This is a genomic window from Nonomuraea sp. AD125B (assembly GCF_041402765.1).
GTDB classification, from domain to species: Bacteria; Actinomycetota; Actinomycetes; order Streptosporangiales; family Streptosporangiaceae; genus Nonomuraea; species Nonomuraea bangladeshensis.
Window position 1 is genome coordinate 492,371 of record NZ_JBGLOU010000004.1, and the last position, 42,655, is coordinate 535,025.

Below are 42,655 nucleotides of genomic sequence, written 5' to 3' on the forward strand. Positions count from 1 at the left end.
GCCCGCGGCATCCGGGATCACGGGCTCCACCGCCAGGCTGACCTGGACGGCCTCCACGGACAACGTGGGTGTGTCGGGTTACGACGTCTACCTGGGGTCCACCAAGGCAGGCACGTCCCCGACCGCCTCCTTTGACCTGACGGGGCTCACCCCTTCCACGTCCTACTCGGCCACCGTGGTGGCCAGGGACGCGGCGGGCAACACCTCGCCGCCCTCGGACGCGGCCACGTTCACCACCACGGACACGACGACGCCGCCCCCGGGCGGCTGCCAGGCCACGTTCAAGGTGACGAACTCGTGGGGCGGCGGCTTCCAGGGCGAGGTGACCGTGAAGAACGCGGGCACCGCGGCCATCAGCGGCTGGACGGCCTCCTGGACCTCCCAGAACGCCATCACCCAGGTCTGGGGCGGGAAGCTCACGCAGTCCGGCTCCACCGTGACGGTGCGGAACGAGAGCTACAACGGCGCCCTCGCCGCCGGCGCGAGCACCACGTTCGGCTTCATCGCGAGCGGCGCGGCGAGCGTCCCCGACCCGGTGACCTGCGCCTCGGGCACCGGCTGAACACTCAGGCCGTCCGCTGCGTATGAGGAGGTGAGGCCACAACTTCATATCCCTGCCCGATGAACCATCCCCGCCCGGATGGGACGGACGCGGTCGATTCCTCCAGTCGGCCGCGTCCGTTTTTCATGGGGGTTCAGCCCTGGCGGCGGTTGACCTCCTGCGCGAAGCGCTCGCGGGCGAGGTCGATGAACGACTCGTCGGCGAACTCCTCCTTCAGCGCCTGCGCGTGGTAGCGCTCGGGGATCAGCCGGAGCACGTGGTCCCGGTAGCCGGGTCCCGGCGCGGGCACCCGCACCTGCGGCGGGATGCTGATCTTGACGGCGATCGGGCCGGAGGCGCGTACGGACTGCGCCCAGTCCGTGCCCTCGCCGGTCACCGCGCACAGGTGACGGGCGTAGACCCAGGTGACCTCGACCAGCGACTTCGCGTCCGGCGGTTCGACGCCGAACGGCTCCACCGCGCAGATGACGCGCGTGTCGAGGGTGCCGTGGCCGTGGGCGTGGTGCTCGTCCGGCGAGGACTCCTCAAGGATCTTGGTGACCTGCGCGGAGAGCTCTCGATCGAGCTGCGACGACGGCTGCCTGCCGGCGAAGAACATCACCCCGGCCAGGCTCAGCCCGGCCAGGGTGATGATCGCCGCGATGAGCCCGCGACGGGTCTTGATCACGGGCTGGTGCAGGTCAGGGTCGGGGCGGGGTTCGGGACCGAGCCGGTGGCGTTGAACCCGAACGTGGTGGTGGCGTTGGGGGCGAGCTGGCCGTTGTAGGTGGCGTTCTTGACCTTCACGTTCGGCGGCTGACCGCTCAGCACGCCGTTCCACGGCGAGCCGTCGAAGCCTTGACCGCCGCCGTAGGTCCAGGAGACCGTCCAGCCGTTCAGGCTGGAGGTGCTGGTGTTCTTCACCGTCACCTCACCCTGGAAGTGGCCGGCCCAGCCGGTGTCGGTGGCCTTCCACGTCGCCGTGCAGGCGCCCGGCGTCGGCGTGGACGTCTGCGTCGGCGTGATGGAGGGGCCGGGCGTGCTGCCGTTCGGGCCGACGCCGGTGACCTCGCCGTTGCCGCCGTCGAAGACGACGTCGGAGCAGCTGTAGAAGTTCTCGTTGCTGTCCGAGCGGATCCAGTGCGTGTAGATGATGTGCCGGCCGGTCTTGCCGGACGGGAGCTGGCTGTTCCAGTAGTAGTAGTTGAGCGCGCCGGCCGGGCCGGTGTCCGGCGGGTTGGTGACGCTGCCGAACGGCTCCAGGTCCGACCACTTCAGCGGCCCGTTCGGGTTCCAGCCGTTCTTGGTGATGTAGTAGTTGAACGAGCCGGGGTGCTTGGCCCAGTTGCTGTGCCGCATCTGGATGGTCGCGCCCGAGGTCAGGTGGGTCACGGGCCAGTCGGAGCGGACCGCGTTGTAGGCCGAGAAGTCGTACGGCCCACCGGTGCCGCCGCTGCAGAGCTGGCCGTCGGGGATGAACCCGGAGGTGCGGCCGGCGCCGTCGGAGCGCAGCACTGCGAACCAGTTGTAGAGGGGCGTGCTGCCGCTCTGGGCAACGGCGGCCGCGCAGGCGGGGTTGTAGGGGAGGATCTGGCCGTTCTCCCGCAGGCCGTCCTGCCAGCACAGGAACGTCCGGCCGCCCGGCACCATCATGACGCCGTGCGCCTGTGCGGGGTTGGGTGCGATGAGGATCGTGGTGATCAGAACCAGGACGGCGGCGATCGCCGTCCGCTTCACTGCTTTCATGTGGGCTTTCCCTTGCGCTGACGACAGAGGAAACTGCCCCACGACCCAGCCCGCCCGGCCAGCGCCAGTGAACCACGCGCCGGGCCGTTCCGACAACGCGCCGTGAAACTTTCAGCCGATCATGGTCATGGTTTCCCCTGGTAGCCGCATAGCGGCAGGTGGTAATTACATGCGCGCTCTTGCCGCTTCATGGAACGCCGGGGAGCCTCGCTGAATGGGAGCGCTCCCACGTATCCTGTTCTCCGAGAAGCGGGAGCCACATGTCATGAGGAACGCGCACACCCATCTGCTCATCGGGGCGATCCTGGCGCTGCTCGCCGGCTGCCTGGTCGCCGCGCCCGCCCAGGCCGCCCCGGTGCTGTGCGACAAGTACGCCTCCACCACCGTCCAGAACGGCCGCTACGTCGTCATGAACAACGTGTGGGGCGCCGACACCGCCCAGTGCATCGACGTCAACCAGAACGGCGGCTTCACCGTCACCCAGGCCGCGCACAACAAGCCCACGAACGGCGCCCCGGCCTCCTACCCGGCCGTCTACGCGGGCTGCCACTACGCCACCTGCAGCACCGGCAGCAACCTGCCGATGCAGGCGAGCTCGCCGTCGTTCGGCTCGCTGCGCACCTCCGTGAGCATGACCTACCCGAGCGGCGGCGTGTGGGACGCCGCCTACGACATCTGGTTCGATCCCACCCCGCGCACCGACGGCCAGAACACCGGCGCCGAGATCATGGTCTGGCTCAACCGCATGGGCTCGATCCAGCCGGTCGGCTCCCAGATCGGCACCGTCAACCTGGCCGGCGGCACCTGGCAGGTCTGGTACGGCAACATCGGCTGGAACGTGATCTCCTACGTGCGCACCTCGCCGACCGCCTCGATGGACTTCACCATCGACACGTTCCTGAGCGACGCCATCGGCCGCGGCTACGCCCAGCGCTCGTGGTACCTCACCAGCGTCCAGGCCGGCTTCGAGCCCTGGGTCGGCGGCGCCGGCCTGGCGGTCAACTCCTTCTCCTTCGGCTCGGGCGGCTCGAACAGCGGAGGCGGCTGCACGGCCGCCGCCACCACGCAGTCCCAGTGGCAGGGCGGCTACGTCATCCAGCCGGTCACGGTGACCAACACCGGCTCGGCCACGAAGAACGGCTGGACGGTGACGTTCACGCTGCCCGCCGGCCACACGATCACCGGCTCGTGGAACGCGACCCTCAGCGTCAGCGGCTCCACGGTCACGGCCAGGAACGCGGGCGGCAACGGGACCCTGGCGCCGAACGCCTCGACCAGCTTCGGCTTCCAGGCGACCAGGCCGGGCGGCAACTCGCAGGTGCCGAGCGGCTACACCTGCGCATGAGATCCGCGCGGGCGTGCTTGAGCGAGGGGCACGGGCCGCGCGGAGGAGGGGTACGGCTGGTGCTGCCGTACCCCTCCGTCAAATGCAATCCGTCAAATGCAATCCGTCAAACGCTCAGTCCCGTTCCATCGCCTGCTCGATGTCGTCGAGCCGGGCCTGCAGCTCGCTCAGGCAGGCCGGCGCGAGCCGGCCCTCCCGCAGCCGGTCGGAGAGCTTCTGCCGCAGGTTCTGCGTGGTGGTCGCGTACGGGCCCCGCGGCACCACCGTGGTCTGGAGCACCTGCTTGAGGTCGAGGACGACGTCGGCGTCGGTCGCGCCGCACGGCGTACGGGCCTCCAGCACGCTCTGGAACCGGGTGACCGCCTGCTCGACCGTGACGGCCGAGGCGGGGCTGCTCTCCATGTAGCGGGCGGTGACGCCGGCCGACGGCTCGGCGACCACCCGCTCCTGCTGCTGCTGTGGCGGCGGCGTGGCGGACGGCTGCTGGACGACGGCCCGCTGGATCCCGGTCTGCTGGAACCACAGCAGCGCCGAAAGCGCGACCGCGGCAGATCCCACCACGGTCACGCCCCGGCGTACGTGCCGGCCGACGGAGGCCGCGCCCAGCGCGGAGTTGAGCCCCGCGACGATCTCCGCCGCCGTGGGCCGCTCCTCCGGCCGGTGCGCGAGGCAACGCTGGCAGAGCGAGGCCACGGCGTGCGGCACCCCGGGGACCCGCGGCGGGGGAGACGTGCGGCGGGCCGCCTCGATCTCCTCCCACGTGGTCTCCGGGTACGGCGTGCGCCCCGTGAGCATGGTGTGCAGCAGCACGCCCAGGGCGTAGACGTCCACGGCGGGATGGGTGGGCGCGCCGAGCAGGCGTTCGGGGGCGACGTACGGCGGGGTGCCGCGGTCGTCCTCGGGGTCGCCCGTCCACGCCGCGATGCCGAAGTCGAGCAGCTTCGGCCCGTCGTCGGTGAGCAGCACGTTCTCGGCGGTGACGTCCCGGTGGACCAGGCCGCGCGCGTGCCCGGCCATGAGGACGCGGGCCAGGCGGAGCGCGATGGCCGCCGCCTCGGCCCACGGCAGCGGTCCCTGCTCGATGCGGTCGGCCAGCGGCGTGCCGTCGAGCAGCGGCATCACGACGTAGGCCGCGAGGGAGCCGTGCGGGGTCACGGTCTCCCCGTAGTCGTAGATCTCGATGGTGTCGGGGTGGAGGAACCTGGCGGCGGCACGGGCCTCGCTGCGCACGCTCACCCGCTCACCCTGGTCGGTGTGCAGGGAGGCGGTGAGCACCTTGACCGCGATCATCCGGTGCAGTGACTGGTCGAAGGCACGCCAGATGATCGACATGCCGCCTCTGGCCAGCGGATCCAGCAGCAGATACCGCCGGGCCAGAACGTCCCCTGGCTCAAGCCGTCTCACGGACGACCAGTTCCGTGGGCAGGACGGGGTCCACTCCCGCCGCCCCTGTGAGGAGCAGCCGGGTGGCCACCGTGGCCAGTTCCTCGACGGGCTGGCGGATGGTGGTCAGCGCGGGGACGGTGTGCTTGGCCACCGGCGCGTCGTCGAACCCGATGACCGCGACGTCGGCGGGCACCTTGCGCCCGGCCCTGCGCAGCGCCTGGATCGCGCCCGCGGCCATGAGGTCGGAGGCGACGAACACGGCGTCCAGCCCTGGAGCGTGACGTAACAACCACTGCATCGCATGCGTGCCCGATGCGGCGGTGAAGTCGCCGTAGGCCACCGGCACGTCGGGGGCGCCGGCCGCCTGGAGGGTGCGGACGAGCCCTTCGAGCCGGTCGCGGGCGGCCGGCAGCGACGGTGGGCCACCGATCGCGGCGACGTTGCGGCGGCCGGTGAGGAGGAAGTGCTCGGCCGCCTGCCGTCCGCCGTCGAGGTTGTCGACGTCGGCGTACGGCAGTTTGAGGTCGTGGGGCGGACGGCCGATGTTACGGACCGGAATGCCCGAGGTGGACAGTTTGATGGCCAGCGGGTGACGTTCCCGGGCCCCGATGATGAGCACCGCGCCGGACAGCGCGGGGAGGATCGAGGAGGTCGGGGTGACGGTGGTCACCATGAGGTGGGTGCCGTGCTCGGCGATCACCGCGCCGGCGGCGGACAGGAGCCTGGCGTAGTAGGGCTCGGAGAACAGTCGGGGAAGATGGTCACAGATAACGGCGGTGACGCCGTCGGCGGTGGTTTTGGCTGCCGCGCCCCTGGGCGCCCGATGGCGGACGTAACCCATCCGGGAGACGGCGTCGTAGACTTGGCGGCGGGTCGAGGTACTGACCCGCACCGAGCCCGTGAGGACTCTTGAGGCGGTCGCGGGGGAAACCCCTGCAGCGGCCGCCACCTGTGCCAGTGTGGGCTGCTCGGTCATGGAGCACCTCGCGGAAAGATCCTGGGAGCGCTCCCAACGTTACCAACGTTTCGCCGTTGTTAATAGGGCCTTTGCTGAGAGTGCGTCCGGTTGTGCGGACGCTTCCGGAATTTGCGGAGCTAGCGGCGGTGGTAACCCTCGGAGTTTTTGTTCCGAGGGTTGATCACCGGCATATTTCCATGTCCGATTTGTCGTATCCGACCTTATGGAAAAGAACCCTTGCCGCTCAGCCGTCCTCGCCGCCGAAGCGGACGTCGAAGCCGTCGCCGTCGTCGCCCGGCTCGGGCTCGACCGGCTGACGCGGCGCGCAGCTCGACCCGCACCCGCCGAACCTGGAGCTGTTGACCGGGGTGAAGTCCGTCGGCGGGACGCCCTTCAGCGCCTCGATCATGGTGTCCTTCCAGATCGGGCCGGGGATGGAGGCCCCGAAGACCGAGCCGTAGTACTTGCCGCCGATCGTGATGTTGTTGAGCTTGTGGGTGACCGCGCCGCGCGGGTCACCGATGCTGACCGCGCCCGCGAGGTCCGGCGTGAACCCGGCGAACCAGGCGGTGGCCTGCGAGTCGGTGGTGCCCGTCTTGCCCGCCGCAGGGCGGCCGATGCCGCCGACGCCGCGCATCGTGCCCTTGGTGAACACGCCCGACAGGATGTTCGCCGCCGCGTCGGTCACCTCGGGGTCGATCGCCTGCTTGCACTTCGGCTTGTACGTCGTGACCTTGCCGTTGCGGTCCTTGATCGAGCTGATCGCCATGGGCGCGCAGTACTTGCCGCGCGCGCCGATCGCCGCGTAGGCGTTGGCCACGGTCACCGGGTCCATCTCGTTGATGCCGAGCGTGAACGTGGAGTATTCCTGCAGGGGCAGGCCGTCGGAGCGCTTGATGCCGAGGCTCTTGGCGGTCTTCACGACATTGCAGAGCCCCGCCTTCTGCTCCAGCATCATGAAGAAGGTGTTGACCGAGCCCCAGGTGCCGGTGGCCAGCGACTTGAAGCCGCCGCCGCCCTCGTCGTTGGTGACGGTGTGGCTCGGGTCGGCGATGTTCTCGCCCTTGCAGTTCTTGAACGTCGAGTAGTAGGGGGCGCGGTAGCCGCTGCCGACCGTGAACCCGTCGTTGATCTTCATGCCCTGGTCGAGCGCGGTCAGCAGCGTGAAGGTCTTGAACGTCGAGCCGGCCTGGAAGCCGACGCCGCCGCCGTGCACCGCGTCGGCGACCACGTTGTACGACATTTCCTTCTTGCGCTTGTTGGTGCCGTACGCGCGGCTGGCCGCCATCGCCTTGATCGCGCCCGTGCCCGGCTGGACCAGCGCCTCGGAGGCCACCGGGTTGTCGCTGGCGAAGACGTGCTTCTTGATGGCCCGCTCGGCCGCCTTCTGCATCTTCGGGTCGATCGTGGTCTTGATCGTCAGGCCGCCGCGGTTGAGGAACTGCTCGCGGGCCTTGGCCGTCTTGCCGAAGTCGGAGTTGCTGAGGATCTCGTTGCGCACGTACATGCAGAAGTACGGATACGTGCTGGCGCCGCACCCGCCGGGGATCGCGGTGTTCTTCCAGCCGAGCTTCTTGGACTTGGCCTCCTCGGCCTCCTCCGGCGTGATCTTCTTCAGCTCGGCCATCCGGGCGAGCACCACGTTGCGCCGGTTGAGCAGCTTCGCGCGCTGCTTCTTGCCCAGGTTGGGGTCGGTGGCGTTGGGGTCCTGCACCGCGCCGGCCAGGGTGGCGGCCTGCGACAGGGTGAGCTTGTCGGCGCTCACGCCGAAGAAGCGCTGGGCCGCGGCCTCCACGCCGTACGCGCCGGCGCCGAAGTAGGCGATGTTGAGGTACTTCTCCAGGATCTGGTCCTTGGTGTACTTCTTCTCGACGGCCATCGCGTACCGCAGCTCCTTGAGCTTGCGGGCGTAGCTGGCCTCCAGCGCGGCGTTCTTCTCCTTCTCGGTGGTCGCCGAGTTGAGCAGCACCTGCTTGACGTACTGCTGGGTGATCGACGAGCCGCCCTGGGCGATGCCGCCGGAGGCGAGGTTCTTGGCCAGGGCGCGCATGGTGCCCTCGATGTCGATGGCGCCGTGCTCGTAGAAGCGGTAGTCCTCGATCGCGATGATGGCCTTCTTCATCACGTCGGCCACCTGGTCGAGCGTGACGTTCTCGCGGTACTGCTCGTAGAACCAGGCGATCTCGTTGCCCTTGGCGTCGAGGACGGTGGTGCGCTCGGCCAGCGGGGGCTCCTTGAGCTCCTCGGGTTTGATGCCCAGATCCTCCGAGGCGCCGACGAACATGGCTCCCGTGCCACCTACCGCGGGCAGTGCGATGGCCGCGGCCACCACGCCGGCCGCCACCGCCGCCGCGGTGAGACGCGCGATACCTGACATGCGGGAACCCATGCGGAAATTCCTCCCCTTCGTGGCAATAGGGTGCATCCTAAACCCGGGCATGGCGTGCTCCATGTAAAACGTTGGACCACGGCGACGGCCGGTTGGTTCGCTCCCGGCCCTCGTGACTTCCGGCACATCGTGCGGGACGACACGGTTCCTTCTGGTTCCCGTCAGGCGTCGGCAAAACGTCGTCGCGGCGCAGGGGCGGACGTAGGGCCCTCTGGCAGCCTCTACCAGGGCATATCTACCTGCCCCGTTGGAGGTCTCATGCATCGTGTCGGAGATGGCGGGCAATTCGATCGGTTGCTCCGCGCGGCCCGTACCTACTGGGGAGACAGTCCCGGTGGCGAGCGATGCGTCGTGGCGGAGGTGTTCGACCAGGACATCAGGGTCGTCGTGCGGACGCTCATGGTCGCCAAGGCCGTGTGCGACGCCGCCGCGGCGCGGCTGGTCGTCCACGGCGACCCGGAGTCCCGGCAGCTCGCCGAGGTGTTCGGCGCGGCGGCCGACCCCCAGCCCGAGACGCCGCCGGTCGCCCTGGTGACCGGGCGGGTGGACCGCGACCTGCCCAGGGACATCCCCGTCGTGCACGTGCACGGCACCGGCACGCTCCAGGCGTACGCGCTGTTCCCCGACGACGGGCCGAGGTCGTTCGAGGACGAGCTGCCCGGCCGCGTGGCGGCCTTCTTCGAGCAGTACGTCTGGCCGAACCGCGAGATGATCAGGCCCAGCGCCGAGCGGGTGGCCTGGCAGGCCAAGAGCGGCTACCAGGTCCGCACCGACACCGAGCGCCGCCAGCTCCGCGCCTACGGCTGCGCCCGCCTCGGCCTCGACCCCGGCCTGCCCACGATCACGGTCGCCGCGCACGCGCCCGGCAGGGACACCGAGCTGTTCGAGACCACCGCGCGCTTCGCCGCCGCCGAGGAGTCCGCCAACTGGCTGTTCGTCGACCCGATCGCGCCCGATCACCGGCGCGTGCGCTCCGGCCTCGGCGAGCTGTCCACGAACCTCCTGTGGAGCCTCACCGACGTCGCCGTCAGCTTCGAGGACAGCGACCTGCCCGCCTTCGGCATCCCCGTCATCCAGTCCGGCTTCTCGGCGGGCGCCCACTGCGGCGCCACCCATCTGGCGCGTACGGCGTCGGACCAGGTGCGGCTGCTGGAGGAGGCGGTCGCCACGCACGCCAAGGGCGAGACCATCCTCGGCCCCGAGCAGCGCGAGCGCGCCCGGCTGTGGCTGTGGATGCGCCGCTGCGGCGCGGACGTGCCCACCCAGCTCCTGCCGCACTGGGCGCACGGCGCGGACTACCCGCGCGTGCTGGCGGTCAACCTTCGCTACGTCGAGCGCGACGGCGACCCCCTCTTCGGCGCGGTGCACCGCATGTGGGAGCGGCGTGAACCCCTGCTCACCCGCTTCGACTTCCGTCATCCGGCAGGGCTGTCCGCCACTCTCACCCCCGCGAGGAGCAACCGTTGAACAACGTTGGGTCCGGCACCGACCTCGACCAGGTGATCCTGCCCGCGATCCCGCCCGCGCACCTGCGCAGCGGCCAGATCGCCGCCCTCCAGGTGACCGACCGGCTGCATCGCGGCTCGCAGATCATCGGCCGGTTCGAGACCTCGGGACTGGCCGGCTTCAAGATCGCCGCGCAGGGCCGCCCGCTGCGGGTGCGCATGTCCCTGTCGGTGGACGAGCACTCGGTGAGCGGCTGGCACAACGGCGTCACCGAGGCGGCCGCCGCGCTGCCCCGGCTGGTCCAGATCCGCTCGCAGGGCCGGCTGCGCCAGTGCGTGCTGCTGCGCGGCCGCCGCTCGCACGCCCAGGTCGCCTTCGACCTGTCCGCCGACGAGATCCCCGACGACGGGCTGATCTGCGTCGAGGCGCTCGACATCATGGAGGGCGACGGCGTCAGCCCCGAGGTGCGCGAGCTGCTCGGCGGCCGGATCCTGACCGACGGCGTGGCCGGGCTGCGCCTCGACAAGATCGTGTTCGAGGAGCCGCCGGCGGCCGACTTCGACACCGACCAGCTCGACGGCTGCCGCTGCGAGGTGGGCTCGCTGATCAGCGCCGGCGGGCTGGTCAACCTCAACCGGCAGGGCACCCGGCAGCTCCGCTCCAACCTGTTCCTGGTCAACCCCGCGCTGCGGCACACGTTCGGCTCCAGCGGCTACCTCACCCTCCGGCTCGGCACCAAGGCGGAGCCGGCCGCCGTCATCCCCGCGACCTGGCGGCGGATCAACAGCGAGCTGCGCTGGCTGCGGCACGCCACCAGGAAGCTCGTCCGGGCCGCCGCCCCGCACGTGGAACAGGTGCTCAGCATCAGGGACGGCGACCTCGGCGTGCCCGAGCAGCGCCCCCAGGGCAACCTCACCGAGCTGGAGCTGCCGTGCCCGGCCGGCTCACCGCTGCTGGTGGTCCTCACGCCCGTCCCCGGCGTGGTCCCCACGCTGGAGCAGGCCACTGTCAGCGGGACGCGGCTGTCCGAGCGGGGATGAACAGGTAAAACGGCGATCACCTGTGAAAACGCCGCCCCTGGGGCAGGAGGAACAGGTGACCAGCAACGGCCTGCGCATCGACACGACGCGCCATCCGCACTGCACGGTCCTGCGCGCCGGCGGCCGGCTCGACCACGCCGGGCGGGTCAGGTTCAGCGCCCGCGTCAACGACGTCTGGGACTGGTCCGACGGCCCGGTCCTCGTCTTCGACCTCGCCGAGCTCGACTTCTACGACTCCTCGGTGATCGGCGTGCTGGCGATGGCGATGCAGCGCATGGAGGAGGAGGACGCCGACGGCCGGATCATCCTGGTCCGGCCGTCCGGCCACCTGCTGGACGTGCTGCGGCAGACGGACCTGCTCGCGCACGTCGAGCTCCGCGACAGCGTCGCGGACATCCTCGCGGAGCTCTCTTCTACAGCCCGTACGCCTCCAGCAGGCGCAACCACACCTCGCTGACCGTCGGGAACGACGGCACGGCGTGCCAGAGCCGGTCGATCGGCACCTCGGCGGTGACCGCGATCGTGGCCGCGTGCAGCAGCTCGCCGACCCCCGGGCCGACGAACGTCACCCCGAGCAGCACCCTCCTGTCCTCGTCCACGACGGCCCTGGCCCTGCCGCGGTAGCCGTCGCCCAGCAGGTAGGCCCCGGTCACCGAGCCGAGGTCGTAGTCGACGGCGCGCGCGTGGAAGCCCGCCTTCCTCGCCGCCTCCTCCGTACGGCCGACCGCGCAGACCTGCGGGTCGGTGAAGACCACCTGCGGGGCGCCGTAGTGGTCGGCGAGGTCGCGCATCTCGCACAGCTCGTCGCCGCGGGCCCGCGCCGCGATCACGTCGCCGCACACCCGGGCCTGGTATTTCCCCATGTGGGTGAGCAGCGCCCGGCCGTTGACGTCGCCCACGGCGTAGAGCCAGCCCTCGGCCACGCCGGTGGCGCGCATGCTGTCGTCCACCTCGACGTACCCGCCGTCGGCCAGGCCCACCGAGGTGAGCCCGAGATCGCCGGTGGCGGGCTCGCGGCCGGTGGCGACCAGCAGCTCGTCGGCCTCCAGCGGCGGCCCGTCGGACAGGTGCACGGTGATCTTCCCGCCGGGCTCGGGCCGCTCCACCCGGACGACGTCCGTGTGGGTGCGCACGTCGATGCCGGCCGCGGTGAACGACTCGGCCACCATCTCGCCCGCGAACGGCTCCATCCGGTTGAGCAGCCCGCCGCCGCGGACGAGCACCGTCGTCTGGCGGGCGCCGAGCCCGTGCATCGCCTGCGCCATCTCGCAGGCCACGACGCCGCCGCCGATCACGGCCAGCCGCTCGGGGACGGCGGTGGCCGCCGTCACCTCGTGGCTGGTCCACGGCCGGGCCTCGGCCAGGCCGGGCACCGGCGGGACCGCCGCCGTGCTGCCGGTGGCGAGCACCACGGCCTGGCGGGCGGTCAGCACCCGCTCGCCGCCGTCGGACAGCGTCACCCGGACCCGCTTCGGCCCGTCGAGCCGCCCCCGCCCGCGGACGAACTCGGCCGGCACGCCCTCGATCCACCGCACCTGCCCGCCGTCGTCGTAGCGCGAGACGGCCTCGTCACGGCGGGCCAGCACGGCGGACACGTCGATCTCGCCGAGCGACATGCCGGGCACCCGGCTCACCTCGCCGGCCAGGTCCACCGGCCGCAGCAGTGCCTTGCTCGGCACGCAGGCCCAGTAGGAGCACTCGCCGCCGGCCAGCCGCTCCTCCACGATCGCGGCGGTCAGGCCGCCGCGCACCGCCCGGTCCGCGACGTTCTCACCGGCGGGACCTGCGCCAATCACGATGACGTCGAACTCGTCGGGCACCCCAGCCTCCCCATGCGTTTCGTCCCTTCATCGCACTCTTTCATGTGAAGGGCGAGAGAGGTGGACGTGGCACGCACGCGAGCGGGCGTCAGCCGCCCGCGCCCAGCACGCGCATCACCAGGATGAGCCCGCGCGTGTCGTCGTCCTCGGCCCGCAGGCGGGACACCTGCACCGAGAGCGCCACCGGCCGGCCCCTGCGGTTGACCGCGTCGAGCACCAGCCCCTCCTCACGCGGGTCCGCGCGGAGCGCCGCCCGCAGCCGGGGGGCGAGCGTGTCGAGCGGCAGGCCGATGTCGAGCGCCGAGAGGGTCGCGCCCACGGCCTCGACGGTCCGCACCCCCCACAGCTCCTCCGCCCCGGGACTCCAGACGATCACCCTGAGCTGGTCGTCCAGCACCACCACCGCGTCGCCGAGGCTGCGCACCACCGACGAGACGAACCGGTTGACCTCGTCCAGCTCGATGGTGCGGGCGGCGAGGGCGTCGTTGATCTGCTGCAGCTCGTCGTTGGTGGACTGGAGCTCCTCGTTCATCGTCTCCAGCTCCTCGTTGGTGGACTGGAGCTCCTCGTTGGTGGTCTCCAGTTCCTCGTTCGTGGACTGGAGCTCCTCGTTGGTGGTCTCCAGCTCCTCGTTGAGCGACTGGAGCTCCTCGTAGGCCTGTTCGAGCTGGCGGTTGGCCTCCTCCAGCTCGTCGCGCAGCCTGCGGTAACGGGTGACGTCGTTGAAGTGGATGCTGATGCCCGCCAGGTTTCCCGAGGCGAGGAGCGGCACCACGGACACGTCGAAGACGCTGTCCTCCGGCTGGCCGGGCCGCCGCCAGCCCACCTCGCGCAGCTCGACCGTACGCAGCTCGTGGCGGGCCTGCTCGATGACCGAGCGCAGCTCGACCGGCCGGTAGGACACCTCCAGGTCCTGGAACGGCCGGCCGACGTCGCGCGGGCCGAGGTTGAACAGCGCCTCGGCCCTGGAGTTGGCCAGCGCCAGGTCGCCCGGCAGGTCGAGCACGAGCTGCGCCACCGGCCCCGACGCGAGCGCGACCGACGCGAGGGCGGGTAACCGCGCGGCGAGGTCGGAGGCGCTGCCGACCGCCGACCAGCTGGCCCGGGTGCTGTGACCGGTGGGCCTCAGCTTCCTGAACAGCCGCATCCGCAGGTCCACGGGCTCGAACGTGTCGCTGTGGTTGAGCAGCATCTCGGCCTTGCCCAGGAACAGGTAGCCGGTGTCGGCCAGCGCGAAGTGGAAGCGCCGGACGATGTTGAGCTGCATCTCCGTGTTGAAGTACATCAGCGTGTTGCGTACGAGCAGCAGGTCGACGCGGGAGATCGGCGCGTCGCGGGTCAGGTCGTTGCGGCCGAAGATGAGCTGGCGGCGCAGGTCGCGGCGGAAGGTGAACCCGTTCTCGACCGGCTCGAAGTAGGTCTCGCGCAGGTCGAGCGGCACCTCGCCGAGCGCCCGCTCGGCGTAGACCCCGGTGCGGGCCAGGTGCAGCGCCTTCTCGTCGAGGTCGGTGCCGTAGATCTTGACGCGCTCGCGGAAGGCGTCGACGCCGAGCTCCTCGGCCAGCACCATGGCGATGGTGTACGCCTCCTCGCCGGTGGCGCAGCCGGCGCTCCACACGCGGATAGGCTGATCGTGCTCCATCAGGGCGGGGAGCACGCTCTCGCGCAGCCGCTGCCAGGCGGCGGCGTCCCTGAAGAAGCTCGTGACGTTGATCAGGAGGCTGTCGAACAGCCGGGTGTACTCCTCGGAGTGCAGCTCCAGGTAGTCCCGGTATTCGCCGTAGGCGGCCAGCTTCAGCGCCTCGAGCCGGCGGGCGATGCGACGGACGAGGGTGTTGCGCTTGTAGCCGGTGAAGTCGAAGCCGCGGGTCTCCTTCAGCAGGAGGAGGAGATCGTCGAGCTCGCGCTCATCCTCTGGGGTCACTGCGCCAGCCTACGCCGGGCGGCTCCGCTCAGTCGGTCATCGCGGATTCGTCGCCCCGGCCGATGCGGGATCGCAGCGTGGGCTCCTCAGCCGTGCCGGTGATGCGCTCCAGTGTGCGCACCCGCTCCTCCAGCCGCCGGACGGCCACCCACAGGGCGCGTTCCACCGCGTCCGGCCGCGCGTCCGCCCGGCTGTCCCGCAGGAGCTGGTCGATCTCCTTGGCCAAGTCGTCGTCGCGCACGTGGTCCTCCCCTTCGACGGGCGTCCCGCTCCGCCGGCGCCGCGGCGACGAGGTCACCTCCTGTCGTCCACATGCCTCCTCTCCTGTCCGGAAACGTCGTGGTCATGCACGGCGTCATGCGTGCCCGGCGCGGCCCTGCCGTCGATCGCGGACTGGATGCTGACGCGGCTCGTACGCAGCACCTCCAGGCTGGCGACGCAGCGCTCGCGGGCCGACAGCAGCAGGGTGCGGGACTGCGCGGTCCGCAGGAGCTGCCGGGTCAGCGTCGAGCGCTGGCGGAGCGTCTGCTCGCGCAGGCCGCGCGAGCGGCTCATCACCAGGGACAACGCGGCTTTCTGCGGTCGCGGGCGGTCGCGGGCGTCCTCGCCCGGCGAGGTGGTGCGCAGGTTGCGGAGGAGCGGCATGTGGCGGGGGATCGGCGTGGGCGGCCCCGACACCTCGTAGACGTCCACGTCGGTCTGCGCCAGGGCCTCCGGCATGCTCGGATAGACCGGGATGGGCTCCGCCTGCCCGTCCATGAGCGAGATGAGCCGGAGCAGCGACGGCCTGGCCTCCGCCACGAGGAGGCCGCCGCCCTTGCGCCGCATGGCGCTGTGCGTCAGCGCGAGCTGCTGCAGCCCGTCGAGGTCGCAGAACCAGAGGTCGGAGGCGGCGACCACGACGTGTTTGACCCTGGACCGCGGCAGCGGGTCCAGGAACGCGGCCAGGACGGGCCTGGTCGTCGCATCCAGCTCTCCCGTGAGGGCGACCACCAGGGTCGTCTCCCCGACGGGCACGAGCCGCACAGACAGCTGCATCACCGGACGGCCCTCCTCCCCCGCCTCGCGAACGCGGCGGCACACATCACGGTCCTCCGTCATAGTGCTCCCTCCCGACGCCGAGGGCCAGACGATTCGCAGTCATGGCGATACGAAGAGTGGATTAGGCAGTTTGATCCAGTTGTCCCCTGGTGGTGTGCCGTCGAGCTGAGCCAGCAGGTGGGCCTTCACCATGAGGTACGGGGCGAACAGGGCCTCCCGGTCGGCCCGTACGTCCGGATCGCACGGCAGGCCGTCGAACGCCTCGCGCGCGGCGTCGCGCACGATCCGCCACAGTCCGGCCTCCGCGTCGCGGTCGCCGCCGGAGAAGCCGGCCACCAGGCCGCCGAACGTCGTGCCGATCAGGGATCCGTACAGCTTGGCGTGCAGGACGCCGGGATCGTCGTGCAGCAGCCGCGCGGCGACCGGCGGCACCTCGACGCCGTGCCTGGCCAGCCGGGCCGGGCTCAGGCGGACGTCGGCGAGGTCGCGGTAGGCCAGCCGGGCGGGGCGGCCCCGTCCGTCCAGCACGACCAGGAGGTTCTGGCCGTGGGCCTCCAGCGCCGCGCCCGCGGCCAGCAGCCGCAGGGCGGCGGGCAGCGCGAGCCGGGCGAACGCGGCCAGCCAGGCGGCCGGGTCGTCCACCGCGCCAGAGGCCACCGCGCTGGGGGCCACCGCGCCGGGGGCCACCGCGCCGGGGGTCCCCGCGCCGCGGGTCCCCGCGTCTGCGGTCACCGCGGCGAGTGGCAGCACGTCGGCGCTCCCGGCGAAGGCTCGGGTGGGCTCGCGCAGCATGACCGCGAGGTCCGCGCTGAACTCGCCCTTCACGGTCGCGGCGGCTCCGGCCAGGTAGCGGATCATGCGGGGGCCTGCGGCGCGGCGGGACAGCTCCGTGAGGAGGTCCGACAGCGGGACGCAGTCGCGGATCGAGCCGGGGGAGATGTCGCGGACGGCCGAGGTCATCCGCGTGGTGAACGCCGTCTTCAGATGCGGGCCGCCGTCCAGCGGGGCGAGCGTGCGCACGGACATCAGCGGCCGGGCCGGGATCGCCCCCTTACGGTACGGCCGCACGCCGAGGTCCGGCAGCACGTGCTCGCTCTGCCAGGGGTGCACGGGCAGCAGCAGCCGGCCGCCGTCGGTCAGCGCGTCCGGCCACGGGCCGGAGACCAGGCAGTCGGCGGCGGGGACGGCGACCAGGTCGAGGGCGACGACGGGCCGGTGCTCGGGCATGTAGGCGAGCTGCTCGGCGACCGACACGCCGGGGCGGTTGCGGCAGCACGGGTGGTAGGGGTGGCCGTCCACGACGTCCTGCTCGTGGTCCTCAGGGACGCGGGGGTGTTCCCGTCGGGCATGCACGCGGGCGTTCGGGTGGACGCCCGGGTGGACGTTCGGGCGGGCGTTGGCGCGCGACAGTGCCAGGGAGGCGACGCTGTTGGCCAGGTCGGCGGTGAGCCGTGCGCTGCCGGGGAGCCCGAGCGCGGCGAGGAGCGCGGCGGGCTCCCGGTACGGCGTCCCGTCCAGCCACAGGACGGGCACCTCGCCGAGGTCATGGGGCCGCCGCTCCGGCCCGCGCAGCCGCCGCCCATCGGCCAGCACCACCTCGCCTCCCTCCGGAGGTAGGCAGCCGTGTTGGGCGGTGTGGCCCGGGGAGGTGACGATGCCGGGGAGTGGTTCGTGCAGGAGGCTGCGCCACAGGCGGCCCAGGACGGCGGCGCGGGCGCCGGGCACGGCCGCGGCGTAGGCGGCCGACAGGGCTGGGCGTACGGTGGCCAGCTCCGCAGCGAAATCACTCTCGTCTCGCCCCATAATCCCCCCGATTTCCACGAACATCCTGTTTAGCTAGCCTGTGTGCGCTGATGGGTACAAACGGTAGGAGAAGGTCGCCATGCCATCCACAGACGGCCTCCTCCCGCCCGGCGGCGGGCCGGAGCGAGAAGCCTGGACGCACGCCACCGCACTCGCGGTGACGGCGCTGCTCAACTGCCTGGTCCGGGAGGTCGCCCACCCGGGTCCCGACGCCGGCACGTACGTGCTGCCCGCGACCGGCCACGTCCTGCGGGTGAGCGGCGGGCGTTTCCCCGCCGACCCCGAGCTGTGCGCCGCGGACGGGTGGCGTCCGCTGCCGCTGGACGACCTCGTCGAGCTCACCGCCGCCGAGCTGCGCACCCGTACGGGCACCGCCAACGACGTCCTGCCCGCCGAGATCCGTCACAGTCGCGACGTCGCCGCCGCGCTCCTGGCCGCGCGGCGGGCCACGGAGCCGCCCGCCGACCTGTATTTGCGTTCGGAGCAGGCGCTCCTCGCCGGCCACCGCTACCATCCGGCGCCCAAGGCCCGGGGCGGCGCGGGCCCGGAGGAGTGGCTGCGGTACTCGCCCGAGGTGCGCGCGAGCTTCGCGCTGCCGATTCTCGGCGTCCCCCCAGAGCTCCTCGTCGAGGACGGCGACCCGGCCGCGCTGGACGCGCTCGCCCCGGCCGCCGGCGCGGACGGCCTGGTGCCGCTGCCCGCCCACCCCTGGCAGGTGGAGCTGCTGGGCGCGCCGCTGCGTCACCTGGGCGTCACCTCAGAAGTGGCGGTGGCCACGTCCTCGATTCGCACGGTGTACCTGCCGGAGACGGACCTGTTCTGCAAGTTCAGCCTCGACGTGCGGATCACCAACGACGTACGCCGCCTCTGGTCCCGCGACCTGCGGCGGCTGCGGGAGGTCGCCGAGCTGGTGGACGGGGCATTCGACGGGCTGGCCGGGCACGTGCCGCGGCCCGCCGTGCTGCGCGACCGCGGCTACCGAAGCGCGGACCTGGGCGGCGGGGACGGCGGCGAGGCGCTGGCGGTGATCGTACGGGACGGGCTGGGCGCGCATCTGCGGTCCGGCCTGACGGCCGTGCAGGCGGCCGGGATCAGCGAGGGCTTCCCCGGCAACCCGCTGGACGGCCTCGACGAGGACACGGCCCTGCTGTGGTGGGAGCGCTACCTGGAGCACGTGGTGCCGCCGGTCCTGCACGCCTACCTGCGGCACGGCGTCGTGTTCGAGTGCCATCTGCAGAACGTGCTGGTCGGCGTGGACGGGCGGGGCCTGCCCGCGCAGGCCCTCTTCCGCGACCACGAGGGCGTGCGGATCCTCGCCGAGCGGCGGCCCGACCTGCCGGGCGCGGCCTCGGTGAGCCGGGCCTACGGCTGGGAGCGGCTGGTCTACTGCCTGGTGACCAACAACCTGATGGAGATCGCCGGCGCGGTGACCGAGCGCTATCCCGCGCTGCGGGACGAGCTGTGGGCGCGGGCGCGGTCGGTGTTCAAGGACGCGGGGCGGGAGCACGGCGATCCGGAGGAGCTGCGGGCGCTGCTGTCGGACCCGTACGTCCCGGCGAAGGCGAACCTGCTGCTGCGCTGGACGGACGCCGAGGGCGAGGCCATGCGCTGCGTCCCCATCCCTAATCCGTTGAGACTCTTTACGCCCTAAGCTATTGTTCGGAAGGCAATGCCTTACGGCGTAATGAGATGAGGGGGGAGCGACATGCCCGAGGCGGTTCTGCACGACGGCAGCGGCATCGAGGTGGAGGTGCACGGCTCAGGGCCGGTCGTGCTGCTTCCCGTGGACCCGCGCCCGATCGAGGGCGAGCAGGCCGAGGAGATGCGCAAATGGGGCGCGGACCCGGCGCTCGGCCGCTCGCTCATCGACGGCCTGAGCGACGCCTTCCGCGTCGCGGCCTTCGACTACACCGGCCACCTCATGGCCGTCCCCAAACCGGACACCCTCACCCCGGACAACGTGTCGGCCGACCTGCTCGCCGTGGCCGACGCGGTGGGGGCCGGGAGTTTCGCGTACTACGGCTACTCGTGGCTGGCGCTCTCCGGGCTGCAGCTCGCCCTCCGCACCGACCGGCTGGCCGCGCTGGCGATGGGCGGCTACCCGCCCTACGAGGGCCCGTACGCCGAGATGCTGAAGGTCACCACGGCCACGTACGAGAAGGCGATCGACCCGCCGCCGCCCGCCACGGAGCCGGTGGAGCCGGGCGACTGGGGGTCGGTCCAGAACGTGCCGAGCGAGCCGCAGGCCCGGCAGTTCGTCACGCTGTACGAGGCGCTCCAGGACTTCGACGACAAGGCCGTCCGGCTGACCTGCCCGCGCCTGTGCTTCGCCGGCTCGGCCGACGCCATCGACTACGCCGAGGAGTGGGGCGGGACCCGGGTGGACCTCGCCGGGCCGCTGACCCGGCACCGGGGCGAGCTGGAGGCGCGCGGCTGGGAGGTCGCCGTGCTGGACGGGCTCGACCACATGGGCGCGATGCGGGCCGAGAACGCGCTGCCCGTCCTGCGGCCGTGGCTGGAGCGCGTCCTGCTCTAGCGTCCTCAGGCGTTCTCCGGCAGTGACCGCATGCGGCCGATGATCGCCGTGGTGGAGCGGTCGGGCAGGTAGTCGAGCACCCGCACCTCGCCGCCCAGGGCGCGGACGAGCGACGTCTCCGGCAGCATCTCCGGCGTGTAGTCGCCGCCCTTCACGTACAGCTCAGGGCGGATCATCCTGATCAGCCGCTCAGGCGTGTCCTCGTCGAACTCGACCACGTAGTCCACGCCGTGCAGCGCGGCCAGCACCGACATGCGGTCCTCGCACGAGTTGACCGGCCGGCCCGCGCCCTTCAGCCGGGCCACGCCGGCGTCGCTGTTGACCGCCACCACCAGCACGTCGCCGAGCTGCGCCGCCTGCTCCAGGTAGGTGACGTGGCCGCGGTGCAGCACGTCGAAGCAGCCGTTCGTGAACACCACCTTCTCGCCCGCCCGCCGGTGCTCGTCCAGCAGCTCGGCCAGGCGCTCCGGGGGCTGCACCGCGCCCTCGCGGCGGCGCAGCGCGCGCAGCAGGTCGTGGCGGGTGCACACGGCGGTGCCGGGGCGGCGTACGACGACGGCGGCCGCCGCCTGGCCCGCCTGCGCGGCCTCCTCCGGGGTGGCCCCGCCGGCCAGCCAGAGCGCGAAGGCCGCCGTGTACGTGTCGCCCGCGCCGGTCGCCATGTGCTGCGGCGCCGGGTGCGCGTACGTCCGGTACGGCGGCACGCCCGCCCGGTGCAGCAGCGTGCCCTCGCCGTCGAGCGTGGTCACCACCATGTCCGCGCCGGTCAGCTCCAGCACCCGGTCGCTGCGCGCCATCAGGAAGCCCAGCCGGTCCGGCTCGCCGTCCTCCTCGGCGAGCAGCCGGACGACCTCGGCGTAGTTGGGCAGCACGGCGTTCGGCCGGCACTCCCGCCAGGGGGCCACCGCGTGCGCGTCCACGACGAGCAGGGGCAGGCCGGCGAGCGACCTGCGTACCGCCGGGGTGAACACGCCGCCCCCGTAGTCGCAGGCCACGACCACGTCGGCGGCCGGCGCGACGGCCGCGACGCGGCGCAGCAGCTCGCGTTCGGCCTCCTCGGGGAGCGGGTCCTGGTCCTCGTCGTCGAAGCGGGCGATGAGCTGGCCCTCGGTGACCAGCCGCCGTTTGTGCGAGGTACGTCGGCCCGGCACGGTCAGCAGGTCCGTCTCGACGCCGAGCAGCCGCAGCGCCTGCCGCAGCTCCTCGCCGGGCTCGTCGTGGCCGGCCACGCCGATCAGGCGTACGCGTGCGCCGAGCGCGACCAGGTTGGCGGCGGTGTTGGCGGCGCCGCCCGGGGCGTTCTCGGTGCTCTCCAGGCTCATCACGGGCACCGGAGCTTCCTGCGCGAGCCGCTTGGCCGAGCCGTGCAGCCAGGAGTCGAGCATGACGTCACCGACGACCACTGCGTTGATGATCTTCTCGTTGGTGGTGCCCATGACAGGCGAGTACCAGCAGAAGGGCTCTCCAAACCCCGGGTGCCGGGTGTCGCCGCAGGTTATCGAGGGGTTTCGCCGGGGTAGCCGGGCTCCTGTGCACGGCTCAGAACTCGATGTGGGCTCCCAACTCGACGTTGGCTCGGAACTCGATGTGCTCGTCCCGACGAAGGACCGTCCGGGCGCGCTGGCGGTCACGCTCGCCGGGCTCGCCGCCCAGACCGCGGGCGGCTTCCGCGTGGTCGTCTCCGACCAGTCGGCGCGGCCCGTGGCGGAGCATCCGCTGGTGGCGGCGGCCGTGCGCATCCTGGAGCATCGGGGCTCGCCGGTCGAGCCGCTGCGGAACGTGCCGCCGAAGGGCCTGGCCGAGCAGCGGCAGTTCCTGCTGGAGCGGGCCCGGCGCAGGTTCGCGCTCTACCTGGACGACGACGTGTGGCTGGAGCCGGACGCCCTCGCCACGCTGACCGGTGCTCTGGCCGAGCTGCGGTGCGGGTTCGTCGGGTACGCGCTGCACGGGCTGTCGTACCGGGAGGACGTGCGGCCGCACGAGCTGACTTCGTACGAGGAGTGGGCCGGTCCCGTGCGGCCCGAGCGGGTGCGGAGGGACCAGCCCGCCTGGCGGCGGCACACCCTGCACAACGCGGCCAACCCGCTGCACCTGGCCGCCAAGGTGGGCGCGGAGCGGGGGTGGCGGGCGTACAAGGTGGCCTGGATCGGCGGCTGCGTGCTCTACGACCGGGAGCGGCTGGTGGAGTGCGGCGGGTTCGGCTTCTGGCGTGCGGTGCCGCGTGCGCACGCCGGCGAGGACGTCGTCGCCCAGCTCCGCGTCATGGAACGCTACGGCGGGGCCGGGCTGCTGCCCAGCCGCGCCTACCACCTGGAGCTGCCGACCACGGTGGTGGACCGGCGGGCCGAGTGCTACGACCACGTGCTGGAAGCCTGATGGGCGGGCTGGTCCCCGGGGTTGAGCGGATCGCCGTGCTGCGGGCCAACGCCATCGGCGACTTCCTGCTGTCCGTGCCCGCCCTGGACGCGCTCAGGTCGGCCTATCCGGACGCGAAACTGACGTTGCTCGGCCTGCCGTGGCACGCCGGGTTCCTGGAGGGGCGGCCGGGGCCGGTGGACGAGGTGGTCGCGCTGCCGCCGATCACCGGCGTGTCCACGAGCGAGGGCGGGCATCCGGTCCCCGGCGGGCTGTGCGAGGGGCTGCGCGAGCAGGCCTTCGACCTGGCCGTGCAGATCCACGGCGGCGGCCGGTACTCCAACCCGTTCGTCCGGCGGCTCGGCGCGCGGGTGACGGCGGGGCTGCGGACGCCGGACGCCGACGAGCTGGACCGCTGGGTGCCGTACGTCGACCACCACCACGAGAGCCTGCGCTTCCTGGAGGTGGCCGCGCTGGTCGGCGGCAGGGCGGGCGACCGGGCGGGCGGTCTGGAGCCGCGGGTGGCGGTCACCGGCCGCGACCGGGAGGAGCTGGCCGCCGCGTTCGGCGCGCCGCCGCCCGGCCTGGTCGCGCTGCACCCGGGCGCGCGCGACCCGCGCCGGCGCTGGCCCGTGGAGCGTTTCGCCGCGGTCGCCGACAGGCTCGGCCGGCCGGTCGTGGTCACCGGGTCGGCCGCCGAGCGGGACCTGGTGGAGGGGGTCGTCGCCGCGATGCGCCGGCCCGCCGTCGCCGTCGCGGGCACGCTCGGCCTCGGCGCGCTGGCCGCGCTGTACGAGCGCTGCGACCTCGTGATCGGCAACGACACCGGCCCCCGCCACCTGGCCGCGGCGGTCGGCACGGCCACGGTCGCCGTCTACTGGTGCGTGAACCTCGTCAGCTACGGCCCGCTCACCCGCACCCGGCACCGGCCGCTGATCTCGTGGACCACCGGCTGCCCGGTGTGCGGCGCGGACGGCGTGGACCCGCGGGGCGAGCGCTGCCCGCACGACGTGTCGTGGGTGCGTGACGTGCCGGTGGACGACGTACTGGAGCAGGCCGGGGATCTTCTCGCGGAAACACGCATAGCGGAGGGGCCACGCGGCGTCTGAGAGGGTGACGTCGAACCTTCCGGAGGTGATCGTGGACGCCGCGGACGAGCAGCGTTTCCGCGAGTTCGTCGCCGCGCGTTCCCCCGCGCTCATGAGGCTGGGGTACCTGCTCGCCGGCGGCGATCAGCACGCGGCCGAGGACCTGGTGCAGAGCGCGCTGGCCAAGCTGGCCGCCAAATGGCGGCGGGTGACCGCCCCTGAGGCGTACGTGCGGCAGACCATGTACCGCCAGCAGGTGAGCTGGTGGCGGACGAGCGCCCGGCGCGGCGAGGTGATCCAGGCCGACCCGCCGGAGACCGCGGGGCGGGACCTCAACCACCAGAGCGAGCTGCGCATGATGCTGCGGGCCGCGCTCGCCCGGCTCACCCCGCGTCAGCGCGCGGTGGTGGTGCTGCGGTACTTCGAGGACCTGCCCGAGCAGGAGGTCGCGCGGACGCTGGGCTGCTCGGTCGGCACGGTCAGGAGCACCGCGCACCGGTCGCTGGCGCGGCTGCGCGAGATCGCCCCCGAACTGGCACGAGAGCTGGAGGTGGCCCGGTGACCCGGTTGCTGCGCGACACGATGGAGGAGTGGGCCGGGGAGGTTCACGTTCCCCACGACCTGGCCGATCGGGCGCTACGGAGGCGCGTCCGTCGGCCGGCGAGCGTGGCCGTACTGGCGGCGGGGCTGGTGGCGGCGCTGATCGCGGGCGTCACGTTCGTGGCGGGGACGGTGGGGGACCGTCCCGCGCCGGCGGTCAGCGTGCGTCCGGCCGACGGGATCACGCTCCCGGCCCGGCCCTCGCCCGCCCCGACCGACGTGCGCGCCGACGTCGAGCACAGCCCGCCCAGCCGGCTGGTCGCGGCGGGACGGCTGGCGGTGTCGGCGTACTACACCACGAAGGAGGAGCCGGTCGAGGGGAGGCTGCGGCACGTCGTGCGCACCTGGTCCCTGTACGACCCGCGCAGCGGCGGCTACGAGCGGACCTCCTGGGGCTGGGTGGACGTGGCTCCGGGGCTCCAGGTCGCCGCCGTGCTGGAGCGCGAGCTGCCCGCGCGGCGGCTGGGCATCCTGGACCTGAACACCCGGCAGATTCTCAAGTGGTTCGACCTGGAGCATCCGGTGGCCTCGGTCACCTGGTCGCCCGACGGCACGAAGGTGCTCGCCACCGCGTACTCCAGTTATCCCGACGCGGTGGAGCGCGGGCCCGAGCCCGACAGCCTGATCCTCCGTGACAGCCCGCGCACCGGCTACTTCATCCTCGACGTCGGGTCCGGCGAGGCCGTCTACCACGCGCTGCCCGCCCGGACGGGCAATGACGTCCCTGCCAACATGAACGGCCGCCAGGACCTCGGCTGGAGCCTGGACGGCACGGCGATCTGGGCGCCCACGGACACCGAGCCCGATCGTGTCTGGTACACCCTCGACGGCGAGCCGCGCGACGCCCCGCAGGGCCAGCGCTACGTCCGCTACTCAACGGAGTCGGCGCTCTCGCCCGACGGCCGCCGCGTGCTCGGGCCCGACGGACTGCCCACCGAGATCACCGACAGCGCGACGGGCGAGATCGTCGGCCGCCAGAACGTCCTGCAGCTGCACGCCTGGGCGGACGACGACAACGTGCTCGCCCTGGGCTGCGCGGGCTCCTGCGGGGACGAGTTCGACAACGGCCTGGTGCTGGTGAGCGTGGACGGATCGCGGATGACCCAGCTCGCCGCCTACCGGAACTCCAACAAGCAGGGCGCCTGGCGCTGGGTCCTGACGCCGCGATGATTTTTGACCGATCGTTCTAGATAGTGTTAACGTGGCTCCCGTGGCACGGAGCAAGGAGTTCGATCCCGAGGTCGCGCTGGAGAAGGCGCTGGAGCTGTTCTGGGAGCGCGGCTACGAGGGCACCTCGATGGCCGACCTCGTGGAACGGCTCGGCGTCGCGCGGGCCAGCATCTACGGCACCTTCGGCGGCAAGCGCGAGCTCTATCTGAAGGCGCTGGAGCTCTACCTCGCGCGCAACGACGTGGTGGGGCCGCTGTCGCAGCCGGGGCCCGTGCTGCCGGCGCTGCGCGCCTTCCTCGACGGCTACGTGGCCGAGTGCCTGGCCGACGAGCTGCGGCGGGGGTGCATGGTGGTCAACACGGCGGTCGAGTTCGGCTCGCGCGACCCGGTCGTGTCGCGGCGGGTGGTGGAGAGCTGGGCGGGGCTGGAGACGGCCATCGCGGCGGCGCTGGTGCGGGCGCGGGCCCAGGGGGAGATCCCCGGGCACAAGGATCCGTACGCGCTGGCCAGGTTCCTGCTCGTGCTGCTCCAGGGCGTACGGGTGCTCGGCCGCGCCGACCCCGACCCCCGCCGCCTCCGCGCCGCCGTCGAAGAGGCCATGACAGCCGTCCAAATTTGAGAACGATTGGTCAAGAATCATGAGTGAGCGTTTCGCGGGGAAGGTCGCCCTCGTCACCGGCGCGACGGGTGTCGTGGGAGGGGCGGTGGCGCGGGCGTACGCGCGGGAGGGCGCCGCCGTGCTGGTGGTCGGCCGCGACGCCGGACGCCTGTCCGGCCTGGTCAAGGAGATCGAGGCGGCCGGCGGCCGGGCGAGCGCGTTCGCCGCCGACGTCTCCCGCTCGGCCGAGGCCGCCGCCATGGTCGCCGCCGCCGTCTCCCGCCTCGGCGGGCTCGACGTGGCCTGCAACGCGGCCGGGATCTTCGGCACGCTCGCGCCCGTGGCCGACTACGACGAGGACGTCTTCGACCAGGTGCTGGCGGTCAACCTCAAGGGCCTGTTCCTGTCGATGAAGCACGAGGTGGCCCACATGCGCTCCCACGGGGGCGGGACGATCGTCAACGTCGCCTCCAACCTGGGCGCGCACTGGCGGCTGGCGGGGGCGGGCGCGTACGCCGCCTCGAAGGCCGCCGTCAGCCACCTGACCCGCACCGCCGCCCGCGACCACATCGCCGACGGCGTCCGCATCAACGCGATCAGCCCGGGCCCGATCGACTCCCCGATGTCGACCCGTCCGGGCGAGACCGTCGAACAGCGGGACGAGCGCATGCGCGCCTCACTCCCCATCGGCCGGGTCGCCGCCCCCGAGGAGATCGCGGCGGCGGTGCTCTGGCTGACCTCACCCGAGTCGAGCTACGTCGTCGGCCAGGACCACGTCGTGGACGGCGGCGCCACCGCCTGACGGGCGCGCCGACGCGTCTCCTCCTCCAGGTGCCGGTGCAGCTCGGCCAGGGTCGCGCCGCACCGCACATTGGAGAGTCCGCTCGTGGACGGCACCAGGACAAGGCGGATGGCGATGTAGCCGCCTCCCGCGCCGTCGATGATCTGCCAGCCGGGAAAGGTCAGGGGCGTCGTCATCCTGCCGCTACGTCGGCCCAGACGACGCGACGTCCGCTCGTGAGGAGGCGCGTTCCCTGGCGGAGGCTGAGGCAGGCCACGATGCCGAGGCCGCGACCCGACTCCGCCAAGGGATCGAGCTGGCGGGGGACGAAGCAGGGCACGGGGGACGGGGTGCCCGGGTCGGTCACCTCCAGGCGGACGAAGTCGTCGCCGAAGCCGAGGCGGAGGCCGACCCAGTCGCGGCCCCGGCCGTTCGGGACGTGCTGGAGGACGTTGGCCACCAGCTTGGCGACGATCTGGAGCGCGTCGGACCTGACCGCCGGATCATGGTCGGCGAGCCACAGTCCGGTGACCTGGCGTGCCTGCCATGACGTTCTGGCGTCGCGGCGCAGCGTCGTGCTGCGCCACAGGACGACCTCTGAGTTGCCCATAGTGCGGCTCCGGCTTTGCGAGTGTCCGAGAACACTCCTCAGAGTGGCGGCGCGCTGCTATGTGATCGACCCGTCACCGTCCGTTGCCGGACAGACCTCCTGAGGCTTGTCCGGGTCCCCCTGAGAGGGCGTGGCATGCCGGCACAGGTCTACGGCGAGATTCTGAGGAAGGCGCGCGAAGCGGCAGGGCTGTCGCAGGCGGCGCTGGGGGAGCTGCTTTCGTGCAGCGAGAGCCTGGTCGGCCTGATCGAACGCGGCAAGCGGCGGCCGAGCAAGGGGTTCACCCTGGCGGCTGAGGCGGCGCTGGGGTTGAACGGCGAGCTGTACGGGCTCCTGCCCAACACGACGGTCATGTCCACGCCTACGTGGTTCAGTGAGTGGCCGAAGGTGGAGGAGAAGGCGCACACCATTCGGACTTGGCAGCCCCTCGTGGTGCCGGGCCTCCTCCAGACGGCCCGTTACGCGCGGGCCATGCTTTCGGTAGCGCCGGGAGCCACAGAGCAGTGGATCGAGGATGCCGTCGAGACCCGGCTTCGTCGGCAGGCCATCCTCGGGCGGGTGGTCCCGCCCTCATACTGGGCGCTGATCGACGAATGCGCGCTGATCCGGCCCGTAGGCGGCAAGGAGGTGATGCGCGAACAGTTGGCGCATCTGTTGAAGGCGGCTGAGCAGCCCAACATCTGCATCCAGATCGTGCCCCTCGACGTCGGAGTAACCGCAGGCGTGCTCGGCGGGTTCGCCCTCGCCAAGGGCCACGGCATTCCGGAGCACGTCTACGTCGAGGACGTCGTACGAGGCACTGTCTCTCCTCGCGAGGAGATGGTGAGGCAGGTTAATCTCCTCTATGACGCAATTCACAAGTGGGCGCACCCTGTACACGTAAGTCGGCGACTGATACGTGAGGTGGCGGCAAGGTATGAAGATCAGTGATGAACTGCGTGCCGAGCTGGAGAGCGCCAGGTGGACGAAGTCCTCGCTCTCCGGTCCGAACGGCGGCGACTGTCTCTACGCCGCGAAGCTGAGCGATGATCGTTATGCGATCCGCGACTCCGAGCAACCCGAGGCCGAGGCGCTGGTCCTACGGGGCGAGGTCTTCCGTGCCTTTGTCGGGGGCGCGAAGCTTGGGGAGTTTGATTTCTGACGGAAGGCCCGCGCCCACCGCTGCGGTGGTGGGCACGGGCCTTGGTTCTGGAGGGGTCAGACGCGGCTGATGCGGACGGCGTCGGCGATGACGTAGCCGGTGCCGGCGGTCCACCGGCTGATTCCGACCACGTTGTACGTCCCCGCGTTCAGCGAGAACGTGCCGATGCTCTTCCAGGTGCCGCCGCCGCTGCGTTGGTCGACGTAGACGGTCTGGTTGCCGCCTGAGGCCGCCACGATGTACGGCGCCGAGCTGTTGTAGCCCGCGTCGGCCGGATACCAGACCTCGACGCGGTACGTGCCCGCGCTGGGGATGGCGGCCGAGTACCACGCCGGGTCGCTGGCGGAGACCGGGTCGGCGAAGCGGTAGTCGGAGCCGTAGCGCTGGCTGGAGTACGTGGAGGTGCCCCAGTTGGCGCTGGCGGTGAACTGGCCGGAGGTGGTGTTGTCGATCGTGGTGGTCCACGAGGGGGTGCCGCCGCCACCGGTCACGTAGTTCATGTACGTGGTCCAGTTCCAGTTGGAGCCCGGGTCGGTGTGGGTGGCGCCGGGCACCTGGTTGTGGCCGATGATGTGGCTGCGGTCCTTGGGGATGCCGTACTTGTCGCAGATGGCCTTGGTGAGGGCCGCGGACGCCCGGTACATCGCGTCGGTGAACCACGAGGCGTCGCTGACGTAGCCCTCGTGCTCGATGCCGATCGACCGGGTGTTGTAGGTCCAGTTGCCGGCGTGCCAGGCGATGTCCTTCTCGCGCACCATCTGGGTGATGGCGCCGTTGGAGGACTTGACCACGTAGTGGGCCGAGACCTGGGCGGAGGAGTTCTGGAACCAGGAGATGGTGCCGGCGTACGAGCCCTGCGTGACGTGGATGATCACGCGGTCGATGGCGTAGCTCGACGGGCGGCTGGAGGCGGTGTAGTTGCTGGAGCTGGCGGCGACCCAGGCGGCGGGGCCGTAGTCGGTGCTGAGGACGCCGGCGTCGGCCTTGGCGTTGAGGTCGCGGGCCTTGGCCAGCGGGCCGCGGTCGGCGGTGACCTCCTGCGGCTTGACCTGCACGCCGCGGATGTCGATGCCGAGTCCGAGGCTCTCGTAGACGGCGTCGGCGTAGAGGCGGGCGAGCTCGGGCGAGGTGGCGTTGCCGTACTTGGCGACGGCCTGGTACCAGCGGCCGGCGTCCTTCCTGGCCGTTTCGTCGAGGCCGAGGGCGTCGGCGTGGGCGCGGAGGACGGCGGCGCCGCCGAGCACGTTGGCGGCGTCGTCGGTGCGCAACTCGTCGGCGGAGCGGCCGGTGAGCTCGGCGGCCTTCTCCAGCGAGTGGTTGGTGGGGTTGGAGACCAGGTGCATGACGCCGTAGCCGCCGCTGGCGCTGGGCTTGCCGTCGTGGCCGTCCAGGTGGGTCTCGGCGTAGCCGAGGGCGACCAGCAGGTCGCGGGGCACGTCGTACGTGGCCGCCGCCTTGGCGAAGGCGGCGGTGAGCGTGCCGTCCGTGGGCGCGGCCAGGGCGGGGCGGCCCGTGGCGACGAGGACGAGGACGGCGAGGAAGGAGGTGGCGAGGGCTGTTAATCGCGTGCGGGCGAGTTCCATGGGGGGCTCCTCGTTCACAAGGGTGACGGCTCGCACGCTACGGCAACTACCTGACCGATGTCGATAATTGACATTACTCGCCAGTTCGGTGAAACTTTTCACCTTCGTTGACTGGATGTCCGAAGTTGGGCCCCCGCAAAAGCGTGAAAACTATTGCGCTTTCCGGATGATGCGCTGAAACTTCCCTTCGTGACCGCGCTCCTGCGTACCCTCATGGCGGCGCTCACCGCCGCACTCGTCACCCTCGTCGTGCCCGTCCCCGCCGCCGTCGCGGCCGCCTGCCAGACCGATCCGGCCACCCCGAAGCGCCAGCTCAGGGCCATGTGGATCTCGTCCGTCGCGAACATCGACTGGCCCAGCCGCACCGGGCTCACCGCCTCCGCCCAGCAGGCCGAGTTCCGCGCCTGGCTGGACCTCGCCGTGGCCAAGCGCATGAACGCCGTCGTCGTGCAGATCAGGCCGACCGCCGACGCGTTCTGGCCCTCGTCGTACGAGCCGTGGTCGCAATGGCTGACCGGCACCCAGGGCGGCAACCCCGGCTACGACCCGCTGGCGTTCATGGTCAGCGAGGCCCACGCCCGGAACCTGGAGTTCCACGCCTGGTTCAACCCGTACCGGATCGCCAACCACGACGACCCGGCCAAGCTGGTCTCCACGCACCCCGCGCGCAAGAACCCCTCCTGGCGGTTCGCCTACGGCGGCAAGCTCTACTACAACCCGGGCATCCCGGCGGTCCGCGCCTTCATCGAGGACGCCATCATGGACGCGGTCTCCAAGTACGACGTGGACGGCGTGCACCTCGACGACTACTTCTACCCCTATCCGGTGAGCGGCGAGTCGATCCCCGACTCGGCCACCTACGCCCAGTACGGCGGCTCGTTCGGCAACGTCGCCGACTGGCGGCGGGAGAACGTCAACCTTCTGATCCGTGAGCTCGACCAGCGCATCCACGCCGCCAAGCCGCACGTCTCCTTCGGCATCAGCCCGTTCGGGATCTGGCGCAACTCCGGCACCGACCCGCTCGGCTCGCGCACCTCGGGCCTCCAGTCCTACGACGCGATCTACGCCGACAGCCGCACCTGGGTCAAGCAGGGCTGGGTGGACTACATCTCCCCGCAGATCTACTGGCACCTCGGCTTCTCCACGGCCGCCTACGAGGTGCTGACCGCCTGGTGGTCCGACGTCGTCAAGGGCACCGGCGTGCAGCTCGTCATCGGCCAGGCCGCCTACCGCGCCGGCGCCTCCGGCCAGGACGCCGCCTGGCAGGACCCGGCGGAGCTGAGCGACCATCTCCACGACAACAGGCAGCACCCCGAGATCGTCGGCGACGTCTACTTCAGCGCCAAGGACGTCAAGGCCGACCGGATCGGCGCGATCACCCGCCTGGTCAACGCCCACTACACCAGGCCCGCCCTGCTGCCCGCCCGGGGCGCCGCCGCCGCTCCGGCCGCGCCGGTCATCACGGCGGCCACCCAGGGCAGCGGAGGCGTCCAGCTCACCTGGACCGGCTCCGGCACCGCGTACGCGGTCTACCGCGTCGCCGGCACCCCGTCGGCCGCCGACCCGTGCTTCTTCGCCGACGCCCGCAACCTCGTCGGGACGACCAGGGCCAAGACGTTCACCGACACCACGGCGAGCGGCACGAACACCTACTACGTGACCGCGCTCACCCGTACGCACCAGGAGAGCGCGCCCAGCGCGGGCCGGACCGCCGGCTCCCCGGGCGGCGCGTTCAGCGTGATCCTGGACAACGCCGCCGCCGGCTTCACGGCGAGCGGCAACTGGGGCACCTCCGCCTACTCCACCCAGCTCTACGGCGCCGACTACCGCTTCGCCGACCCGGTCGCGGCCAGCGACCCCGCCTGGTACGCGGCGACCATCCCCAGCGCGGGCAGCTACCGCGTCGAGGTGTGGTATCCGGCGAACGCCGGCTACAACAGCGCCACGCCGTTCATCGTGGCCGCCTCCGGAGGCAACCAGACGGTCAGCGTCGACCAGCGGTCGGGCGGCGGGGCCTGGCGGGTGCTGGGGACGTACACGCTGAACGCGGGCACGTACAACGTGGTCGGCGTGAGCCGCTGGACCTCGGCCACCGGCTACGTGATCGCCGACGCCGTCCGCATCACCAAGGTGTGAGGGGGCGCTGGGCAGGTGCCGTCCGTGATCGTACGATGAGCCGGTGGACGGTGCCCGCCCGCGGCTCGCCGATGCGGTCGCGGTCCTCGCCGCGGCGGGCTTGACGCTGGCGGCCTACCCGAGGGGGCCGTTCCTGCCGCTCCTCCTCGCCGTCACGGTGCCGCTGCTGTGGATGCGGCGCGCCCCGCTGACCGTCGCCTGGATCAACGCGGCCACCGCGGCCGCGCTGCCGGTGCTCTGCGCGCTGGCCCCGGCCGCGGTGCCGCCGCTGGCCCACCTGCCGGTGTGGCCGCCGGCCGGCCCGTTCGCGGTGTACGCGGCCATGGCCTTCGCCGCCGAGCGGCACCACGCCACCCGGCGCTGGCTGCCCGTGCTCGCCCTCGCCCTCGCCGTGCTGCTGCCCGCCGAGTGGCCGGGCGCGGCCTTCCTCGTCCTGCGCACCGAGATCGTGCTCGCCTTCGCCGTCCTGTACGGCCTGTACGCCGAGGCGGGCGCCCGGCTGCGGCGCGCGCTGGAGGAGCGGGCCGAGCGCGTGGAGCGCGAGCGGCTGGCCGGCGAGATGCACGACGTCGTCACCCACCGGGTCAGCCGCATGGTCCTGCGGGCCGGCGCCCTGGCCGAGCAGGCGGCCGACGAGCGCGCCAGGACCGCCGCCGAGGAGCTGCGGGCGACCGGCCGCGCGGCGCTGGACGAGCTGCGGCACATGAGCCTGCTGCTGCGGCGCGGCACCGGGGAGGGCTTCGACCTGGGGCTGCCGCTGCCCGACCTGCGGTCGCTGGTGTCGGAGTCGGCCTTTCGCGGCGTTCCCGTGGAGCTGGTGGTGAGCGGCGTGCCGGTGCCGGTGCCGGGGGAGGTGGGGCGGACGGCGTACCGGGTGGTGCAGGAGGCGCTGGCCAACGTGCGCGAGCACGCGCCCGGCACGGACGCCCGCGTGGAGGTGCGCTACCTGCCGGGCGTGGTGCGGGTCAGCGTGCGCAACACCCGGCCGGAGGAGGCGTTCGCGCCGCCCGGACTCGGCGGCGAGGGGCTGGGCGAGGTGAGCCAGTGGGTGGAGCTGGCGGGCGGCACGCTCAAGGCCGGGCCGGTGGAGGACGGCGGCTTCCTGGTCACCGCCATCCTCCCGACGAACTGACCGGGCTGCCAGATCTCAGCGCCACTCGCCGAGCATGGCCTCCAGACGGGCCTCGGCCTCGGCGGGGTCGTAGCCGGGCAGCGCCTCGCGCATGAGGTCGTGGGTCTGGCGCTGGGCGTCGGCGCACGCCTCGCGCACGGCGGCCAGCGTCTCCTCCGCCAGGTCACGGCTCGGCAGCTTGGTGGCGCGGGGGCCGTAGGAGACCTTGAGCACCCGGCCGTTCGCGTCGACCCGCGCCTCGACCTGCCCCGAGCGCGACCTGCCCGCGCCGACGACCCGTTCGAGGTCCTCCTGGGCGCTCTCCAGCCAGGCCAGCATCCGCTCGCCCGCGCGGCCGGCCTCGTCGAGGTCGCGCTCCTTGATGTCGGCGGGGTCGTACCGGTGCTCGAACACGAGTGGCCTCCTCAGAGCAGGTCGCGGGCCACCTGCTCCACCCGGTCGCGGACGAAGCTCTCGTCCAGCGGCTCGGGCAGGGTCGCGGCCCCGGCGACCTTGTCGGCGATCTCCTTGGCCCTGCGCTCGGCGTCGTCCTGGGCCGCGCGCAGCACCGCCGTCACCTCCCGGCCGAGCGCCGCCTCACCGAGGCGCAGCGCTCGGGGGTCGAGGCGCAGGCCGGTGAGCTCGCCGTGGCCGGTGGCGACGGCCTCCACCAGCCCGTCCTTGCTCCGGGCGCGGCCCTCGACCTGCCCGATCGCGGCACGGGCGGCCTGGAGGTCGCGCATGACCCGCCGGGCCTGCTCGTAGTAGTCGGCCAGGTAGCGGGCGTCGTCCTCGGGAGCGGGGGACGGCATGCGACCTCCTCCGGCATGACGGCAGCTGAACGGACGAAGGCACAGTCTAGACGGCCACGATCCCTCCGATGTCCGACAGATCACAAGATCATGACTGGAAAGTGTCGTCCGAAGTGACAGAAGGGCTTATATCGTCATTCGCCATGACGGAAGTTGAGATCGCCTTCGGCGCGGTGGAACGGGAGGCCGCGCGTGTCAGGGCCCACGGCGAGGACTACGGCGCCGTGCTGACCCCGATGCACGCGCGAGGCGACGGTGTGTCGTCCTGGGGGGACGACGGTCTGTTCTCCGTGTTCACCAGCTTCTACGCCGAGTGCCGCGAGACCTCGATGGCCGCGCTGGGCGGCCTGCACGCGATGCTCGTCAGGACCGGCGACGGCCTGCACGACACCGCCAGGAACAGCCGCGACGCCGAATCGGCCAACACCGCGGTCGTCGGTGACGTGGAGACCACGTGGGCGTGATCCTGCCGCCGGCGGCGGCCTCGATGATGGCGATGCTCGGCCCCTGGCCCAACATCGACGAGGACGACATGGGGCGGGAGAGCGCGGCCGTGCGCACCGCCCACACCACCGCCCTGCCCGCGGCGGCCCAGGTCGACGCGGGCGTGCAGGGCGTGGGGCAGGTCCACAAGGGCGAGTCCGCCACCCACCTGCAGTCCTTCTGGGACCAGCACGGCGGGCAGGGCGGCCACCTCGCCCAGGCCGACGCCGCCCTGCGGTCGATGCCCCGGGTGATCGACGGCGGCGCGTCCGTGGTGTCGGCGGTGAAGGTCGCGGCGGGCACGCAGGCCGTGTTCGCCGCCGTGGACGTGGCCAAGCTGCTGGCCTTCGGCGGAGCGGTCGGCGCGACGTACGCGACGGCCCGCGTGCTCGCCGGGCGCAGGGCGGTCGGCGGGATCCTGCGCCAGGGCGCCGAGGGCACCGGCAAGGTCCTCGCCCCGCTGATGCGGCGCAAGGTCACCGAGCCGATGCGCCGCGTCCTCGACACCATGAAGCTCCCGCGCGGGCCCATGGGCTCGCCGGCACTCGCCGGTGGCCCGCGCGGGGTCGTCCCCATGCGTCCTGCGGGCCTGCGCAACCCGTCCGGGCCCCGGTCCGTACGGGACGGCATCGCGCAGATGGGCCGCAGGAACAACCGGGGCAACAGCGGCGGCGGCCGGGGCGGAGGCGGCGGACGGGGCCGCAGGGACGAGACCGGTAAGTTCCATGGTGCGATCCCGCAGAGCACCAGGGGCATGAGCGAGGCCGAGAAGAAGAAGCTGGAGGACGACCTGAAGAAGAGCATCGCGAAACGGAAGGCGGAGGAGCAGCGACTGGGCTACGAAGCCGGCCACGCGGAGCGGATTCGACGGGAAGAAGGGGCTCTGCGACGGCTCTTCGGAAGGAACAAGTAGCGCATGCACACCCAGACAGGCGACGACCTGATCGCACGCGTCCTCGCCCACGCCGACGACGACGACGTCCTCGGTTCGGCGGCCAACGACCTGCTGGAGGAGGTGTTCGCCGGCTACCCGGTGGACAACCTGCGCCGGCTGCTGAGCAGCGACGCGGAGAAGGTCGTGCGCACGGGCGCCTGGCTGCTGTCAGAGCTGGGTGAGCTCGCCGCGCCGCTGGCCGACGAGCTGCCCGCCCTGCTCGCCAGCCCGCTCCGCCAGGTGCGCTTCTTCGCGGTCGAGACCGTGCTGAACGCGGGGGACGCCGACGGCCCGCTCGCCGCCAGGGCGCTCGCCCTGGTCCGCGACGGTGACGACGCCGTGCGCTGGAAGGTCCTCTCCTTCCTGGCCGAGGCAGGGACCGAGCAGCTCGCGGCCGGGGCGGAGGCCCTGGAGGACGCCGAGCTCAAGGAGCTGACCGAGTGGCTCGTACGCCTCGACACCGAGGAGATCGACCCGCGCGAGGTCGTCGCCCGGCTGGAGGGCGGCGACCGCACGGCCCGGATGTTCGCCGCGGCGGCCGCCGCCCGGCTGTCCGACGAGGAGGACACCAACCTCCTCGCGCACGCGGCCACCGCCGAGGACGAGGAGATCCGCTCGTTCGCCCTGGAGCAGCTCGACGACCTCCAGTGACCCGTCAGCCCGTGCCGTAGAGGACCGACAGGAAGCGCACCAGCACGGCCTCGCGGCTGCTCGCGGGCAGGGCGTCCAGCACGGTGTTGACCACGGCCATCTCGGGCCGGCCGGCGCCCGGCCGCAGGTCCGCGCCGACCGAGGCGGCCAGCTCGGCGAAGGAGGCGTCGTCGAGCGCGTCGAGGTCCAGCCCGGCCACCAGCTCGACCAGGCCGTCCGGCAGCTCGACGGGGCCGCGCTCGCGGGCGGCCGCGGCCGACTCGGCGATCACCTTGAGCATGGCGTCCACCCCGGCCAGCGTCACGCCGGTGACGGTGATGTGCAGGTTGGCCGGGATGCCCGCGTACGAGAGCTGCGGCTGCAGGAACCAGCCCCGGGCGCGGGCCTCGTCGGCCAGCACGAACACGTCCACCCCGTCGCCGGCGAAGGCCACGAGGGACGACTCGGGCTCGCCCAGCGGACGCAGCCCGGGGATCTGCGCGATGCCCTCGCGCAGCCGCCTGGCCGCCTCCAGGGTGGCGCGGCCCAGCTCGACGTACCCCTCGCGGCCGAGCGCCTGGAGGGTGGCCCACGCGCCGCCGAGCGGCCCGGCCGACCGGGAGCTCTGGACGGTCGCGTTGATGATCGTGTAGCCGGGCCAGGCCGCCGAGGCGAAGTACGCCTTTCGCCGCATCGCGGGGTCGGCGAACAGCACGACCGAGGCGCCCTTGGGGGCGTAGCCGAACTTGTGCAGGTCGCAGGAGAGCGACGTGACGCCCGGCACCGACAGGTCGAACGGCGGGATCTCGGCGCCGGCCGCGCGCAGCCACGGCAGCAGCCAGCCGCCGACGCACGCGTCCACGTGGCACGGCACCCCGGCCGCCGCGGCGACGGCGGCCACCTCCTCGACCGGGTCGATGACGCCCTGCGGGTAGGACGGCGCGGAGACGACGACGAGGACCGTGTCCTCGGTCATGGCGGCGGCGACGTCCGCCGGCCGCACCCGGTAGGTCTCCAGGTCCACGGGCACGGCGATCACCTCGACGCCGAGGTAGTGGGCGGCCTTGTGGAAGGCGGGGTGGGCGGTGACAGGGAGCACCAGGTTGGGCCGCTCCCGACCGGCGTGGTCGCGGGCCGCCTTCACGGCCAGCATGATCGACTCGGTGCCGCCGCTGGTGAAGACGCCGTGGCCGCCGCCCAGCTCGTCCGCGACCGCGCCGACGACCTGGCGCTCCATCTCGACGATGCTGGGGAAGGCGGTCGGGTCCAGGCAGTTGACCTCCAGCATCTCGAAGTAGGCCCGTTCCGCCGCGTCGTTGACCTCGGCGCGGCCGGTGTCGTACACGTAGGCGGTCACCTGGCCGCCGCGCACCGGCAGGTCGTCCGCCTTGAGCCGGGCGAGCTCGGCCAGCAGGTCGGCGGTGGCGCGTCCGGTCGGGGGGAGGTTCACGCGGGCTCCTTCGCGAGGCGGCCGTAGCGGGCCACGAACGGCAGACTGATCAACATGAGCAGGGCGGGCAGCGCGGTGAACCCGAGCAGCAGGCCGGTCAGGGCCACGGGCTCCTGCGCGACGGGCGATCCGGTGGGCGCCGAGACGAACCCCGACAGCGTCAGCACCAGCGCGAACAGCCCCGGGCCGAGCGCCAGCCCCGCGGTCTCGCCCGCCGTCCACAGGCCGGTGAACGCGCCCGACTGCGCCTGCCCGGTCCGGGCGGCGTCGGCGTGCACGGTGTCCGGCAGCAGCGACAGCGGCAGCAGTTGCAGGGCCGCGTAGCAGACGCCCGCGAGCGCGGTCAGCGCCAGCGTGACCACCAGCCCACCTCCGGCTGAACCGACCGCGATGGCCGGGATCAGCGCGACCGCGACCGCGCAGAACCCGGCCGAGGCGGCGAGGTAGCAGCGCACCGCGCCGTGCCGCCGGGCCAGCCACGCCCATCCGGGCACCGCGAGCATGCTGGGCCCGACCAGGCAGACGAACATCACCGACGTCAGTCCGTAGTCGCCCAGCCGGTACGACGCCACGTACGGCGCCCCGGCCAGCATCACCGCCACCGCCAGCGCCTGCGTCACGAACGCGGCCAGCAGCACGAAGAACGGCCGGTTGCCGCGCGCCAGCCGGAAGGCGGCCACCGGCCCGAGCGGGCGCGGCCCCGGCCGCGACGGCACCCAGCGGGTGCCGAGCGTCGCGGCGACCAGGGCCGCCGCCATGAGCGCGCCGATGACGACGCCCATGACCGCGTAGCCGGTCCGGCCGCCGCCCGCCAGGTCCACCACGGCCGGGGCCAGTCCGCCCGCGACGAGGATGCCGACGGTCAGGCACACCACCCGCCAGGACATGATGCGGGTCCGCGCGCTCCGGGTGCCCGCCATCTCGGCGGGCAGGGCCACGTACGGCACCTGGAAACAGGCGAACGCGGTCGCCGCCAGCAGGAACGCGACCCCCGACCAGAGGGCCCCCGGGACGCCGCCGGGCACACCTCCTGGCACGGCGAACATGAGCGCGAACGTCACCGGCAGCGCCGCCGCGCCGATCGCGAGCAGCCGGGTGCGGCGGCCCGTGCGTACGGCCTCGCGGTCGCTGGCCGCGCCGACGAGCGGGTTGAGCAGCACGTCCCAGATCTTGGGCGCGACGAGCACGACGCCCGCCACCGCGGCGGGGACGCCCAGCATGTCGGTCAGGTAGTAGAGCAGCAGCAGGCCGGGGACGGCGGAGAAGACGCCGGTGCCGATCGAGCCGACGCCGTAGCCGAGCAGCCGGCCGCGGCCGAGCGGGCGTTCGACGACGCCTCCGGTCGCGGGGCCGGTCGCGGGGCCGGTCGTGGGGCCGATCGCGGGTTCGGTCATGGGGCGTCGCCGGGGAGGCCGAGCGTGCGGTGCAGGCTCTGGTGCAGGTGGGCGCGGAAGCGCCGCAGCGCCGCCCGGTCGCCCGCGCCGCGCCGGCGGCCCTCGGCGTCCAGCACGCCGCCCTTGGCGAAGCCGTGGATGGACCAGATCGCGGACCAGATCGTGTACTCGAGGTCCACGCCCGCGGCGATGACGCCCGCCTCGCGGGCCGGGAGCAGCGCCGCGCCGACGTTCGCGATCAGCGGCTGGACGTACTCGCGTTCCAGCTCGGTGATGTCGCTGGCGTCGGAGAGCCAGCGGTGCATCCACAGCGCGGGGATCTCGGGGTTGTCGACGCAGAAGTCGAGGTAATCGTCCAGGAGCCGGTGGATCGCGACGACGGGGTCGGTGCCGGTGAGCCGGGCCAGCGCCTGGTCGAGGGCGGTCCGCTCGGCCAGGTGGGCGCGTTCCATGACCGCGAGGTAGAGCTCGCGCTTGCCGCCGACGTGGTAGTTGACGGTGGCGATGTTGAGTCCGGCGGCCTCGGCGATCTGGCGGGTGGAAGTGCCGTCGTAGCCGAGGGCCGCGAAGAGCTGCGTGGCGACCTTGACGATCAGGGCGACCTGACCGCCGTCCGCTGGTGTCATGCGCCGAACATAGTTCCACCACGCCCCGCCGGTCAATCACTTGATGGAGGCCGGGCTCAGTCCGGCGCCCAGTACTTCGTCATGGCCGCGTCGAGCTGCTTCACCACCGGCTGCCAGCTCTTCGGGAGCGTGTAGCGGGTCGCGCGGTGCCCCTTGTGGGCGAGGGTGTACTTGAGGAAGTCCGCGCCCCGCGGGGCCGGCTCCGAGCGGCCGACGCGCAGGCTCTTCAGCGCCGTAGCGAGCCTGCGCTCCTCCTTGCCCGTGAGGCACTTGTCCACGGTCGGCCCGGTACGGCGGCTCAGCCGCACACAGCCGTCGCGGTAGACGATCACATGGTCGTCGAAACCCGCGAACCCGCCCTGCCTCCGGTAGTCCACCAGCACCTTCCGCTGGACGGCGGCGGCCACAGGAACGGCCGGCACGGCGACCAGAGCCGGCACCAGCAACGGCGTGAGCGCGATGCGCCAGATCCTCATGCCCCTATGACGTGCCGGCGGGCCGATCGGGTTCACGTCGGGTTCACCGCAACGCGTCCACGGGCTCCATCCTGGCCGCGCGCCACGCCGGATGCAGCCCGGCCAGCAGCCCCACCAGCGCCCCCGCGACCGGCGCGGCGATCGCCAGCCGCACGTCCAGCAGCGGCGTCCACCGCTGGACGGCCGAGACCGCGACGATCGCGACCACGCCGAGGCTCGCGCCGATCACGCCGCCGGCCAGCCCGATCAGCGTGGACTCCAGCAGGAACTGGGCGGCGACGTGCCGCCTGGCCGCGCCGAGCGCCCGGCGCAGGCCGATCTCCTGGACGCGCTCCATCACGGTGACGAGCGTGACGTTCGCGATGCCGAGCGCGCCCACGACGAGCGAGACCAGGCCGAGGATCAGGAAGAGCGCGTCGGCGTCGTCCCGCGCCGCGTCCCTGGCCCTGGCCGGGCTGGGCGGGACGATCACCTGCAGCAGGTCGCCGGCGCCGGGGCTGAGCGCCACCGGGGCCTGGCGCGCGATCAGGTCCGTCGCGCCCAGGCTGGTGTTGACCAGCACCCTGGTGACCTCGCGCAGCCCGAACCGCCGCCCCGCGGTCGGCGGCAGGATCACGGCCGCGCTCAGGTTCCGCTCCCGCCGCAGGTCGCCGAGGACCCCGAGCACCGTGTACGCGTGCCCGCCCACGAAGATCGCAGGCGCCCGGTCGAGCCGGGTGATGCCGAGCATCCTGGCCGCCTCCTCGCCGATCACGGCCACCCGGTCGCCGCGCCGGACGTGCCCCTCGTCGTAGAAGCGGCCCTGCGTCATCCGGCCGCGCGCGGCCCCGGGCAGCCCGGTCGTGGCGGCCAGCACGGTCAGGGCGTGCGTGGTGACCCGGGCGGGGTCCACGAGGGCGTTGGAGCGTACGGACACGTTCGCGCCCTCCTCCGCGTCGGCCACGGCGGCCGCCGACTCCACGCCGCGCAGCCGGGTCAGCCGGTCCACGGCGTCCCAGGCCACCACCGGCTTCCCCGTCGTGGACTCCGGCACCTCCACCGTGATGGCCGTGGCGGCCAGCTCGTCGAAGCGGCCGACGATCTGGTTGCCCGCCGTGGCGGCCACGCCCAGCGTGACGACCAGCGTGGTGATGCCGAGCACGGTGCCGAGTGTGGTCAGCGCCGTGCGCACCGGCCTGGCCAGCAGTCCGGCGACGGCCTCGCCGGCCAGGTCGCGTACGTGCATCACTCCTCCACCAGCACGCCGTCGGTGATCCGCACCCGGCGCCCGGCCCGCTCGCTGACCTCCGGCTCGTGCGTGATGACCACGATCGTCAAACCCTGCTCCCGCAGCTCGCCGAACAGGTCGAGCACCGCCTCGGTGTTGCGGCTGTCCAGGTTGCCGGTGGGCTCGTCGCACAGCAGCAGCGACGGGCCGCCGAGGAGGGCCCGGGCGATGGCCGCGCGCTGGCGCTCGCCGCCGGACAGCCGGTCCGGAGCGAACCCCGTCCGGTGGCCGAGGCCCACCCGGTCCAGCGCCGCGAGTGCCCGCTCCCGCCTGCCTTTGCGCGGCTGGGTGCCGTAGACCTCGGCGAGCATCACGTTCTCCAGCACGCTGCGGTGCGGGAGCAGGTGGAAGGACTGGAAGACGAAGCCGATCCGGTCGCCGCGCAGCCGGGTCCTGGCCCCGTCCCTGAGCGTCGTGGTCTCCACGCCGTCCAGGCGGTAGCCGCCGGACGTCGGGCGGTCCAGCAGCCCGACCACGTTCAGCAGCGTGGACTTGCCGGAGCCCGACGGGCCGACGATCGCCAGGTGCTCGCCCCGCTCCACGCGCAGCGACACCTCGCGCAGCGCGCGGACCGGCGGCGCGGCGGGATACTCCCTGGAGACCTTCACCAGCTCGACGACGGGCGGCGGTGACTCTCGCTCAGCCACCGCTCACCACCACCCGCTCGCCCTCCTTGAGCGCGCCGCTGACCTCGACGTTCCCGTCGGCGGTCAGGCCCGTGCGCACCTCGACGTCCCTGGTCCGGTCCGTGGCGTACTCGACCCGCACCCGGGCCCTGCCGTCCGCCGAGGTGATCACCGCGGCCACCGGGACGACCAGCACCGGTTCCTCGGTCGCGCCCACCGTCACCCGTACGGTCACCGCGACGCCCGCCCGCAGGCCCGCACGCCCGCTCGGCGTGAGCAGGACGGCCCGGGAGCCCTCGGGCGGCTCCTCCCCGCCGGGCCGCCCAGCCTTCTCGCCGACCGCGCTCAGCCTGGCCTGGTACGTCCGGCCCGAGTCCAGCTCGACGGTGGCCTTCATGCCGGGCCGGAGCAGCTCCGCCTCCGCGGCCTCGACCGAACCGGTCACCGCGAACGCCGAGCTGGTCACCGTCGCCACCTCGCCCTCGACGGGGCGGCCCGGCTTCGCCGCGACCTTCTGGACGCGGGCGGGCAGCTTCGGCAGGAACACCACCTCGCCCGGCGGGATCGACACGCCGTAGGTGCGGGCGTACTCGGCCAGCATCTCCTCGGCGGCGGCCACGTCCGCCCTGGCGCCGGCCACCTTCATCCGGGCCGGGGAGAGCTGCCTGGCCTGGCGCAGCGCCTGCTCGGCGGTCACCACCGCCTCCTTCGCGGTCCTGACCGCTTTGCGCAGCTCCGCGAGCCTGGCCTTGCCGGCCTCCTCGGCCTTGCGCAGCACCAGGTCGCGGGCTTGCTGGGCGGCTTCCAGG

The 42,655-nt window shown here is 72.5% G+C and carries 42 protein-coding genes and 1 pseudogene (1 of these 43 only partly in view); 20 read left to right on the forward strand and 23 right to left on the reverse strand.

The window, feature by feature from the left end; translation table 11 throughout:
- Positions 1 to 562: the final stretch of a glycoside hydrolase family 9 protein gene (locus ACBR40_RS14275; RefSeq protein WP_371248996.1), read on the forward strand. Its footprint begins 2,021 nt before the window's first position; only the last 562 of its 2,583 coding nucleotides appear in the window; its start codon lies off the left edge, out of view; it ends in the stop codon at positions 560 to 562.
- A gap of 133 nt (positions 563 to 695) precedes the next feature.
- On the opposite strand, the gene ACBR40_RS14280 is transcribed toward ACBR40_RS14275, so the two are convergent.
- Together ACBR40_RS14280 and ACBR40_RS14285 are read right to left on the reverse strand one after the other, a co-directional pair.
- Positions 696 to 1,229 carry a hypothetical protein gene (locus ACBR40_RS14280; RefSeq protein ID WP_371248954.1) on the reverse strand — a complete coding sequence of 178 codons (534 nt, stop codon included), beginning with the start codon at positions 1,227 to 1,229 and terminating at the stop codon, positions 696 to 698.
- Positions 1,226 to 2,287: a lytic polysaccharide monooxygenase gene (locus tag ACBR40_RS14285; RefSeq protein ID WP_344213447.1), complete on the reverse strand. Its 1,062-nt coding sequence runs from the start codon at positions 2,285 to 2,287 to the stop codon at positions 1,226 to 1,228. Before ACBR40_RS14285 ends, ACBR40_RS14280 begins: the two co-directional genes overlap by 4 nt.
- A 265-nt stretch (positions 2,288 to 2,552) precedes the next feature.
- Between ACBR40_RS14285 and ACBR40_RS14290 the strand changes: the two genes are divergently transcribed.
- Positions 2,553 to 3,632 carry a cellulose binding domain-containing protein gene (locus tag ACBR40_RS14290; RefSeq protein ID WP_371248955.1) on the forward strand — a complete coding sequence of 360 codons (1,080 nt, stop codon included), beginning with the start codon at positions 2,553 to 2,555 and terminating at the stop codon, positions 3,630 to 3,632.
- Between the two features lie 114 nt (positions 3,633 to 3,746).
- Here the strand turns inward: ACBR40_RS14290 and ACBR40_RS14295 are convergent, their stop codons facing one another.
- The 3 genes from ACBR40_RS14295 to ACBR40_RS14305 all read right to left on the reverse strand — a co-directional run bounded on the left by ACBR40_RS14295 (position 3,747) and on the right by ACBR40_RS14305 (position 8,353).
- On the reverse strand, positions 3,747 to 5,036 hold the full coding sequence (locus ACBR40_RS14295) for a serine/threonine-protein kinase (protein WP_344213443.1): 1,290 nt from the start codon (positions 5,034 to 5,036) through the stop codon (positions 3,747 to 3,749).
- On the reverse strand, positions 5,023 to 5,994 hold the full coding sequence (locus ACBR40_RS14300; protein WP_344213441.1) for a LacI family DNA-binding transcriptional regulator: 972 nt from the start codon (positions 5,992 to 5,994) through the stop codon (positions 5,023 to 5,025). The genes ACBR40_RS14295 and ACBR40_RS14300 overlap by 14 nt, the downstream gene beginning before the upstream one ends.
- 226 nt (positions 5,995 to 6,220) lie before the next feature.
- A complete protein-coding gene (locus ACBR40_RS14305; RefSeq protein WP_344213439.1) occupies positions 6,221 to 8,353 on the reverse strand; it encodes a transglycosylase domain-containing protein in 2,133 nt (710 codons plus the stop codon).
- Between the two features lie 363 nt (positions 8,354 to 8,716).
- On the opposite strand from ACBR40_RS14305, the gene ACBR40_RS14310 reads away from it, so the two are divergent.
- The 3 genes from ACBR40_RS14310 to ACBR40_RS14320 are packed head-to-tail and all read left to right on the forward strand — an operon-like array spanning position 8,717 to position 11,308.
- The gene (locus ACBR40_RS14310; RefSeq protein ID WP_344213437.1) at positions 8,717 to 9,832 is read left to right on the forward strand and encodes a hypothetical protein; all 1,116 of its coding nucleotides are present in this window, start codon (positions 8,717 to 8,719) and stop codon (positions 9,830 to 9,832) included.
- Positions 9,829 to 10,851: a hypothetical protein gene (locus ACBR40_RS14315; RefSeq protein ID WP_344213435.1), complete on the forward strand. Its 1,023-nt coding sequence runs from the start codon at positions 9,829 to 9,831 to the stop codon at positions 10,849 to 10,851. The genes ACBR40_RS14310 and ACBR40_RS14315 overlap by 4 nt, the downstream gene beginning before the upstream one ends.
- A 55-nt stretch (positions 10,852 to 10,906) precedes the next feature.
- Complete coding sequence (locus ACBR40_RS14320) at positions 10,907 to 11,308, forward strand: STAS domain-containing protein (RefSeq protein WP_371248956.1); 402 nt, start codon at positions 10,907 to 10,909, stop codon at positions 11,306 to 11,308.
- Here the strand turns inward: ACBR40_RS14320 and ACBR40_RS14325 are convergent.
- The 5 genes from ACBR40_RS14325 to ACBR40_RS14345 all read right to left on the reverse strand — a co-directional run bounded on the left by ACBR40_RS14325 (position 11,265) and on the right by ACBR40_RS14345 (position 17,439).
- Positions 11,265 to 12,671, reverse strand: coding sequence for an NAD(P)/FAD-dependent oxidoreductase (locus ACBR40_RS14325; RefSeq protein WP_371248957.1), 1,407 nt, complete (start codon positions 12,669 to 12,671; stop codon positions 11,265 to 11,267). The two genes, ACBR40_RS14320 and ACBR40_RS14325, sit on opposite strands and share 44 nt — an antisense overlap.
- An 88-nt stretch (positions 12,672 to 12,759) precedes the next feature.
- Positions 12,760 to 14,595, reverse strand: coding sequence for a CheR family methyltransferase (locus ACBR40_RS14330; protein ID WP_371248958.1), 1,836 nt, complete (start codon positions 14,593 to 14,595; stop codon positions 12,760 to 12,762).
- Positions 14,596 to 14,623: 28 nt separating this feature from the next.
- Positions 14,624 to 14,836, reverse strand: coding sequence for a hypothetical protein (locus tag ACBR40_RS14335; RefSeq protein WP_344213427.1), 213 nt, complete (start codon positions 14,834 to 14,836; stop codon positions 14,624 to 14,626).
- A 53-nt stretch (positions 14,837 to 14,889) separates the two neighbouring features.
- Positions 14,890 to 15,633 (reverse strand): STAS domain-containing protein, encoded by a 744-nt coding sequence (locus ACBR40_RS14340; RefSeq protein WP_371248997.1) that lies wholly within the window; start codon positions 15,631 to 15,633, stop codon positions 14,890 to 14,892.
- Between the two features lie 102 nt (positions 15,634 to 15,735).
- Positions 15,736 to 17,439 carry an IucA/IucC family protein gene (locus ACBR40_RS14345; RefSeq protein ID WP_371248959.1) on the reverse strand — a complete coding sequence of 568 codons (1,704 nt, stop codon included), beginning with the start codon at positions 17,437 to 17,439 and terminating at the stop codon, positions 15,736 to 15,738.
- A 79-nt stretch (positions 17,440 to 17,518) separates the two neighbouring features.
- Here ACBR40_RS14345 and ACBR40_RS14350 point away from each other — a divergent pair, with 79 nt between their 5' ends.
- Positions 17,519 to 19,090 carry an IucA/IucC family siderophore biosynthesis protein gene (locus ACBR40_RS14350; protein ID WP_371248960.1) on the forward strand — a complete coding sequence of 524 codons (1,572 nt, stop codon included), beginning with the start codon at positions 17,519 to 17,521 and terminating at the stop codon, positions 19,088 to 19,090.
- A 54-nt stretch (positions 19,091 to 19,144) separates the two neighbouring features.
- A complete protein-coding gene (locus ACBR40_RS14355) occupies positions 19,145 to 19,975 on the forward strand; it encodes an alpha/beta fold hydrolase (RefSeq protein WP_371248961.1) in 831 nt (276 codons plus the stop codon).
- Positions 19,976 to 19,980: 5 nt separating this feature from the next.
- Here the strand turns inward: ACBR40_RS14355 and rfaE2 are convergent, their stop codons facing one another.
- Positions 19,981 to 21,411, reverse strand: a complete 1,431-nt coding sequence (gene rfaE2 / locus ACBR40_RS14360) for a D-glycero-beta-D-manno-heptose 1-phosphate adenylyltransferase (RefSeq protein ID WP_371248962.1) — start codon at positions 21,409 to 21,411, stop codon at positions 19,981 to 19,983.
- 151 nt (positions 21,412 to 21,562) lie between these two features.
- Between rfaE2 and ACBR40_RS14365 the strand changes: the two genes are divergently transcribed.
- Genes ACBR40_RS14365 through ACBR40_RS14390 form a run of 6 tightly spaced genes read left to right on the forward strand, consistent with a single transcriptional unit; the run spans position 21,563 to position 26,588 of the window.
- Positions 21,563 to 22,351, forward strand: a complete 789-nt coding sequence (locus ACBR40_RS14365; protein WP_371248963.1) for a glycosyltransferase — start codon at positions 21,563 to 21,565, stop codon at positions 22,349 to 22,351.
- A complete protein-coding gene (locus ACBR40_RS14370; protein ID WP_371248964.1) occupies positions 22,351 to 23,439 on the forward strand; it encodes a glycosyltransferase family 9 protein in 1,089 nt (362 codons plus the stop codon). Before ACBR40_RS14365 ends, ACBR40_RS14370 begins: the two co-directional genes overlap by 1 nt.
- A gap of 25 nt (positions 23,440 to 23,464) precedes the next feature.
- Positions 23,465 to 23,980: a SigE family RNA polymerase sigma factor gene (locus ACBR40_RS14375; protein WP_371248965.1), complete on the forward strand. Its 516-nt coding sequence runs from the start codon at positions 23,465 to 23,467 to the stop codon at positions 23,978 to 23,980.
- The gene (locus tag ACBR40_RS14380) at positions 23,977 to 25,188 is read left to right on the forward strand and encodes a hypothetical protein (protein ID WP_371248966.1); all 1,212 of its coding nucleotides are present in this window, start codon (positions 23,977 to 23,979) and stop codon (positions 25,186 to 25,188) included. The genes ACBR40_RS14375 and ACBR40_RS14380 overlap by 4 nt, the downstream gene beginning before the upstream one ends.
- A 40-nt stretch (positions 25,189 to 25,228) precedes the next feature.
- Positions 25,229 to 25,807 (forward strand): TetR family transcriptional regulator C-terminal domain-containing protein, encoded by a 579-nt coding sequence (locus tag ACBR40_RS14385; RefSeq protein ID WP_344213409.1) that lies wholly within the window; start codon positions 25,229 to 25,231, stop codon positions 25,805 to 25,807.
- A gap of 19 nt (positions 25,808 to 25,826) precedes the next feature.
- Positions 25,827 to 26,588, forward strand: coding sequence for an SDR family NAD(P)-dependent oxidoreductase (locus ACBR40_RS14390; RefSeq protein WP_371248967.1), 762 nt, complete (start codon positions 25,827 to 25,829; stop codon positions 26,586 to 26,588).
- Here the strand turns inward: ACBR40_RS14390 and ACBR40_RS14395 are convergent.
- A complete protein-coding gene (locus tag ACBR40_RS14395; RefSeq protein ID WP_371248968.1) occupies positions 26,540 to 26,764 on the reverse strand; it encodes a hypothetical protein in 225 nt (74 codons plus the stop codon). The genes ACBR40_RS14390 and ACBR40_RS14395 overlap by 49 nt on opposite strands.
- Positions 26,761 to 27,177 carry an ATP-binding protein gene (locus ACBR40_RS14400; RefSeq protein WP_371248969.1) on the reverse strand — a complete coding sequence of 139 codons (417 nt, stop codon included), beginning with the start codon at positions 27,175 to 27,177 and terminating at the stop codon, positions 26,761 to 26,763. Before ACBR40_RS14400 ends, ACBR40_RS14395 begins: the two co-directional genes overlap by 4 nt.
- A 135-nt stretch (positions 27,178 to 27,312) precedes the next feature.
- Between ACBR40_RS14400 and ACBR40_RS14405 the strand changes: the two genes are divergently transcribed.
- Together ACBR40_RS14405 and ACBR40_RS14410 are read left to right on the forward strand one after the other, a co-directional pair.
- Positions 27,313 to 28,107, forward strand: coding sequence for a Scr1 family TA system antitoxin-like transcriptional regulator (locus ACBR40_RS14405; RefSeq protein ID WP_371248970.1), 795 nt, complete (start codon positions 27,313 to 27,315; stop codon positions 28,105 to 28,107).
- The gene (locus ACBR40_RS14410) at positions 28,094 to 28,318 is read left to right on the forward strand and encodes a DUF397 domain-containing protein (protein WP_371248971.1); all 225 of its coding nucleotides are present in this window, start codon (positions 28,094 to 28,096) and stop codon (positions 28,316 to 28,318) included. The genes ACBR40_RS14405 and ACBR40_RS14410 overlap by 14 nt, the downstream gene beginning before the upstream one ends.
- A 56-nt stretch (positions 28,319 to 28,374) precedes the next feature.
- Here ACBR40_RS14410 and ACBR40_RS14415 read toward each other — a convergent pair whose 3' ends face one another.
- Entirely contained in the window at positions 28,375 to 29,901 is a 1,527-nt protein-coding gene (locus ACBR40_RS14415; protein WP_371248972.1) for an N-acetylmuramoyl-L-alanine amidase, read from the reverse strand.
- A gap of 189 nt (positions 29,902 to 30,090) precedes the next feature.
- On the opposite strand from ACBR40_RS14415, the gene ACBR40_RS14420 reads away from it, so the two are divergent.
- On the forward strand, positions 30,091 to 32,037 hold the full coding sequence (locus ACBR40_RS14420) for a family 10 glycosylhydrolase (RefSeq protein WP_371248973.1): 1,947 nt from the start codon (positions 30,091 to 30,093) through the stop codon (positions 32,035 to 32,037).
- Positions 32,038 to 32,080: 43 nt separating this feature from the next.
- The gene (locus ACBR40_RS14425) at positions 32,081 to 33,169 is read left to right on the forward strand and encodes a sensor histidine kinase (protein WP_371248974.1); all 1,089 of its coding nucleotides are present in this window, start codon (positions 32,081 to 32,083) and stop codon (positions 33,167 to 33,169) included.
- Positions 33,170 to 33,184: 15 nt separating this feature from the next.
- Here the strand turns inward: ACBR40_RS14425 and ACBR40_RS14430 are convergent, their stop codons facing one another.
- On the reverse strand, positions 33,185 to 33,562 hold the full coding sequence (locus ACBR40_RS14430; RefSeq protein WP_344213390.1) for a YbaB/EbfC family nucleoid-associated protein: 378 nt from the start codon (positions 33,560 to 33,562) through the stop codon (positions 33,185 to 33,187).
- Positions 33,563 to 33,573: 11 nt separating this feature from the next.
- On the reverse strand, positions 33,574 to 33,960 hold the full coding sequence (locus ACBR40_RS14435) for a YbaB/EbfC family nucleoid-associated protein (protein ID WP_364461991.1): 387 nt from the start codon (positions 33,958 to 33,960) through the stop codon (positions 33,574 to 33,576).
- 143 nt (positions 33,961 to 34,103) lie between these two features.
- On the opposite strand from ACBR40_RS14435, the gene ACBR40_RS14440 reads away from it, so the two are divergent.
- The 3 genes from ACBR40_RS14440 to ACBR40_RS14450 are packed head-to-tail and all read left to right on the forward strand — an operon-like array spanning position 34,104 to position 36,028.
- The gene (locus tag ACBR40_RS14440) at positions 34,104 to 34,424 is read left to right on the forward strand and encodes a hypothetical protein (RefSeq protein ID WP_344213386.1); all 321 of its coding nucleotides are present in this window, start codon (positions 34,104 to 34,106) and stop codon (positions 34,422 to 34,424) included.
- Positions 34,415 to 35,356 carry a hypothetical protein gene (locus tag ACBR40_RS14445; protein ID WP_344213384.1) on the forward strand — a complete coding sequence of 314 codons (942 nt, stop codon included), beginning with the start codon at positions 34,415 to 34,417 and terminating at the stop codon, positions 35,354 to 35,356. The genes ACBR40_RS14440 and ACBR40_RS14445 overlap by 10 nt, the downstream gene beginning before the upstream one ends.
- Before the next feature lie 3 nt (positions 35,357 to 35,359).
- Entirely contained in the window at positions 35,360 to 36,028 is a 669-nt protein-coding gene (locus ACBR40_RS14450) for a hypothetical protein (RefSeq protein ID WP_371248975.1), read from the forward strand.
- A gap of 4 nt (positions 36,029 to 36,032) precedes the next feature.
- Here ACBR40_RS14450 and ACBR40_RS14455 read toward each other — a convergent pair whose 3' ends face one another.
- From ACBR40_RS14455 to ACBR40_RS14485, 7 genes and pseudogenes are all read right to left on the reverse strand, one after another.
- Positions 36,033 to 37,457: an aspartate aminotransferase family protein gene (locus ACBR40_RS14455; RefSeq protein WP_371248976.1), complete on the reverse strand. Its 1,425-nt coding sequence runs from the start codon at positions 37,455 to 37,457 to the stop codon at positions 36,033 to 36,035.
- Positions 37,454 to 38,851 carry an MFS transporter gene (locus tag ACBR40_RS14460; protein ID WP_371248977.1) on the reverse strand — a complete coding sequence of 466 codons (1,398 nt, stop codon included), beginning with the start codon at positions 38,849 to 38,851 and terminating at the stop codon, positions 37,454 to 37,456. Before ACBR40_RS14460 ends, ACBR40_RS14455 begins: the two co-directional genes overlap by 4 nt.
- A complete protein-coding gene (locus ACBR40_RS14465; RefSeq protein WP_371248978.1) occupies positions 38,848 to 39,477 on the reverse strand; it encodes a TetR/AcrR family transcriptional regulator in 630 nt (209 codons plus the stop codon). The genes ACBR40_RS14460 and ACBR40_RS14465 overlap by 4 nt, the downstream gene beginning before the upstream one ends.
- 56 nt (positions 39,478 to 39,533) lie before the next feature.
- On the reverse strand, positions 39,534 to 39,953 hold the full coding sequence (locus ACBR40_RS14470; protein WP_371248979.1) for a hypothetical protein: 420 nt from the start codon (positions 39,951 to 39,953) through the stop codon (positions 39,534 to 39,536).
- Positions 39,954 to 39,996: 43 nt separating this feature from the next.
- Complete coding sequence (locus ACBR40_RS14475) at positions 39,997 to 41,178, reverse strand: ABC transporter permease (RefSeq protein WP_371248980.1); 1,182 nt, start codon at positions 41,176 to 41,178, stop codon at positions 39,997 to 39,999.
- On the reverse strand, positions 41,178 to 41,867 hold the full coding sequence (locus ACBR40_RS14480) for an ABC transporter ATP-binding protein (RefSeq protein ID WP_371248981.1): 690 nt from the start codon (positions 41,865 to 41,867) through the stop codon (positions 41,178 to 41,180). The genes ACBR40_RS14475 and ACBR40_RS14480 overlap by 1 nt, the downstream gene beginning before the upstream one ends.
- Positions 41,860 to 42,655: pseudogene (locus ACBR40_RS14485) on the reverse strand (peptidoglycan-binding protein); the annotation flags it as partial. The pseudogene ACBR40_RS14485 and the gene ACBR40_RS14480, both read right to left, overlap by 8 nt.

Coding starts and splice junctions, on each gene's coding strand:
- ACBR40_RS14305 (WP_344213439.1), bottom strand. CDS start 8,353: ATGTCAGGTATCGCGCGTCTCACCGCGGCGGCGGTGGCGGCCGGCGTG.
- ACBR40_RS14460 (WP_371248977.1), bottom strand. CDS start 38,851: ATGACCGAACCCGCGATCGGCCCCACGACCGGCCCCGCGACCGGCCCC.
- ACBR40_RS14395 (WP_371248968.1), bottom strand. CDS start 26,764: ATGACGACGCCCCTGACCTTTCCCGGCTGGCAGATCATCGACGGCGCG.
- ACBR40_RS14475 (WP_371248980.1), bottom strand. CDS start 41,178: ATGCACGTACGCGACCTGGCCGGCGAGGCCGTCGCCGGACTGCTGGCC.
- ACBR40_RS14390 (WP_371248967.1), top strand. CDS start 25,827: ATGAGTGAGCGTTTCGCGGGGAAGGTCGCCCTCGTCACCGGCGCGACG.
- ACBR40_RS14290 (WP_371248955.1), top strand. CDS start 2,553: ATGAGGAACGCGCACACCCATCTGCTCATCGGGGCGATCCTGGCGCTG.
- ACBR40_RS14470 (WP_371248979.1), bottom strand. CDS start 39,953: ATGAGGATCTGGCGCATCGCGCTCACGCCGTTGCTGGTGCCGGCTCTG.
- ACBR40_RS14345 (WP_371248959.1), bottom strand. CDS start 17,439: ATGGGGCGAGACGAGAGTGATTTCGCTGCGGAGCTGGCCACCGTACGC.
- ACBR40_RS14350 (WP_371248960.1), top strand. CDS start 17,519: ATGCCATCCACAGACGGCCTCCTCCCGCCCGGCGGCGGGCCGGAGCGA.
- ACBR40_RS14285 (WP_344213447.1), bottom strand. CDS start 2,287: ATGAAAGCAGTGAAGCGGACGGCGATCGCCGCCGTCCTGGTTCTGATC.
- ACBR40_RS14465 (WP_371248978.1), bottom strand. CDS start 39,477: ATGACACCAGCGGACGGCGGTCAGGTCGCCCTGATCGTCAAGGTCGCC.
- ACBR40_RS14415 (WP_371248972.1), bottom strand. CDS start 29,901: ATGGAACTCGCCCGCACGCGATTAACAGCCCTCGCCACCTCCTTCCTC.
- ACBR40_RS14435 (WP_364461991.1), bottom strand. CDS start 33,960: ATGCCGTCCCCCGCTCCCGAGGACGACGCCCGCTACCTGGCCGACTAC.
- ACBR40_RS14400 (WP_371248969.1), bottom strand. CDS start 27,177: ATGGGCAACTCAGAGGTCGTCCTGTGGCGCAGCACGACGCTGCGCCGC.
- ACBR40_RS14440 (WP_344213386.1), top strand. CDS start 34,104: ATGACGGAAGTTGAGATCGCCTTCGGCGCGGTGGAACGGGAGGCCGCG.
- ACBR40_RS14410 (WP_371248971.1), top strand. CDS start 28,094: ATGAAGATCAGTGATGAACTGCGTGCCGAGCTGGAGAGCGCCAGGTGG.
- rfaE2 (WP_371248962.1), bottom strand. CDS start 21,411: ATGGGCACCACCAACGAGAAGATCATCAACGCAGTGGTCGTCGGTGAC.
- ACBR40_RS14340 (WP_371248997.1), bottom strand. CDS start 15,633: ATGCAGCTGTCTGTGCGGCTCGTGCCCGTCGGGGAGACGACCCTGGTG.
- ACBR40_RS14300 (WP_344213441.1), bottom strand. CDS start 5,994: ATGACCGAGCAGCCCACACTGGCACAGGTGGCGGCCGCTGCAGGGGTT.
- ACBR40_RS14355 (WP_371248961.1), top strand. CDS start 19,145: ATGCCCGAGGCGGTTCTGCACGACGGCAGCGGCATCGAGGTGGAGGTG.
- ACBR40_RS14450 (WP_371248975.1), top strand. CDS start 35,360: ATGCACACCCAGACAGGCGACGACCTGATCGCACGCGTCCTCGCCCAC.
- ACBR40_RS14370 (WP_371248964.1), top strand. CDS start 22,351: ATGGGCGGGCTGGTCCCCGGGGTTGAGCGGATCGCCGTGCTGCGGGCC.
- ACBR40_RS14405 (WP_371248970.1), top strand. CDS start 27,313: ATGCCGGCACAGGTCTACGGCGAGATTCTGAGGAAGGCGCGCGAAGCG.